Annotated in this window: 50 protein-coding genes; 39 read left to right on the top strand and 11 right to left on the bottom strand. The window is 50.2% G+C overall.

Translation table 11 applies throughout. The features are described 5' to 3' along the window. The 20 genes from NT002_05610 to rnc form a co-directional block, all read left to right on the top strand. Positions 1-295 (top strand): hypothetical protein (locus NT002_05610; GenBank protein ID MCX6828743.1); only part of this gene is annotated, 295 nt, incomplete at its 5' end. A gap of 125 nt (positions 296-420) precedes the next feature. Continuing rightward, positions 421-690, top strand: coding sequence for an AtpZ/AtpI family protein (locus NT002_05605; protein MCX6828742.1), 270 nt, complete (start codon positions 421-423; stop codon positions 688-690). Next, positions 674-1087, top strand: a complete 414-nt coding sequence (locus NT002_05600) for a hypothetical protein (GenBank protein ID MCX6828741.1) — start codon at positions 674-676, stop codon at positions 1085-1087. The genes NT002_05605 and NT002_05600 overlap by 17 nt, the downstream gene beginning before the upstream one ends. Then, positions 1080-1883, top strand: coding sequence for a F0F1 ATP synthase subunit A (gene atpB / locus NT002_05595; protein ID MCX6828740.1), 804 nt, complete (start codon positions 1080-1082; stop codon positions 1881-1883). The genes NT002_05600 and atpB overlap by 8 nt, the downstream gene beginning before the upstream one ends. A 49-nt stretch (positions 1884-1932) precedes the next feature. Beyond that, positions 1933-2169: an ATP synthase F0 subunit C gene (gene atpE / locus NT002_05590; GenBank protein ID MCX6828739.1), complete on the top strand. Its 237-nt coding sequence runs from the start codon at positions 1933-1935 to the stop codon at positions 2167-2169. A 51-nt stretch (positions 2170-2220) separates the two neighbouring features. Further along, complete coding sequence (gene atpF / locus NT002_05585; GenBank protein MCX6828738.1) at positions 2221-2703, top strand: F0F1 ATP synthase subunit B; 483 nt, start codon at positions 2221-2223, stop codon at positions 2701-2703. 3 nt (positions 2704-2706) lie between these two features. Continuing rightward, complete coding sequence (atpH, locus tag NT002_05580; protein ID MCX6828737.1) at positions 2707-3255, top strand: ATP synthase F1 subunit delta; 549 nt, start codon at positions 2707-2709, stop codon at positions 3253-3255. Between the two features lie 79 nt (positions 3256-3334). Next, the gene (gene atpA, locus NT002_05575; protein ID MCX6828736.1) at positions 3335-4846 is read left to right on the top strand and encodes a F0F1 ATP synthase subunit alpha; all 1512 of its coding nucleotides are present in this window, start codon (positions 3335-3337) and stop codon (positions 4844-4846) included. A gap of 3 nt (positions 4847-4849) precedes the next feature. Next, on the top strand, positions 4850-5719 hold the full coding sequence (atpG, locus tag NT002_05570) for an ATP synthase F1 subunit gamma (GenBank protein ID MCX6828735.1): 870 nt from the start codon (positions 4850-4852) through the stop codon (positions 5717-5719). Between the two features lie 38 nt (positions 5720-5757). After that, positions 5758-7161, top strand: a complete 1404-nt coding sequence (gene atpD / locus NT002_05565; GenBank protein MCX6828734.1) for a F0F1 ATP synthase subunit beta — start codon at positions 5758-5760, stop codon at positions 7159-7161. A gap of 11 nt (positions 7162-7172) precedes the next feature. Next, on the top strand, positions 7173-7583 hold the full coding sequence (atpC, locus tag NT002_05560) for an ATP synthase F1 subunit epsilon (protein MCX6828733.1): 411 nt from the start codon (positions 7173-7175) through the stop codon (positions 7581-7583). A 107-nt stretch (positions 7584-7690) separates the two neighbouring features. Beyond that, on the top strand, positions 7691-8200 hold the full coding sequence (locus NT002_05555) for a DUF177 domain-containing protein (protein ID MCX6828732.1): 510 nt from the start codon (positions 7691-7693) through the stop codon (positions 8198-8200). Between the two features lie 21 nt (positions 8201-8221). After that, entirely contained in the window at positions 8222-8404 is a 183-nt protein-coding gene (gene rpmF / locus NT002_05550) for a 50S ribosomal protein L32 (protein MCX6828731.1), read from the top strand. A 29-nt stretch (positions 8405-8433) separates the two neighbouring features. Further along, entirely contained in the window at positions 8434-9534 is a 1101-nt protein-coding gene (gene plsX / locus NT002_05545; protein ID MCX6828730.1) for a phosphate acyltransferase PlsX, read from the top strand. After that, entirely contained in the window at positions 9476-10453 is a 978-nt protein-coding gene (locus tag NT002_05540) for a ketoacyl-ACP synthase III (protein MCX6828729.1), read from the top strand. Before plsX ends, NT002_05540 begins: the two co-directional genes overlap by 59 nt. Before the next feature lie 8 nt (positions 10454-10461). Next, positions 10462-11397: an ACP S-malonyltransferase gene (gene fabD, locus NT002_05535; protein MCX6828728.1), complete on the top strand. Its 936-nt coding sequence runs from the start codon at positions 10462-10464 to the stop codon at positions 11395-11397. A 4-nt stretch (positions 11398-11401) separates the two neighbouring features. After that, complete coding sequence (gene fabG, locus NT002_05530; GenBank protein ID MCX6828727.1) at positions 11402-12142, top strand: 3-oxoacyl-[acyl-carrier-protein] reductase; 741 nt, start codon at positions 11402-11404, stop codon at positions 12140-12142. 38 nt (positions 12143-12180) lie between these two features. Beyond that, on the top strand, positions 12181-12420 hold the full coding sequence (gene acpP, locus NT002_05525) for an acyl carrier protein (GenBank protein ID MCX6828726.1): 240 nt from the start codon (positions 12181-12183) through the stop codon (positions 12418-12420). Between the two features lie 28 nt (positions 12421-12448). Next, positions 12449-13693, top strand: a complete 1245-nt coding sequence (gene fabF, locus NT002_05520; GenBank protein MCX6828725.1) for a beta-ketoacyl-ACP synthase II — start codon at positions 12449-12451, stop codon at positions 13691-13693. A gap of 8 nt (positions 13694-13701) precedes the next feature. Continuing rightward, positions 13702-14487 (top strand): ribonuclease III, encoded by a 786-nt coding sequence (gene rnc / locus NT002_05515; GenBank protein MCX6828724.1) that lies wholly within the window; start codon positions 13702-13704, stop codon positions 14485-14487. A gap of 92 nt (positions 14488-14579) precedes the next feature. Here the strand turns inward: rnc and aqpZ are convergent, their stop codons facing one another. Further along, positions 14580-15260 (bottom strand): aquaporin Z, encoded by a 681-nt coding sequence (gene aqpZ / locus NT002_05510; protein MCX6828723.1) that lies wholly within the window; start codon positions 15258-15260, stop codon positions 14580-14582. Positions 15261-15565: 305 nt separating this feature from the next. Between aqpZ and NT002_05505 the strand changes: the two genes are divergently transcribed. The 4 genes from NT002_05505 to NT002_05490 all read left to right on the top strand — a co-directional run bounded on the left by NT002_05505 (position 15566) and on the right by NT002_05490 (position 20936). Beyond that, positions 15566-16351 carry an electron transfer flavoprotein subunit beta/FixA family protein gene (locus NT002_05505; protein ID MCX6828722.1) on the top strand — a complete coding sequence of 262 codons (786 nt, stop codon included), beginning with the start codon at positions 15566-15568 and terminating at the stop codon, positions 16349-16351. 226 nt (positions 16352-16577) lie between these two features. Continuing rightward, entirely contained in the window at positions 16578-18338 is a 1761-nt protein-coding gene (locus NT002_05500; protein MCX6828721.1) for an ABC transporter ATP-binding protein, read from the top strand. Between the two features lie 2 nt (positions 18339-18340). After that, on the top strand, positions 18341-20134 hold the full coding sequence (locus NT002_05495) for an ABC transporter ATP-binding protein (protein MCX6828720.1): 1794 nt from the start codon (positions 18341-18343) through the stop codon (positions 20132-20134). A 4-nt stretch (positions 20135-20138) separates the two neighbouring features. Beyond that, positions 20139-20936 (top strand): inositol monophosphatase family protein, encoded by a 798-nt coding sequence (locus tag NT002_05490; GenBank protein ID MCX6828719.1) that lies wholly within the window; start codon positions 20139-20141, stop codon positions 20934-20936. Positions 20937-20967: 31 nt separating this feature from the next. Here NT002_05490 and NT002_05485 read toward each other — a convergent pair whose 3' ends face one another. After that, complete coding sequence (locus NT002_05485; GenBank protein ID MCX6828718.1) at positions 20968-21768, bottom strand: alpha/beta hydrolase; 801 nt, start codon at positions 21766-21768, stop codon at positions 20968-20970. Between the two features lie 167 nt (positions 21769-21935). On the opposite strand from NT002_05485, the gene glmM reads away from it, so the two are divergent. Both glmM and glmS read left to right on the top strand, forming a co-directional pair. Further along, a complete protein-coding gene (gene glmM / locus NT002_05480; protein MCX6828717.1) occupies positions 21936-23291 on the top strand; it encodes a phosphoglucosamine mutase in 1356 nt (451 codons plus the stop codon). A gap of 10 nt (positions 23292-23301) precedes the next feature. Further along, positions 23302-25128, top strand: a complete 1827-nt coding sequence (gene glmS, locus NT002_05475; GenBank protein MCX6828716.1) for a glutamine--fructose-6-phosphate transaminase (isomerizing) — start codon at positions 23302-23304, stop codon at positions 25126-25128. A gap of 141 nt (positions 25129-25269) precedes the next feature. On the opposite strand, the gene NT002_05470 is transcribed toward glmS, so the two are convergent. Further along, complete coding sequence (locus NT002_05470) at positions 25270-25839, bottom strand: hypothetical protein (protein ID MCX6828715.1); 570 nt, start codon at positions 25837-25839, stop codon at positions 25270-25272. 974 nt (positions 25840-26813) lie between these two features. Between NT002_05470 and NT002_05465 the strand changes: the two genes are divergently transcribed. After that, positions 26814-29045 (top strand): sodium-translocating pyrophosphatase, encoded by a 2232-nt coding sequence (locus NT002_05465; GenBank protein ID MCX6828714.1) that lies wholly within the window; start codon positions 26814-26816, stop codon positions 29043-29045. A gap of 77 nt (positions 29046-29122) precedes the next feature. Here the strand turns inward: NT002_05465 and NT002_05460 are convergent, their stop codons facing one another. Continuing rightward, positions 29123-31420: a FlgO family outer membrane protein gene (locus NT002_05460; protein MCX6828713.1), complete on the bottom strand. Its 2298-nt coding sequence runs from the start codon at positions 31418-31420 to the stop codon at positions 29123-29125. Continuing rightward, positions 31410-31967, bottom strand: coding sequence for an RNA polymerase sigma factor (locus NT002_05455; GenBank protein MCX6828712.1), 558 nt, complete (start codon positions 31965-31967; stop codon positions 31410-31412). The genes NT002_05460 and NT002_05455 overlap by 11 nt, the downstream gene beginning before the upstream one ends. 161 nt (positions 31968-32128) lie before the next feature. Between NT002_05455 and NT002_05450 the strand changes: the two genes are divergently transcribed. Beyond that, on the top strand, positions 32129-33802 hold the full coding sequence (locus tag NT002_05450) for a PKD domain-containing protein (protein MCX6828711.1): 1674 nt from the start codon (positions 32129-32131) through the stop codon (positions 33800-33802). Positions 33803-33950: 148 nt separating this feature from the next. On the opposite strand, the gene NT002_05445 is transcribed toward NT002_05450, so the two are convergent. The 4 genes from NT002_05445 to NT002_05430 form a co-directional block, all read right to left on the bottom strand. Further along, positions 33951-34115 (bottom strand): rubredoxin, encoded by a 165-nt coding sequence (locus NT002_05445; GenBank protein MCX6828710.1) that lies wholly within the window; start codon positions 34113-34115, stop codon positions 33951-33953. A 573-nt stretch (positions 34116-34688) separates the two neighbouring features. Next, a complete protein-coding gene (locus tag NT002_05440) occupies positions 34689-35972 on the bottom strand; it encodes a hypothetical protein (GenBank protein MCX6828709.1) in 1284 nt (427 codons plus the stop codon). Positions 35973-37102: 1130 nt separating this feature from the next. Beyond that, entirely contained in the window at positions 37103-38254 is a 1152-nt protein-coding gene (locus tag NT002_05435) for a hypothetical protein (protein MCX6828708.1), read from the bottom strand. Between the two features lie 90 nt (positions 38255-38344). Beyond that, positions 38345-39283, bottom strand: coding sequence for a YCF48-related protein (locus NT002_05430; protein MCX6828707.1), 939 nt, complete (start codon positions 39281-39283; stop codon positions 38345-38347). Between the two features lie 101 nt (positions 39284-39384). Between NT002_05430 and NT002_05425 the strand changes: the two genes are divergently transcribed. From NT002_05425 to NT002_05380, 10 genes are all read left to right on the top strand, one after another. After that, complete coding sequence (locus NT002_05425; protein MCX6828706.1) at positions 39385-40053, top strand: ATP-binding cassette domain-containing protein; 669 nt, start codon at positions 39385-39387, stop codon at positions 40051-40053. Beyond that, positions 40050-40901: a permease-like cell division protein FtsX gene (locus tag NT002_05420; protein ID MCX6828705.1), complete on the top strand. Its 852-nt coding sequence runs from the start codon at positions 40050-40052 to the stop codon at positions 40899-40901. The genes NT002_05425 and NT002_05420 overlap by 4 nt, the downstream gene beginning before the upstream one ends. Beyond that, a complete protein-coding gene (locus NT002_05415; GenBank protein ID MCX6828704.1) occupies positions 40898-42085 on the top strand; it encodes a peptidoglycan DD-metalloendopeptidase family protein in 1188 nt (395 codons plus the stop codon). The genes NT002_05420 and NT002_05415 overlap by 4 nt, the downstream gene beginning before the upstream one ends. Next, complete coding sequence (locus NT002_05410) at positions 42069-43193, top strand: hypothetical protein (GenBank protein MCX6828703.1); 1125 nt, start codon at positions 42069-42071, stop codon at positions 43191-43193. Before NT002_05415 ends, NT002_05410 begins: the two co-directional genes overlap by 17 nt. A gap of 45 nt (positions 43194-43238) precedes the next feature. Continuing rightward, positions 43239-44099, top strand: coding sequence for a regulatory iron-sulfur-containing complex subunit RicT (gene ricT, locus NT002_05405; protein ID MCX6828702.1), 861 nt, complete (start codon positions 43239-43241; stop codon positions 44097-44099). 14 nt (positions 44100-44113) lie between these two features. After that, positions 44114-46027, top strand: a complete 1914-nt coding sequence (gene metG / locus NT002_05400) for a methionine--tRNA ligase (GenBank protein MCX6828701.1) — start codon at positions 44114-44116, stop codon at positions 46025-46027. Continuing rightward, the gene (locus tag NT002_05395; protein ID MCX6828700.1) at positions 46027-46803 is read left to right on the top strand and encodes a TatD family hydrolase; all 777 of its coding nucleotides are present in this window, start codon (positions 46027-46029) and stop codon (positions 46801-46803) included. The genes metG and NT002_05395 overlap by 1 nt, the downstream gene beginning before the upstream one ends. Before the next feature lie 6 nt (positions 46804-46809). Continuing rightward, positions 46810-47613, top strand: a complete 804-nt coding sequence (gene rsmA, locus NT002_05390; GenBank protein MCX6828699.1) for a 16S rRNA (adenine(1518)-N(6)/adenine(1519)-N(6))-dimethyltransferase RsmA — start codon at positions 46810-46812, stop codon at positions 47611-47613. 49 nt (positions 47614-47662) lie between these two features. Then, complete coding sequence (locus tag NT002_05385) at positions 47663-48394, top strand: pyridoxine 5'-phosphate synthase (GenBank protein ID MCX6828698.1); 732 nt, start codon at positions 47663-47665, stop codon at positions 48392-48394. Positions 48395-48466: 72 nt separating this feature from the next. Further along, complete coding sequence (locus tag NT002_05380; protein ID MCX6828697.1) at positions 48467-49474, top strand: RluA family pseudouridine synthase; 1008 nt, start codon at positions 48467-48469, stop codon at positions 49472-49474. Positions 49475-49523: 49 nt separating this feature from the next. On the opposite strand, the gene NT002_05375 is transcribed toward NT002_05380, so the two are convergent. After that, complete coding sequence (locus NT002_05375) at positions 49524-50978, bottom strand: pitrilysin family protein (protein ID MCX6828696.1); 1455 nt, start codon at positions 50976-50978, stop codon at positions 49524-49526. Beyond that, complete coding sequence (locus tag NT002_05370) at positions 50975-52504, bottom strand: pitrilysin family protein (protein MCX6828695.1); 1530 nt, start codon at positions 52502-52504, stop codon at positions 50975-50977. Before NT002_05370 ends, NT002_05375 begins: the two co-directional genes overlap by 4 nt. 286 nt (positions 52505-52790) lie before the next feature. Between NT002_05370 and NT002_05365 the strand changes: the two genes are divergently transcribed. Then, positions 52791-53504 (top strand): SLBB domain-containing protein (locus NT002_05365; GenBank protein ID MCX6828694.1); only part of this gene is annotated, 714 nt, incomplete at its 3' end.

The following is a 53504-nucleotide window of genomic DNA, read 5'->3' as shown; positions in this document are numbered from 1 at the left end:
AATGGTTTCGCACAGGCTGAAAGGTTTTACCGGGCGGCTTGCTTTTTCCAGCGATATTAAATTTGAGGGTATAAAGGAAGCGGCCCAATTCTGGGTTGGTGATATCTCTTTTGATACTCACTGGGGAATGGAGCTTTCTTATCGGGAAAAGCTCTTTGGACGAGCGGGTTTTGATATCGGGAATTTCACCGGCGGCGTCGGAGTTGACATCAACCGGATCAAGGTTGACCTGGCCTATCTTCACAATCACGAACTCGATGACACTTTCCGGGTCTCGGCCGGATATCAGTTTTGATAATGGTGTCAGGGGCGAGACAGAAGCGTATCTGGAAAACTGGACAAAATCATTCCTTGTTTTCCCTTGACAATTGATTTACAAACAATAAACTTTATGACTTGATTTTTTGGAATTGGTGAAAATTGAGCGATTTCAGAAAATCCAATAAAAAGAAGGGGAGAAGTGAGATACGTCAACTGGGATTGCTTGGCACTATCCCCATACTGCTTGCGGTCGGGCCGTTGGTTGGATTTTTTATTGGGCGATGGCTGGACGAAAAGCTGGGAACTGAGCCATTCTTGCTGGTGTTGTTTCTCATTTTTGGCTTTATTGCCTCGGGCAGGGAAATATACCGCCTGCTGAAACGAGCCGAGGACGAAGAGAAAAAAGAGAAAGATGAAAAAGGAAATTGATTTCATTGCCAGAACTCTGAAAACCTGCGGCCTTCTGGCTTTACTGGTTCTGGCTTTTGGCTCTTTTTATTTTGGCTTTCGGCCGACCCTTTCGGTATTCACCGGAATTATCTGGGGTATGGTCAATCTCTATTTTTTGGCCCTGCTCATTCGTACGACCCTGCGCCCTGAGGGGGCCGACAAGGCTGCTGCCCTGGTTTTTCTCCTGATAAAGTTCCCGTTATTATATCTCTCAGGTTACCTGATGATGGTCTCTGATTATTTTCAGCCCCTCCTGCTTGTGATCGGCTTCACCGTGAGCCTTCTGGTTATTGTCCTCAAGGCCGCCGGAAGAGCTGTTCTGAAACTTGATTATCTGGAAGAGGACACGAAGAAGGAAGAATTGAAACGTGCTTAATAGTCTTCTTTTTCAAATACTGACGACTTCCGAAACGACTCATAAAGTGGTGGAAAAGGGGCAGGAAGAGTCGCACGAGCTCCCCAACCTTCTCACCTTCATCAACAAATCCTTTGCGCATCATTATGATGCTCTCATCTATGCCGGCGTTGTTTCCCTGATGATGATCACCGTGGCGGTGATTACTTACCGCAAGCGACAGATGATACCGGGCAAATTGCAGAATTTTGTGGAGATGATTCTGGAAAATCTGGATAATCTTTTCATCTCTGTGATGGGGAAAGAGGCCCGGAAGTACACTCCTTTTCTGGGGACACTTTTTCTTTATATCTGGTTTATGAATCTGATCGGGCTGGTACCGTTTTTCAAATCCTCGACTTCCTCGATAAACACCACCGCGGCGCTGGCCATTACGGTATTTCTTTATGTTCAGTACACCGGCGTTCGTCGGCTGGGGCTCTGGGGATATTTTCATCACCTTCTCGGTTCGCCTACCGATGCGGTCACCTGGGCGCTGGCGCCGATAAATCTGCCGATTCACGTCATCGGCGAACTGGCCCGCCCCTTTTCACTGGCCCTTCGTCTTTTCGGCAATATCACCGGTGAGGATATTTTGATCGCGGCTTTTGTTTCGCTGGGGATAATGTTCATGGGGTTGTTTGGTTCGCCCATCGGCTTTCCCTTTCAGATACCGTTCATTCTGCTGGCCATGCTGACCTCGACGATACAGGCTTTGGTTTTCACCATGCTTTCAGCCATATATTTCTTCATGGTGATGCCGCACGAGGAGCATTAACATTGAATAAAGCACATGAATTGTAGATAATATTATTAAGGAGGAAAAAATGGATTACCAAGCTGCATTATCATTTGCATTGCCGATAGCGGTCGCGATTGCGGCCATCGGTTCGGGGCTGGGACTGGGCCGGGCGGTCGGTTCGGCGATGGAGGCGATGGGGCGTCAGCCGGAAGCGGCCGGCAAGATTCAAACCGGCATGATCATCGGCGCCGCCTTTATTGAAGCCTTGACCATTTACGCCCTGGTGGGATTGCTGCTGTTGATGGGCAAAATCGGCGGCTGAAATGAGAAAATCTCGACTCTCGAAAGAGAGAAGAGTTGTTGAGGAATTCAGATGAGTATTGAAATATCACAGGTCATCACCCATATCCTCGGTTTTCTCATTACGGTTTGGCTGCTGAAAAGGTTTGCCTGGAGGCCGTTGCTCCATATGATGGATGAAAGGCGTCAGAAAATAAAGGACGAATTTCAGCATATCGATGAAGAAAAGGCAAAGGCGGCCCAGCTTCTTACGGAATATGAAGAAAGGATCCGGGGGATTGAACTCGAAAGGCGGCAGAAGATCGCCGATGCAATCGCCGAAGGCCACAAGATAGCTTCCGAGATTAAAACGGATGCCCAGGAAGAAGCGCGGGGGATTGTAACGCGGACTTCCGAACAGTTGCAGCGCGATGTGGAAAAGGCCAAAGTCCAGTTGAAGGAAGATATAGTTAATATCACTATGGCCGCGGCCGAGCGAATTCTTCACGAAAAGGTGGACCAGAAAAAAGAACGGGAGCTGATCGACAAATTCATCGACGGTATTGAGAAGGCTTAAGGAATGCTCGCGCAACAAATTGCTGCAAAATACGGCCGTGCCCTTTTTGAGCTGGCCAAGGAACGAAATCTCATTGATGTCGCCTGGGAGCAATTCAATGCGCTGTCGGAATATCTCGGGAAGGATAAAACTTTCATGGATTTCATGGCGGCGCCGCAGATTCCCGATTCGCAAAAACATGAATTGATGACCAAAGTTTTCGGCGAGCGGCTTACCCATCCTTTTTTCGAGTTCCTGCTGGTGCTGGTGGATAAACACCGGATGAATTTCCTTCCGGAAATAATCGAGGAATTTGATCGGCTGGTTCGCATAGAGCGGGGTATTGTCAGCGCGATCTGCATCACGACAGCCCCCATCACTCCGGAGGAAAGGGAAAAACTGATTGACCGGCTGGCCCGGAAATCGGGGCTGAAGATTGAGTTAGAGGAACGAGTTGACGAATTGATTATCGGCGGCATGATTGTTATTTTTCAGAATCAGATTATCGACGGGTCGATCCGCTATGCGCTCGGCCTGCTGCGTAACCGTTTGATGAAGACGAAAGTGCATTGATGCCCGGAGGTCATATTTGCCTGTGACTTTGAATTGTGCCCGGAAAACAGATGGCGATATTATTACAGAGGTATAGAATATGGGTCTTAATCCGGAAGAAGTCTCTTCCATAATAAAGAAGGAAGTTGAGAGATACCAAACCAAGCTGGAGATGGAGTCGGTCGGCACCGTGCTTCAGGTAGGCGACGGCATCGCGCGGATATGGGGACTGGAAGACGTGATGATGTCGGAACTGATCCAATTCCCCGGGGATGTTATCGGGATGGTTTTGAATCTCGAGGCGGATAATGTCGGCGCGGCCATTTTTGGTTCGCCGAAGGTTATCAAAGAGGGCGACACGGTACGGCGCACGGGGCGGGTGGCGCAGGTGCCGGTGGGAAATGCCCTTATCGGCAGGGTTGTTGATCCTCTGGGACAACCTCTCGACGGCAAAGGGCCGGTGGTTACCGATAAATTTCGTGTACTGGAAGGAACGGCACCCAATGTCGTTCAGCGGCAACCGGTAAAAGAGCCGGTTCAGACCGGTTTGAAGGCGATTGATTCTATGATACCGATCGGCCGCGGTCAGCGCGAGCTTATTATCGGCGATCGCCAGACCGGCAAGACCGCTCTGGCAATTGACACCATTATTAATCAGAAGGGAACGGGTGTCTTTTGCATTTATGTCGCCATCGGTCAGAAATCGTCAACGGTGGCCAAGGTTGTGAAAACGCTTGAGGAGCATGGCGCCATGGAGTATACGACGGTGGTGGTCGCCAGCGCCTCTGATCCGGCGCCGATGCAATTTATCGCTCCTTATGCGGGTTGCGCCATAGGCGAAGAATTCCTCTATACCGGGCGACACGTGGTGGTGATATATGATGACCTTTCCAAACATGCCCAGGCTTATCGCCAGTTGTCGCTTTTATTGCGCCGTCCGCCGGGTCGAGAAGCCTATCCCGGCGATATCTTCTATCTCCATTCCCGCCTTCTGGAGCGGGCGGCCAAGCTGAAAGACGATCAGGGCGGCGGCTCTCTGACGGCGCTGCCGATCATTGAAACCCAGGCGGGTGACGTGGCGGCTTATATTCCGACCAACGTTATCTCTATCACCGATGGTCAAATATTCCTGGAATCGGATCTCTTTTTCTCAGGCATTCGCCCGGCTATCAATGTCGGTATTTCGGTCTCGCGCGTCGGCGGTAATGCACAGACAAAAGCTATGAAAAAGGTCGCCGGTTCGCTGCGGCTTGATCTGGCGCAGTATCGTGAATTGGCCGCCTTTGCTCAGTTTGGCTCTGATCTGGATGAAGCAACATTGAAGCAATTGACCCGCGGCGAGAAAATGGTGGAACTGTTGAAACAGGGACAATATGTCCCGATGACGCTGGCCCGCCAAGTCATAATTATCTGGGCCGGTGTCAATGGTTACCTCGATGATGTTCCAACCGAGCGGATCGCCGATTTCGAGAAGGGTCTTTTTGAATATTGTTCCTCGAAATTCCCGGATATTGAATTTATGATTTTGAAGGAAAAGGATATTTCCAGCGATACCGCCGGCAAGCTTCGCGACGCCGTAACGCAATTCAAGAAGGAGTTTACGGGAAAATAAGCCATGCCGACCTTACGTGATGTCAAGAAGAGAATCCGCTCGGTTATTTCCACCCGACAGATAACGAAGGCGATGGAAATGGTGGCGGCGACCAAGCTTCGCAAGGCCCAGGCGAAAATTATGCAGGTGCGCCCCTATTCTCATAAACTGGAGGAAATACTGCATTCTCTCTCGGCGGCTTCGGGGGAATTGACTCATCCCTTTTTCGAAAAGAGGGATATCCGCAAACAAACCCTGGTGCTGATTACCTCCGATCGCGGATTGTGCGGCTCTTTCAATACCAATATTCTTCGTCGCGCAACGGAATGGCTGGAAGGCAAAGAGAAAGAAAAAGATAAGGTTGAACTGGTATTAATTGGAAAAAGGGGAAATGATTTTTTCAAGCGGAGGAATTGGGGAATAGCCGGTAAGTTCAGTGACTGGTTCGGCAATCTCAATTATGAGAAGGCCCGTGAAGTGGCGGAATTTCTGACGGCCAGATTCTTAAGCGGCCAGACCGATGAAATCATTATCATCTATACCCGCTTTTTATCCACCGTGAGATATAAGGTTATCGATGAGCGATATCTTCCGGTCGAGCGCCCCGCCATTGATGAAAGAACAGGCGGTCGCATTGAATATATCTTCGAACCATCGCCCGAGGGGATATTTGCCGACCTGATGCCGCGTTATGCCTTAACCAAAATTGTGACGGTGCTGGCTGATTCGTTTGCCTCGGAGCATGGGACACGTATGATTGCGATGGGGGCCGCCACCAACAATGCCGCAGAGGTGATTGATTCTCTTACTTTGCAATATAATAAAGCCCGCCAGGCGGCTATAACCAAAGAGCTTCTGGAAATTGTCTCGGGAGCCGAGGCCCTTAAGGGCTAAAAATGGAAAAATACTGATGAGATTGGGAGCAAAATAAAATGGCTGAAAATATCGGGAAAGTGGTGCAGGTTATCGGTCCGACTGTAGACTGCGAATTTGAATCAGATAAGCTTCCGGAAATTCTGAGCGCCATCCGGATCGAAGATAAGGAAAGAAATATCAATCTCACGGTGGAAGCCTCGCTGCACATCGGTGATAATATCATTCGCTGCGTGGCGTTGGCTTCAACCGACGGTCTGGTGCGGGGCATGAAGGCCATTGATACCGGCGGTCCCATAACCGTGCCGGTCGGCCCCAAAACACTTGGCCGAGTTTTCAACCTCCTCGGTCAAACAATCGACGAAATGGGTGAACTGCCCGCCGATAATAAGCGATATCCGATTCATCGTCCCGCCCCCACTTTTGAGGAACAGGATACCTCCACCCTGATGTTCGAAACCGGAATCAAAGTCATTGACCTGCTCGAACCATATCCCAAGGGCGGCAAGGTCGGTCTTTTCGGCGGCGCTGGAGTAGGCAAAACCGTCATTATTCAGGAATTGATTCGCAACATTGCCACCGAACACGGGGGGTATTCGGTTTTCTGCGGCGTCGGGGAACGGACTCGCGAAGGCAACGACCTCTGGCTGGAAATGAAACATTCGGGTGTGATTGCCAAAACAGTCATGGTTTTCGGACAGATGAATGAACCTCCCGGCGCCAGGTTGCGGGTGGGGCTATCAGGTTTGACGATGGCCGAATATTTCCGTGATGAAGAGCACCAGGATGTCCTCATTTTCATCGACAATATTTTCCGCTTTGTCCAGGCCGGTTCGGAGGTTTCCGCTCTACTGGGCCGAATGCCGTCAGCGGTCGGCTATCAACCGACTCTGGGGACGGAGATGGGCGCCCTTCAGGAACGGATTACCTCGACCACGGCGGGGTCGATCACCTCGGTGCAGGCGATCTATGTTCCGGCCGACGACTTGACCGATCCGGCTCCGGCCACGACCTTCTCGCATCTTGATGCCACCACCGTACTGTCACGCCAGATTTCCGATATGGGAATTTATCCGGCGGTTGACCCTCTGTCATCAACCTCACGAATTCTGGATCCGAATATTGTCGGCAAGGAGCATTATCGGGTGGCCAGGGCTGTTCAACGGGTTTTGCAGCGCTATAAAGATTTGCAGGATATCATCGCCATCCTCGGTATCGATGAATTGTCAGAAGATGATAAATTGATCGTCGGCCGCGCTCGCAAAATACAAAAGTTTTTCTCTCAGCCGTTTTTCGTGGCGGAAGAGTTCACCGGAAGGCCGGGCAAGTATGTGAAGATCGAAGATACGATAAAGGGTTTTGCCGATCTGGTTGACGGCAAGCTGGACCATGTAAGGGAGCAGGCTTTCTATATGGCGGGGGGATTGGATGAAGTCCTTGATAATAATGAGAAAATGAAATAATCGCGCCGTTTATGTTTAGACTGAGCATTGTCACTCCGGAACAGGTTTTCTATGAAGGGGAGGTCTCCTCAATGATTATTCCCGGCAGCGAGGGGTACCTGGGTGTTCTTACCGACCATGCCCCTTTGATTACGGCTGTTATCCCGGGTAAACTGACCATCAAAGACGAATCGATGCAGGAGATCATTCTATCGGTTACTTATGGTTTCTTTGAAATTTCCTCGAATACGGCCTCTCTGCTGGTAGATGCGGTCGAATATGCCGGACGGATTGACCTGGAAAAAGCCCGGCGGGCTCTTGAACGCGCGCAACAGAGGCTGACCGAGGGCCCTTCGGGAATGGTAGATTCTGCTCGCGCCCGCCGCGCGCTGGAGCGGGCCAAGAGTCGAATAAGGATTGTTCAGGAAGAAGACACCGAATAGTCGCTTCAGGTCTGTGATCAATACCCGCAACCCAGTTGAATGACATATGCTTACGGCCTCCCTTTTTGTCTTGACTTTGCTTCCCGAGTGTGCTAATTTGTCAGACTATGAATTTGGACCTGCGTGACTTTGAGTCTTTCCCCGTCGAAGTAACGCTGGAATCGGAGGCGGATAGCATTGAATACGCCATAGATGGTGTCGCCTTCAGAGACCTTATGACGGTGAAAGTAAACATACAGAAGGTGGATGGCGAATTTTATTGCCAAGGATATGTAACGGCGCCGGTGGAACAGGAATGTTCGCGGTGTCTGGCGCTGTTTGATGCGGAACTTTCCGGAGATTTTGGCTTTATAATAAGAACCGGCGAAGGGAAAACAGAGGTAGCACAGACGATTGAGGAAGATATTGTCAAGGTTAAAGCCTATGACCCGGTCGTAGAATTGGATGAAATAATCAGGCAGTCGTTGATTTTGTCTCGCCCGTTGAAAGCGCTGTGCCGTCAGGATTGTAAGGGATTGTGTCCCAGCTGCGGCGCCGACCTGAATGAAGAAACCTGCGATTGCAAAAGTGTAGAGACCGATGAAAGGTGGGAGGGTCTGAAAGACCTGTTGGAATAGAATTTAGATTAAGGAATTATTATGCCACTACCAAAACGAAGACATTCGCACACCCGCGGCCGCAAGAGAAGAACCCACTGGAAGCTTTCAGCACCCAATGTGGTGGAATGCTCTCATTGCCATCAGCCGAGACTTCCCCATCATATCTGCCCCCATTGCGGTTATTATAATGGGACGCAGATTACCACTCCCAAGGAAGCCTGATTCTTTTTGCGTCCAAATCGCAAATATTTATGAGCAATAGCGACACAGTTATCACAGTGGCACTCGACGTGATGGGGGCTGATGCTGGTCCCGAATCGATAATGGAGGGTGGATTGCAGGCGGCCGTGGAAAAGGGGAACGCCCTTAAACTGGTGTTTGTAGGCAAGGTGGAAGTCATCAATGATTTTATCAAGAAGCAGAAGATTATTCCATCCAATGTCACGATCGAAAATGCCGCCCATGCCGTGGCTATGAGCGATACGGCCACCGACGGTATCCGAAAGAAGACCTCTTCCATAGCGGTCGGATTGACGATGCAGAAAGAGAAACGAGCCGATGCCTTTGTATCCGCCGGCAATACCGGGGCTGTGATGGCTTCATCGATATTGATTCTGGGAAGAATCGAGGGAGTCAGCCGCCCGGCCATTATCTCCTTTTTCCCGACGGTGCGGAGGAAACCGACGCTGGTTCTCGATGTTGGGGCCAATGTCGACTGCAAACCGACACACCTGTTTCAATTCGGCCTGATGGGTTCCATTTATGCGTCACTTATGGGTGGACGCACCTCTCCCCGTGTCGGCTTACTTTCGATTGGGGAAGAAAGAAGCAAAGGTAACGAGGCGGTCCTGGCCACCCACGAGCTCTTCGATAAATCGGACCTGAATTTTATCGGGAATGTCGAAGGCCGGGATGTTTTGACCGGGGAAGTGGATGTGATTGCCACCGATGGTTTCTCCGGAAATATACTGCTTAAATTTGCAGAATCGGTGGAAGGGTTTTTGACGCAACAAATAAGGCACCAGATTCAGACTAATCTCTTTTCCCGCGTCGGAGCGGCTCTCCTCTCGCCTTTTCTGAGAAGGTTACGCCGGACCTTCGATTATAGCGAGCATGGCGGTGCTCCTCTTCTGGGTGTTGATGGGGTTTCAATTATTTGCCACGGCTCTTCATCGCCCAAGGCGATAAAGAATGCCGTCATTGTCGCCATAGAGATGGTGCGTCACAGGATTGCCGCCAATATCCGCGAGGAGTTGGCTATCACCAACAACGGAAACAGCAATGGACAGGAAGATAAACGGCAGAATAACCGGCTTAGGATCCTACGCCCCGGCGCGGCGCTTGACCAATAGTGATCTCGAAAAAATGGTCAATACCTCTGATGAGTGGATTTTCAGCCGATCCGGTATCAGAGAGCGCCGAATATGCAGTTCGGATGAAACCAATTCCGATATGGCGGTGGCGGCCGCAAGAAAGGCTCTGGATATGGCCAGGCTGCGACCCGAGGACATTGAATTGATTCTGGTGGGCACGGTGACGCCGGACTACCGCCTTCCCTCCAACGCCTGTATCATGCAGAAGAAAATGGGGATGTTTAATGCTGCCGCCATCGATATTGCGGCGGCATGTGCCGCATTTATAAATGGCTTATCGATCGCCAATGCCTTCATAAAATCCGGTCAGTACAAGCGGGTTCTGGTGGTGGGTGTGGAAAAACTCAGTTCCATAACCGACTACACCGACCGCAGCACTTGCGTTCTCTTCGGGGATGGAGCGGGAGCGGTTGTCTTGGAAGCCTGTGATGATGATCGCGGGGTACTATCTACCTTCCTGAAATCTGATGGTCGATATGCCGAATTGCTCTGGATTCCCCACGGTGGGTCAATGAACCCGGTTCTTGCCCCGGACTCTGATCGGTGCAGCGTATATCTCAAAATGAACGGCAGCGAAGTTTTTAAACATGCGGTCAAAATGATGGGCGACGCCTCTTTGAAGGCTCTGGCCAGCGCGGGCCTGACAGGAGATGATGTTACCCTGATGGTCCCGCATCAAGCCAATATCAGAATAATCGAGGCTACCGCCAAGAGGCTCCGTGTTCCCATGGAGAGAGTGTTCCTTAATATTGCCATGTATGGTAATACCTCGTCGGCATCCGTTCCCATGGCAATGGATGCGGCCCTGCGGGCCGGCAGGATCAAGGATGGCGATATTATTCTCATGGCTGCTTTTGGCGGAGGATTGACCTGGGCCTCGGCTGTGGTCAGATGGTAGCAGAAATTATGAGTAATGCGGCGATCGTTTTCCCGGGGCAGGCATCTCAATATGTCGGTATGGGGAAGGATCTTTACGAATACGACCCCGATGTCAGGAAATTATATGATCTGGCTTCCGATCAGATAGGCGAAGATATTGCGCGGCTCTCTTTTGAGGGGCCGGCCGAGACTTTGAAAGAGACTCGTTTCACACAGCCGGCTATTCTCCTTCATTCGCTGGCGGTGTTGATCATCATGAAGGACTGCTTGCCGGAAGTCAGGATGACGGCCGGTCATTCCCTGGGCGAATATGGCTCGCTGGCCTTGGCCGGAGTGCTCTCTTTCGAGGACGCCATTCGAGCTGTAGTAAAAAGAGCTTCTCTGATGGAAGAAGCCTGCCGCAAGAATCGCGGGACGATGGCGGCCATAATGGGACTTGAAGAAGAAAAAATCGCGGAGATTTGCAGGTCCGCCTCAGAGAAAGGGATAGTGGTACCGGCCAATTTCAACTCCGCCAATCAGATTGTCATCTCCGGAACCCTGGCAGGAGTGGAGGTGGCCTGCCGTTTGTGCCGTGAGCAGGGAGCCAAAAGAGCCATGATCCTTCAGGTCGGCGGGGCATTTCATTCCCCTCTGATGGAACCGGCTCAGACGGAGATGAAGAAATATTTGGATACGGTGACCTTTGCCGAGCCGAGTATCGCTATTGTTCCCAATGTTACCGGAACAGCGACGGATGATGCCGCTCACCTTAAGGAACTCCTGGTGGAGCAACTGACCGCGCCGGTGAAATGGCACCAGACCATGAAATATTTCGCTGAGCAGGGGATAGATACTTTGATTGAAGCCGGCCCGGGGAAGGTTCTTTCCGGATTGGCCAAGCGCGAACTTGAAAATGCTCGAATTTTTAATATTGATACTCTGACAGATATTCGTAACTTCTCTAGCACAATGGTAGGATAGGATGATGGAATTTACCGGCAAGACTGCAATAGTAACCGGCTCGGCCAGGGGAATTGGTAAGGCGATCGCCGCGCGATTGGCCGCCTCGGATGCCAGAGTCGTCATCTCCGATGTATTGATGGATCTGGCTGAGGAAACGGTCAGGGAGTTTCATGAAAAAGGATATGATGCCCTGGCGGTCATGGCCAATGTCACCAAACAGGCGGATGTTGACAACCTGGTAAAAACCACCCTGGAAAAATATCAATCTATTGACATTTTGGTAAATAATGCCGGTATTACACGGGACACTCTTCTGGTTAGGATGTCGGAAGAGGACTGGGATAAAGTATTGGCCATCAACCTGAAGGGGGCCTTTTTGGCGACCCAGGCAATTGCCAGAGTGATGATGAAGCAGAGAAGCGGGAGAATAATAAATATATCTTCGGTAGTCGGACGCATGGGGAATGTCGGCCAGGCCAATTATGCAGCCAGCAAGGCGGGCTTAATCGGTTTGACAAAATCAGCGGCCAAGGAACTGGCCGGTCGCGGGATTACGGTCAATGCCGTGGCGCCCGGTTTTATCGCCACCGATATGACCGACAAACTGCCTCAGGCGGCTCGCGATGCTTTTCTGAACAACATCCCCCTGAAACGGGCCGGCACCCCTGAGGATATCGCCGCAGTCGTGGCCTTTCTGGCCTCCGATGACGCTGCCTATATTACCGGGCAGGTTCTTGGAGTTGACGGCGGCCTATTGATGTAAGCAGCATTTTATTAACAATAAACCAAGGAGTGTTAAACATGTCAGCCGACATTGAACAGAAAGTAAAGGACATCATCGTCGAGCAGCTTGGTGTTGACCGGAATCAGGTGACTGAATCGGCCAAATTTATCGAGGATCTCAGTGCTGATTCTCTGGATACGGTGGAGTTGGTAATGGCTCTGGAAGAGGAATTCAAGATTGAAATTCCCGATGAGGACGCCGAGAAAATAACCTCAGTCGGAGATGCCATTAAGTACATTAAAGAGCATTCGAAATAAGTCCGCCGCACGCCATGAGATACACTGAATGAAAGCAGTCAGAACAGTCATCACGGGAATGGGGGTGGTTTCTCCTTTGGGATGTAACCTGGAGACCTTCTGGCAGGCTCTACTGGAAGGGAAATGCGGTATCGGGCAAATCACGCGATTCGACGTCTCCGATTATCCGACCAAGATTGCCGCGGAGGTCAGGGAATTCGATGAATCCAAGTATCTGGACAAAAAAGAAGCCCGGAGAATGGATCTCTCGCAGATGTATGGTATTGCGGCCAGCCAAATGGCGCTTGATCATGCCGGCCTTGATCTGAGCAAAATCAATCTTGACCGGGCCGGAGTCGTAATCGGTTCCGGTATCGGAGGTATCAGCACTTTCGAAAAACAGCATGAGATATTGCTTAATTCCGGGCCGGGAAGAGTTTCGCCTTTCTTCATCCCGATGATGATAATCGACATGAGTGCCGGGATGGTCGGAATACGGTATGGATTCAGGGGGCCGAATTATGCGACTGTCTCTGCCTGCGCCTCCTCGGCTCAGGCTATCGTTGATGCTTTCCATATCGTGCGGCGGGGCGAAGCGGATATTATGATTGCGGGCGGCTCCGAGTCGACCATAACGCCGACCTCGCTGGCCGGTTTCTGTTCCGCGCGGGCGCTGAGCACTCGCAACGATGAGCCGGAGAAATCCTCGCGGCCATTCGACCGTGATCGAGACGGCTTTGTGATGGGAGAAGGGGCCGCCATTGTCATAATGGAATCATTGGAGTCGGCTCGTGCCCGCGGCGCTCAGATTTATGCGGAGGTGATAGGTGCGGGAATGACTTGTGACGCTCATCATATCACGGCGCCGCATCCCGATGGAATTGGAGCACGACTGGCAATGACCAACGCGATTAATAGTTCGGGAATAAAGCCCGAAGAGGTCGGCTATATCAACAGCCACGGAACGGCCACAACTCTGGGTGACATCGCCGAAACCAAGGCGATCAAAATGGTTTTCGGCGAACATGCCTATAAACTCCCGGTCAATTCAACCAAATCGATGGTCGGGCATCTTTTGGGCGCGGCCGGGGCAATCGAGTTTATCGCCTCCGTGAAATCCATGGTAGTGGGGAAGCTGCACCCGACTATCAACCTGGAGAACCCCGATCCCGAGTGTGACCTGGATTATGTGCCCAACCATGCGCGCGACTACAGCTTTGATGTTTTTCTATCAAATTCCTTCGGGTTCGGCGGACATAACGTCACAATTGCCGCCCGGCGGTTCAACGGTTAGTTTTGGAAGTGGGACTTTTTGATAGATTAATAAAGTCACTGGGTCATCATCGGGATTCGGCGGAACAGAGACTGATTGAAGCCTTCAACGAGGAACTGGGGTATCTTTTCCGGGAACCGCGATATTTAATCCAGGCGCTGACCCACCGTTCCTACATGCGGAGCGGTGAGAGCGTTTCTTTATCAAATGAGCGACTGGAGTACCTCGGCGATTCGATTTTGGGCATGATTATAGCGGAATACCTTTATTCCACTTATCCCGATTATGCCGAAGGGGATCTGACCAAGACCAAGGCTCTCCTGGTCAATGAAGGGGCGCTTTCACTGGTAGGCAAGGATAGCGGTCTGAGTAATCTTATTTTTCTTTCGCCGGAAGAAGAACGTTCCGGTGGGAGGTCGCGCAGTTCGATTATTTCCGATGCGGTCGAGGCTGTAATCGGCGCCATTTATATTGATGGCGGACTGAATGCCGCCCGCGATTTTGTCCATCGGGTGATTATTTCCCGACAGAGCAGTATCCTGGCCGACCTCAATCAGCATAATTTCAAGGGTGACCTGCTCGAATACCTTCAGGCGCGCGGGGAAGTAGCTCCTTCTTACGAAGTCCTCTCGGAAGAGGGGCCGGACCATGATAAAACATTCAAGATTGCTGTACATGCCAGAGGGAAAATTACCGGCCTGGGTGTGGGGCAATCAAAGAAGGAAGCCGAGCAGAAGGCAGCCGCGGCCGCCCTGGATAATCTCAGGCGGGAAAACCCAACCATCTCCCCCTCCGGTAACAATAATCTGCCTTGATCATCCCGGCTCCAAAGCCAGGCCGCGCCTTTGCTCATTTCCAAAAGCGACGAACTCAACCAGAATTCGTCCCGCAAGCGTCACTTCGCGGGCTATTGCGTTTTGTCAAATAGCCCTTTCCAGATTACCGCGGCGAGGATGCCGCCGATTATCGGCGCTATTATAAACAGCCAGAGTTGTGTCAATGCTTCGCCGCCAACAAAAATCGCGGGCCCAAGACTCCGGGCGGGATTGACCGAGGTCCCGGTGATTGGGATCCCGACCAGATGAATAAGAACCAGCGAAAATCCAATCGATAAACCGGCAAATCCTTTGGGGGCGTTCGCGTGAGTCGAGCCAAAGATAACAAAGAGGAATAGTGCCGTCAAAACCACCTCTGCCACAAAGCCGGCCGCCAGCGAATAGTTGGCCGGAGAATGCAGGCCATACCCGTTCTGGCCCAGACCTGAAGTGCCGATGACATAATCAGCTTTTCCCATGGCGATAACCAGAAGCACTCCGGCCCCGATTATGGCCCCGATACACTGGGCAATAATATACCCGGCGGCATCCCTGGCGCTTATTTTTCCGCCGACCAGCATGGCAATAGTAATCGCCGGATTAATGTGGCAGCCGGAAATAGGCCCGATACTATACACCATGACTAGGACGATGAGGCCGAAGGCAAACGAGATACCCAGGAAACCGATATGTCCACCGGCAATAACGGCACTGCCGCATCCGATAAAAACCAGAGCAAAAGTCCCGATTAATTCCGCCAGATATTTTTTCATTTCACTCCTTTCTCGACCATGGTCGAATTATCTATGCTTCTGTATAAGACTGAGAATTTCGGTCGGTCATTGCTGCGAAACTTCCATATCTTAGTTCGCAATTCCGGCGGATACAATATAAAAAAAGCCTGCTGAAACCTACTTGAGACCCCCAATTATTTCCATTTTCCTGACGATTCGGGAGGCATTACTAAAATTGAGCCGGGTTGAAACAGGGCGTGTTGAAACAGGGCGTTGACTTTCGCTCGAAAAATGCTTAATTATCGGAAATTTTGAAACTTAGGACCTTGCCACGGGAGACATTGATGAATATTATCGTTCTAATCAAGCAGGTACCGGAGATAGAATTGGTGAAGGTGGATCAGGCGGCCAACGATGTGGTGCTGCCCTCCGGTCCGGGCGTGGTTAACCCTCTGGATGAATATGCAGTCGAGGAAAGTCTGCGACTGAAAGAAAAGCATGGCGGGAAAGTCTCGGTGATTACGGTCGGCTCGCAGCGGGCGGAATCGGCCCTGCGCGATTGTCTGGCTCTCGGAGTTGATGAGGCGATAGTGATTTCCGATCCGCTCTTCGAAAAATCCGATCCGCAGGCGGTCGGGCGGATTCTGGCGGCCGGAATAAAGAAAATCGGCCAGTACGACCTTATCCTTGCCGGAAAACAGGCGGTCGATAGTGATTCAGCGCAGGTCCCCGGCGCGGTGGCGGCGCATCTCGATTTGCCGCAGGCGATGTTTATCAAGAAGGTGGAGGGAGTGGAAGGGGGCAAGGTTACCGCCTGGAGGACGACTGAAGAAGGATATGATATTGTAGAATTGACTCTGCCGGCGGTGCTGTCGGTAGTCAAGGAAATTAACGAGCCGCGTTTGCCCTCACTGAAAGGGAAAATGATGGCCAAGAAGTCGCCCATTACGAAGTGGACGGCGGCCGATATAGGCCTGGATGGATCGGCGGTCGGCGCCAATTCCTTCACTAAAATTCTTAAGGTGGCCCCCCCTCCGCCGCGCAAGAAAGGGGAGTTGATCACCGGTGAGACCCCTCAGGAGATTGCCGACAAACTCTATGACAAATTGAAAGAGAATCAGCTCTTATAAAGTCATTCATCCCCGCCAGGCCGCCCACCCATTGGGCGGCTTTTTTGTGCCCGGCATTTGACACTCAGGAAAGTAGTATCTATATTAATAAATTATGGTCTTTTGGGCCGGCGCAGGCGAGGATTATAACCTGCGGCGATTGAGGAACTTGCCCCCGTTATGGCCAGAGTTGAATTATCGATTCCGGTCGGAACTTATTGGTGCGTGAGATGTTAATTGGTTAATCATGCAGACGACGCCCGTTAAGAATAAAGAACGTTTCAGGATCATCACCAAATATCTGCGGCAATATCGCTGGTACATTATTCCAGGTGGCCTGGCGGTGTTGGGAAGCAATATCCTTATTCTTATCAACCCCTATCTTCTCAAAATAGCTTTTGACAAACTGGAACTGAAAGCGCCTCCCCGCGAGATTCTCAACATAGCCCTTCTGATACTTGCTTTATCGATAGTTTCCGGTGTTTTCCGCTTTTCCATGCGCCGCACGATTATCTGGATGTCCCGCAAAATCGAGTTTGACCTTCGCGGCGAGCTTTTTGACCATCTGCTCAAACTGAATCCCACTTTCTATTATAATACCCGCACCGGTGATATCATGGCGCGGGCCACCAATGACATTGAGGCGGTGCGGATGATGATCGGCCCCGGTATCATGCAGATTGCCAATACTTTTATTACCGCGGTCATAGGCATCAGTTTTATGCTGTATCTTTCTCCGCAATTGACTCTCTATTCTCTGATTCCTCTTCCCATTCTTTCCTATCTGGTCTATCGTCTTGGTTCGATCGTGCACAAGCGGTATATGAAGATTCAGGAGTATTTCGCCGTGCTGACCTCGAAGGTGCAGGAAAATCTCGCCGGGGTCAGGGTGCTCCGGGCCTACAATCAGGAGAAAGCCGAAATCGATGATTTCGCGGCGCACAATAAGAAATATGTCGCGCTCAACATGGATATGATAAAGATATACAGCATGTTCTATCCTCTCCTCTTTATGCTGGCCGGCACGGTCAATATCGCCGTGCTCTATTTTGGCGGCAGGGCGGTGGTGGCGGGGACATTCAGTCTCGGGACGCTGGTGGCATTCTTCGCCTATCTGTCCATGCTTATCTGGCCGATGATTGCCCTAGGGTGGGTTATCTCACTCTATCAGCGCGGCACCGCCTCACTGGATAGAATCAATGAGATTATGAATACCCGGCCGGTGGTTGACTCACTTCCGGATTCGAGGAAGGGAGTTTCGCTTTCCGGTAAGATTGAATATCGCCATCTTGATTTCGGCTATAACGGTACCCGGGTGCTGCATGATATTAATCTGATTATCGAGCCGGGAATGACTGTCGGAATTGTCGGCCCGACCGCCTCGGGAAAAACCACTCTGGCCGCTCTCATCAGCCGTCTCTTTCCGGTGCTAAGGGGGAGACTTTTCATTGATGATATTGATATCAACGATTGGGAACTGACCACCCTGCGCTCGCAGATCGGATTTGTAACCCAGGAGCCGTTCTTATTCTCCGACACAATAACCAACAATATTCTTTTCGGGCGTGACCAAAAAGAGCTCGCGGCGGCTCAAATGGTGGCGGCGGTGGCCGTGATGGACAAAGAGATCGAGGCCTTTCCAAATGGCTACGAGACTATTCTCGGCGAAAGGGGGATAACATTGTCCGGCGGTCAGAAACAGCGCGTTGCCATTGCCCGCGCTCTGGTAATCGACCCGCGGATAGTTGTGCTGGATGATGCCACCAGCGCCGTTGACACCGAGACCGAGCATCTGATAAATCTCCATCTCCGCAGCGAAATAAAAAAACGCACCGCTCTTATTATCTCACACCGCATCTCGGCGGTAAAAGACGCCGATCTGATTATTTATATGGAGAAGGGAAGAATTGCCGAGTCGGGCACCCATGAGGGCTTACTTAAACAGAATGGGCGGTATGCTCTTCTTTATCATACCCAGCTTATCGAAGACGAATTGAGAAGAATGTAGGTATGGCGGAAAACAACTATCACGAAGAGGAAGTCCTGGGGAAGGCGTATGATGCCCGCCTGATGCGTCGTCTCCTTACCTATGTCCGTCCTTATAAGCTTCCCATAGTCGTGGCTATCCTTGTCCTCATCGCCGGTGCGACTCTGGAGCTTCTGCTGCCGGTGATGATTCAGATCGGTATCGATAAATATGTAATGGCAAAAGATATGAACGGCGTGGGCAAAATCGCCCTTGTTTACGCCGGGATTCTTCTGGCGGCGTTTTTTCTCTCCTATGTTCAGATGTATATCACCATGTTTATCGGTCAGAAGGTGCAATATGACATACGGATGCAGATTTTCACGCATCTGCAGAAACTGCATCTGGCCTTTTTTGATAGAAATCCGGTGGGAAGGCTGGTCACCCGGGTGACCAATGATGTCAATGTGCTCGACGAGCTTTTTTCATCCGGTCTGGTTTCTGTTTTCGGTGATATTATCACTCTTTTTGGAATTATCATTGCGCTGCTCTATTATAACTGGCTTCTGGCACTGATAACCTTTGCCGTTCTGCCGATTCTTATTTTTGCCACCGCTCTCTTTCGCCGCAAGGTCCGTAATATTTACCGTGAGGTGCGCACCCGGCTAGCCCGCCTGAACGCCTTCACTCAGGAGCATATCACGGGGATGACAATCATCCAGCTCTTTACGCGGGAGAAGGCGATTTTCGGGAAATTCACCGACATAAATAGGGACCTGCGGGAGGTCAATCTCAGATCGATTTATTATTATGCCGTCTTTTTCCCGGCCGTTGAAATAATCAGTTCTGTTTCGCTGGCGCTGCTTCTGTACTATGGCGGTTTTCAGATAGCCGCGGGCGCCCTGACTTTCGGCGAGTTGGTCGCCTTCATACAATTGGTGCAGCGTTTCTACAATCCCATCCGCGACCTCTCGGAAAAATATAATATCCTGCAGGCTTCAATGGCTTCTTCGGAAAGAATCTTCAAGTTGCTCGATACGAAGCCGGAAATTATAAGTCCCACCGATGGTTCCCGCCCGGTCGATATCCGGGGGAAAATCGAATTTGACCGGGTCACCTTTGCCTATGATGGCGGCGATAATGTGCTTAAAGATGTTTCATTCACGGTCTCGCCCGGCGAAAAAGTAGCCATTGTCGGCGCCACCGGCGCCGGGAAAACCTCGCTGATATCGCTTCTTTTTCGATTCTATGATTATCAGCAGGGTGCCATTAGGATGGATGGAGTCGAAATAAAGGAGATGCCGGTCGAGATGCTCCGCCGCCAGTTGGGCTTAGTGCTGCAGGATGTTTTTATTTTCTCGGGCGACTATGCCGGTAATATCCGGCTGGGGAATAAGGATATCTCCGATGCAGAGCTCTCGGAAGCTCTTAAAAAAGTAAATCTCCATGAATTTGTGTTCCAGAGCGAGGGCGGTCTGAAGGCCGAGGTCAAAGAAAGAGGGGCCACTCTTTCGACCGGGCAGAAACAGCTTCTTTCGTTTGCCCGTGCTCTGGCGTTCAATCCTCGGATTCTGGTGCTGGATGAAGCGACCAGTTCGGTTGATACCGCGACCGAGAAAATGATTCAAAAGGCCCTGGATAATCTTCTGGAGAATCGAACCGCAATAATTATAGCCCACCGTTTATCTACAATTGAAAAGGCCGATAAAATTATTGTGCTCCATCACGGCGAACTGCGCGAGATGGGGAAACATCATGAATTGCTGAAGCAGCAGGGCATCTATTACCGTCTTTATCAGATGCAGTTCAAACAGGATGAATTGAAAGCCGTAGTATAAAAGCATGCTGACCAACAGAAACCTCAGACTTTTTCTTAAATTTGCCCGTGAAACCGCGGTTGGGGCCGGAAATATCCTTATTAAAAAGGCCCGCATGCATAATGAGGTTCATTTTAAGGGACGGGTCAATCTGGTGACCGGCGCCGATATCGCCTCGGAAAAATATATTATTCGTAATATTGAAAATAAGTTCCCGGATCATTCTCTTCTGGCCGAAGAAGCAGCGGCCACCGATAAAGGGTCGGAATTCAAATGGGTCATCGACCCCCTTGATGGTACCACCAACTATGCCCACCACTTTCCCTTTTATGCCGTATCGATTGCTCTCGAATATCAGGGGAAGATCGTTCTCGGAGTGGTATACGACCCGGAGAGGGAAGAGCTATTTTCCGCTTTCAGAGGGGGCGGCTCTTTTCTCAATCGGAAAAGAAATAGAATTACTTCGGAAAGAGAGCTTTCTCATTCTCTTCTCGGCACCGGTTTCCCCTATGATGTCGGCACCTCGCAAGAGAATAATCTCAACAATTACACCTGTTTCGCCAGGGTCTCGAGAGGTATCCGGCGGGCCGGGTCGGCGGCGCTGGATCTCTGCTATGTCGCCTGCGGACGGCTTGATGGTTTCTGGGAACTGAAACTTTCTCCATGGGACACCGCCGCGGGAATAATTATTGTCGAGGAAGCCGGGGGGAAGGTGACCGATTTCGAGGGAAAGAAATTTTCCATTTATGACCATTACATCTTGGCCAGCAATGGGCATATCCATCGCCAGATGCAAAGGGTTCTGGCCGGACATTGCGAATAGACGGCCCCGATAAATCGGCGAGATTTATCTGTCAGAAATTCACGCCAAGAAATTCATCCAGGATTTCATTGAACCGACTTCGTTCGGTGATGAAGAAGAAGTGATAGGCGTCCTCGAAAAGATAATAACCGGCATCTTTAAAGAAATTTACCCATGATTTGCGCCAGTCACCCCCGATACCGTTGTCGGCTTCCATAATCAGAACCGGGAAATCGGGTCTGACGATAATCTCCCCCGGAGGATATTTGCGGCAGAACTCGCGGCACCCGGCCACAGAACGAAACAGCCAGCGATAATCGCAATCTTTCAACGTGGAGAGAATAAACTCTCTGTCTTCTGCAGGCGCAGAAGGACCAACCAACTCGGAATACCATCTTTTCGTTTCCTCAGGCAGTCGCTCAGCAGATAAAGCGAGCATGCTTTCCGCGAAACTTACTCGGCTTTCGACAATTTCATTGTTTCCGGTATGAGTGCAATCAACGAATACCGCCCCTTTGAAATTGGGGTCAGCCAGTCTGAGCATTTCCTGAATGACCATCCCGGCGAAGCTATGGCCAATGACAATATAAGGTCGCCCGATTTTTTCCCGCATCAGGCTGTCAATCGCCTCGGCGTCAATGCGCGGTATCGGTATCGGGTCAACCTCTTTGGAACTCCGGCCATGGCCAAAGAGGTCAACCGTGACAGTCACAAAGCGATCGCCAAAATGCCCGGTCTGGCATTTCCAGGCGCTCCCGGCTCCCCCCAAACCATGAATAAAGAGAAGGGCCTTCTCTCCCGCGCCTGCAAGGTCATATGCAAGTGAAAGATCTTTATAAATGTGGAATGGCATTTCAGTCTTCTCCGATAAAGGCCAAACGATAATTTACGCAATCACCCGCTAAGCTGTCAAACGTATAAGTTGTAGGTATTGGAAGGGTTATTTGCTTTTTGCCCGGAATCGATATATTATTATAGAAATAATTAGGATTACTTTGTGAATTTCAAAGAGGGAATGAGTTGCAAAAGAAGCTGATGGTTTCAACCTCGGGGGTGCGGGGTGTTGTGGGGAATGGCCTGGATCCGGTGATGGCCTCAAAATATGCCGCCGCCTTTGGGACATATTTGAAAAAGGGAACAGTCGTGGTCGGCCGCGACAGTCGCCCCTCGGGAGAAATATTCAAAATGGCGGTCATTGCGGCCATTCGCGCTGTCGGCTTGAATGTGATAGATATCGGAATAGTTCCTACTCCGACCGTTGAAATTGCGGTTACCGGGTTGAAGGCGGCCGGGGGGATATGTATTACCGCCAGCCATAATTCATCGGAATGGAATGCGCTGAAATTTTTCAATAAAAAGGGGGAATTCATTGACAAGGCTGCGCTGGAAAAGATCAACGCCATATTTACAGCCGGGAATTTCGCTTTCAAAAGCCACGCCGCTCTGGGGCAATTAATCTCCGACAATTCCTGGATAGACCGCCATATAGGTCATATTCTAAAGCTGAAAGTTATCAATCGGAGGGCCATCAAAAAGGCAGGCTTGAAAGTTGTGGTTGATGCGGTCAACGGGGCCGGCTCTTTTGCTCTCCCGGAGCTTCTCGAAAGCCTTGGAGCCAAAGTTATCCGGTTAAATTGTATGGGGAATGGCGATTTTGTTCATACTCCGGAGCCGATTCCGGCCAATCTGGACATGCTTTCGGCGGCCGTGAAGAGATTCAAGGCCGATATCGGCATGGCTTGCGATCCCGATGCCGACCGTCTTGCGCTGGTCGATGAAACCGGCCAGTGCCTCAGTGAGGAATATACTCTGGCTTTAGCGGTCAAATATCTCCTTTCCAAAAAGAAGGGGAATGTGGTGGTCAATCTCTCGACTTCACTTGTGACCGAAAAAACGGCCTCCGAAATGGGGGCACGGACATTCTATACCCCGGTGGGGGAGGCCAATGTTATTGAGGGAATTCGCAAACACAGCGCGGTTGTAGGCGGTGAGGGGAATGGTGGGGTGATCTATCCGGCGTTCCACTGCGGCCGTGATGCCCTTATCGGGGGCGCCATTATTTTGAGCCTGCTGGCAGAAATAAAAAAACCTGTATCGGAGATTGCCGGAACATTGCCGATATTCTATGGTAGAAAGTTGAAAGAGCCGCTTCCCGATTCTCTTGAGAAGAAACTCGCTAAAGTCGAAGAAGCGGCGATGACCGATTTTGAGGGATTGAGAATCGACCGTCGCGACGGACTCCGTTTTGATTTTGCACGCGGATGGTTCCAGATCAGAAAATCAAATACCGAACCGATATATCGTCTGATAGTGGAGACTGATTCTTCCAAGCTGACCAAAGTCATTATAAGCAGGATAACGGATTTATTAAAGTGAGGATAGATTTATGTGCGGCATAGTCGGATATGTAGGTTATCAGCAGGCCCTGCCGATTCTTATCGAGGGGCTGAAACGGCTTGAGTACCGCGGGTACGATTCGGCCGGAATAGTGCTATTTGAAGAAAGCGGCCTGACCGCCGAGAAATCGGCCGGCAAAATCAGTCGCCTCGAGGAAATTATCAGGGGGAGGAAATATAATTCCACTCACGGTATTGCGCATACCCGCTGGGCCACTCACGGCGAACCGAGCGATCTCAATGCCCACCCCCATTTTGACTGCAAGAATGAAATTGCTCTGGTGCACAATGGCATCATCGAAAATTATCGCGCGCTGAAAGCCCTTCTGGAAAAACAGGGGCATGATATTAAGACCGATACCGATACCGAAATCCTGGTGCACTTGATTGAGGAGTACTATGAAGGCAATCTCACCGAAGCGGTCAGAATGGCGCTGACCCAGGTGGAGGGAACCTATGGTATCGCGGTGATATCATCGCATGAGCCGGGGAAAATTGTCGCTGCGCGGCAGGGATCGCCGCTGGTTCTGGGGCATGGCGAGGGTGAGAATTTTATCGCCTCTGATGTTTCCGCCATTCTGGCGCATACCAAGCGGGCAGTTTTCCTGAATGAGGGAGAGATTGCCACGGTTACGGCCAACGATTTTGTGATCACCACCATCGACAAGATGTATCGTACGCCCCATGTCGAGGAGATTTCCTGGACACTCGATATGATCGAAAAGGGCGGTTACGACCATTTCATGCTTAAGGAGATTCACGAGCAGCCGACCGCCCTGCGCAATGCCATCCGGGGACGAATAAATTTCGATGAAGGCATTCCGCGTCTCAATGGCCTCAATCTGCAGTATGATGAGTTGCGCCGGATCAACCGTATTATTATCACCGCCTGTGGGACCTCGTGGCACGCCGGGCTTATCGGCGAATATATGATTGAGGAGCTGGCCCGGATTCCGGTGGAGGTGGAATATGCCTCGGAGTTCCGCTACCGCTCACCGATCATAAGGGAGGGGACGCTTCTCTTTGTCATCAGCCAGTCGGGCGAAACGGCCGATACGCTGGCGGCGCTGCGCGAAGCAAGAAAGAAAGGGGCCACCGTGCTCGGTATCTGCAATGTGGTGGGGTCATCGATCGCGCGGGAGACCGACGGCGGTGTTTACACCCATGCCGGGCCGGAAATCGGCGTCGCCTCGACCAAGGCCTTCACCTCGCAAATTATGGTGCTGGCCCTGATATCACTTCTTCTGGGAAGGATGCGCCACCTTTCGGTGCAGCAGGGAATCGAGATGGCCGAGGCGCTTCGGGAAATACCGCATCAGGTGGAACAGATTCTCGCCAAAGAGAGTGAAATCAAGGAAATCGCCCGGGCATACTGCAAGCATAATAATTTTCTTTATCTGGGACGCGGCATCAATTACCCGGTGGCGCTGGAAGGGGCGTTGAAACTCAAAGAGATTTCGTACATCCATGCCGAGGGATACCCGGCGGCGGAGATGAAACATGGCCCTATTGCCCTTATCGACCAGAATATGCCGGCGGTGGTGATCGCCCTGAAAGATTCGGTCTATGACAAAGTGCTCTCCAATATCGCCGAAATAAAGGCGCGCAACGCCAATGTAATTGCTATCGCCAGCGAGGGTGACACCGAGATTGCCGATCGGGTCAATCATGTGATATATATTCCCACGACGAATAGAATTTTCACGCCGCTTTTATCGATTATACCGCTTCAGATATTGGCCTATCATATGGCGGTGATGCGGGGCTGCCATGTGGACCAGCCGCGCAACCTGGCCAAAAGCGTGACGGTGGAATAACAGAGATTTCAGTTCTTGAACTTGCGTGGGCGCACCGTTTGGTGCGCCCTTTCTTATTTGATTTGTTTGTACTATAATGGTGCCAACTCACAGCCCGCCAGTGGCGGGTGAGGCACCCTGGCATTTATACATGATTGCCCCCTATTTTAGAATTGATTCGATTTCACCTTCCCACTTTACCGTTTCCTGAAAATAGTTTGGGTCATTCGACCAGTCCTGGATCGTTCGCGGTAATTGGATTTCAAACGATGTAACGGAATCACGGCCGATGCGAATGAGAATAATTCTCACAGGACCACATGACTCGCGCGCCAGCATTTCCGCTTTGATTATGCCGCCATCGTCGATCCTGTTGTAAGGTGCACCGCGCGCGATACCCATATATAATCCCGGTATGATATTATCAGCATGTATGTGGCCGATAGAATCACTTTCAATTTTACGAGGAGCAACTGCAGTATCGTATTCATAGCGATCAGGTGAATTTCTGTCCGACAATGAATCTGAATATTTCTGCAAAGTCAACGCAGCCGCCATCTCATCAAACCCCGGGACACAACTGATTATTTTCCCCACTATACTGCCGCACCCGCTCTTATTCTGAGAAGTATTATGGATGGACGCACAACTCATGCTCAAAAGAGTAATTAACAGCGAAAACAAGAGATAGATATATTTTCTATTTGTCTGTCCTGCAATATGATTGTTCATTTGCTTAATCCTCCCCAAAGTAACTGCTGCACCACGCAGCCAATTCAACCCGAATCATATTTATTCATAATAATATGATGCTCCGATATTATAATAAAATTGATCGAGATTACTTGTCAAGTCATTGTTGACCTTAGCAAGCATTTATTTCCCGCCGGGCATAAGTGGTATCCGGACCAGCATAATTCCATTTTCAGTAAAATAGGTCGAAACCCTTGCGCCTGCCCCGAACCCTTGGTCGGGGTTTCGACACTTACCTCTATCTACCTCCTGTTCCCCCTTTCGAAATCCACATCGAATCGATGGTGATTTCCGCTTCACCCCCTTATATGAAGGAGTGTTTATTTATATGTCCGTCAGCAAAAAACAGCTTATCACCAATTGTGCCATTGCCTTAATATCATCCGGCCCCAAAACCGGCCAGGGAATAGCCGCCTCCTCCAACTGGGCCACAACCCCAAATCAACCAAGGGGAAAAGAGGAATCCTTTAAAAACGGGGAAACGAACCCATTTTGCCGACTCCTTGCGACTCCCCGAAGCCCTTCTCCGGCAACAAATTAAGAGAAAATGATTATGTTTTTTTGGAGTAACGAATTTTTGACAAACGAACCCAAATTGCGGGGATTCCGGGTGCTCCACCGCTGCACATTTATTGTGCCGCGCGAGTCCTCAAACCCGCCGCTCGCCACCCGGACTCTACCAATTCAATAAGATTTACCATCTGAATTTAGTTGACTAACTGTTTTCCCTTTCTTAAATTCCTGCCTGTCTTGCGGGTGGCCGTAAGGCTATGCAAAACTATAAGTTATGTCATTGAAAGAATAGGACTTGGACGCCCTTGCGGGCGCAAAATTTTTCTGGATATTTTAGACTAAAATAGTTCATATTAGGCCGTATAGACAAAGTAATGTGGTCAAAATTAGATAATAATTTACGCGCGAAAATATAAGCCAAATTCTGAAAGGATAGTTCTATGAGTGAAGGCCTGCTATTGGGAATTATACTTGTCATAAGCGTTTTTGGCCTGCTGGCCGCCCTCTATCTGGCCCGATGGGTGCTTAAAAGACCGGTCGGAAGCGCCGCCATGCAAGCTATCTCCAACGCTATCAAAGAAGGGGCCGAGGCTTTCCTTCGCCGGCAGAACCGGACTATTCTGGTCCTGGCAACTTTGGTTGCGGCGCTGCTCTTTGTCGGCTATGGATTCATACGGAGCCACCGGACCTTCGACCCGGTCGGGAGTTCTCTCGAACTGGCGACATGGATTACTCTTTCCTTTGTCCTGGGGGCGCTCTGCTCGGTGTTTGCCGGGTATGTCGGGATGTGGGTCTCGATCCGTAGCAATATCCGCACGGCTCATGCGGCGCTCTCCTCGCTGAATGATGCGCTTCGTATCGCGCTTCGCGGAGGAGCGGTCTCGGGCTTGCTGGTGGTGGCGATGAGCCTTCTGGGTGTCGGCGGTCTCTACGCCCTGGTCAGCAACTTCTCGAGTGTCGACCCGACCAAGATACCGCTCCTGATTGTCGGGTATGGATTCGGCGCCTCGTTCGTGGCGCTTTTCGCCCAGCTGGGCGGCGGTATCTATACCAAGGCGGCTGATGTCGGCGCCGATCTGGTGGGCAAAGTCGAGGCCGGTATCCCGGAGGATGACCCGCGCAATCCGGCCGTGATAGCCGATCTGGTCGGCGATAATGTCGGCGATTGCGCCGGCCGTGGGGCCGACCTGTTCGAATCGACTGCGGCGGAAAATATCGGCGCCATGATTCTGGGCGCCTCGCTGGCCGCGGCGGCGGAGAAAATGGATATGGCCTTCTCGGCCGGAGTAGTCGGCGTGATGATGTTCCCCCTGATGGCTCGTGCCTTTGGAATTATTGCGTCTATTATCGGGATCATGAGTGTTCGGATGGATAAAGAAGAAAAGATGGACCCGATGCAGGCGCTTAACCGCGGATATTATGTGGCGGTTGTTCTCGCCATGGCGGCGTTCGGTCTGGCAACCTACTGGCTGCTCAATTCCCCGAACGCCCCCGACGCCTGGTGGCATTTCTTCCTTTGCGGCATTCTGGGAGTGCTGACCTCGGTGGCCTTCGTATATATCACACAGTACTATACAGAATACCGGTATCGTCCGGTTAAATCCATTGCCGAGGCCTCGAAAACCGGCCCGGCTACTAACATTATCGCCGGGGTCGGTGTCGCTTTCGAGTGCACCTGGATGCCGGCGCTGGTGATGGGGGCGGCGCTTCTGGGGTCATATTATCTCGGCAAGAGCAGCGGCTTGCCGCATGCCGGGTTGTTTGGCACGGCCGTGGCCACCATGGGCATGCTGGCGACGGCGGCGTACATTCTGGCCATGGATACATTCGGCCCGATCACCGATAATGCCGGCGGCATTGTCGAGATGTCGCAGCAGCCGGAGGAAGTCCGCAAGAAGACCGACCGTCTCGATTCGGTCGGTAATACCACCAAAGCTCTTACCAAGGGGTATGCGGTCGGTTCGGCGGCGCTGGCGGCATTCTTGCTGTTCCAGGCCTACATGGATGAAGTTGCCCAGTATGCCGGAAAAGAGATGCATTCGGTCAATCTGGCCAATCCGGTCGTTTTTGTCGGCGGGCTATTCGGGGCGGCGCTGGTATTTCTTTTCTCGTCGATGGCGATCAAGGCGGTCGGTTCGGCGGCGCAGGCGATTATCGAGGAAGTGCGCCGTCAGTACTCCAAGCTGCAGAGGATTAACGATATTATCCAATTCCCCAAAGACTTCAAACCGGATTACGGCTCCTGCGTTGATATCGTGACCAAGTCGGCTTTACGCAAGATGGTGGCGCCGGGATTATTAGTGGTGCTGACCCCGGTTGTGGTCGGGCTGGTATTCAAGATGTTTATTACTCCTGAGGATCCATTGATTTCGGCCGAAGCGGTGGCCGGTCTTTTGATGGTCGGAACCATCACCGGTATTCTTATGGCGCTGTTTTTGAACAACGGCGGCGGCGCTTGGGATAACGCCAAGAAATATATCGAGACCGGCGCGCTTGGCGGGAAGTATCTTACTTTAGCCGATGGCAGCAGAGCGAAAAATCCGACCCACGGCGCGGCCGTGGTAGGGGATACGGTAGGCGATCCGTTCAAGGATACGGCGGGCCCCTCGTTGCACGTCCTGATAAAACTCCTTTCGACAATCACGCTGGTACTGGCGCCGCTCTTTATTTAGAGAAATTGATTTGCATTAACCGGCGGATTGAAGCATCCGCCGGTTTTTTTATGGTTGATATTATCGAGAGATCGCGATCAGGGCGTTACCGGGCTCTGTCCCCCAAGAGCGGACAACCGCCGGCGAGCCTGATCGATCAAAGGAGTATGCGGGTTTCGATTCCCCCAGTGATAGAGAAATTTACTATAGTACTCTATGGCCTGATCTTTCTGATTCAGGCGATCGTACGATTCGCCCAGGTAGTAATATGCTTTTGCCAGCCAGACAGAGTGGAAAAACCGGTAAGAGTCGACGCTTTTAATCCGACGTTCAAACGCCTCGACCGCCTCGATGTACTTTCCCGCTTCAAAATAGGCCCGACCCAACATATAGCAAACAAAGAAGGCATCGGACCCCGATATTCGGGTGGCTCGGTCAAGCTCATCTATGGCCGTGCGGTAGTCATGTCGGGCAAGCGCGATGGCGCCCGCGCCGTAGTGAAACTGATATTGTTCTCTCTGCTCCCGGACCTTTAGAATGTCTTCCAGGCGGGTCAGGCGCTTCTGAGCATCTTCAAACCGGCCCAGCTCGGACATAAGCTGGATTATGTAATAATCCCAGGTGATTTTGTTGTCGGGATAAAATTCTTCGACGATTTTCTCGGTCCCGATCATTATATCCAGAGCCTTAGCCGTTTCGCCCAACTCTTCGTAAATCATCGCTCGCAGCAGGTCGTTATACGGAAAGGCGCCTTTTTGCACGGCTTCCCGATGCAGGGCACTGTCCGATTCCAGCAGGCTGAGAGCTTTTATTAGATCACCCCGTAAGATGGGGAGGTAGGCCAGATAAAGATGTCCCGATTCCCGCACGAGGATATTGCTATCGGCGGCCATCCGATTGAGATACTCTTCTACCAGGCCATATTTGTCTTGTATCATATAGATAAGAACAAGGAAATGAAGCGCCTCAAAGGAACGCGGGTCTTTTTCAAGAGCCGTCTTTCCTGAAATGATGGCTTCATCGAAGCGGCCCGCTTCGGTGAGGATTTTACCCTTGGCCAAGTACGACCCCGGTACTTCGGGCGCCAGGGCGATATATCGATCCGCTATTTTGAGTGCATTCACAAAATCCCCGATCTTGCCATAAGTATACGCGAGAGCGCTCAGGGCCGGAGTGAATTTGGGATCTATTTCGACCGCACGGGAAAGGTAGCGAATGGCCTCAGATTTAAGAGGGAGATTTAAATTGAATAGGCCCAGCCAATAGTAGGCTTTCTTATCATCCGGTACCTTTTCAACCAGCTTCATCATCTCGGCTATGGCCTCGACATAGTTGCCTTTAATGTAGGCCGCCCAGCTGCGAATAAGATACCTTTCCCTCCAGCCGACCCGGTCGATATATCGCAAAGCCTGATCAATAGTCTTTTCACTCTCCCAGCTCCCTCTGAGAAAGGAGAGGTAATAATAGGCCATGCCCATGGTCGAATCGATGGCCACAGCTTTCACAAAATTCTCCTCCGCTCTTATCCATGCGCCGTGCTGATAGTAGTCGACGCCGATCTGAAAATAGCGATAGGCTTCCAGCGAATGAGTCGTGATGTCGGCCACACTGGTCTCACTTTTCCCGGAAGGGGGTTCCCGAAGGGCAAGGTCCTCTCGGATCTGGACGGTCAGCCTGTCAACAAGAGTAAACAGGTTCATCCCGGAATCGGAAACAACCCGTTGCGCCGCCTTTACGGCACCACTTTCTACATCGACAATCTGCGTATTGACGGCGATGCGTCCGCTATCCTGCATTATCTGTCCGATGAGTATCAATTTTGCATTCGTTCGCTTCCCCAATTCAAGTGCCTTCTTTTGACTAATTTGAGCGGAATCGCCGATCTCCAGTTCCGAAGAGGCATCAAAAAGGCGCTGCTCGGACACAATTTGTATGGACGCTTGTTCTGCGAGATCGGAAATCAGGAGATGAGCCATCATTTGTCCCCACCGCAGAGAATCACTTGGGTCGGCGAGATTTTCGAATTTTATTATTGCCAGACGATTCTGGGCCGCGATCGCTTCCTGGCCGGGGCTGAATTCTATTTTCCAGGGCTTAAGAAGCATAACCAGCAGGAATGTGATAACGGCATAAGCCGGCCATAGCCGCGACCACCTTATTTTCGATCGGGCTTCACCTCCGTCAAACTTGGATTCTATGTCGCCGACGGTCTTCCTGACATCACCATCATGCCTTAAAATGAGGGACGCAGCTTGCATTTGCTTAATTTTTTCAAAACACTGGTCGCACTCCGTGAGATGCTCCTCCAGCTCCTGCCGCTCCTCATCATCGAGCATTCCCAGCTCATAGGCATGGAACATCTCTTCATAATGCCGGTGGCTGTTCTCAGCCGTCATATTTTCCGCCTTTCTCCAAACAGGCTTGCAGCATCGAACGGGCACGCGATAAAATGGAATAGAGGTTGGCCCGAGTAATCTCCAGTTTCCGGCAAATCTCGTCGGTTGAATATCCCTGATAATGGAAATTGAGGGTTCGGATATAAATCACATTTCTTTTCCCTATTTTTCTCAGACATTCCAGAAGCTGCCGCTTCAATCCCGGCTTATCCCCGAGGCCGGCCAAATCAGGCAGATAATCGGATTCGGGCAGCTCTTCATTTCTCCCGGCCTGTCGTTTCCTCGTCTGAATATAACTCAGAACCTGGTTATCAAGGACCCGATAAGCCCAGGCGCCGAAACTCCGGGTGAACTCTATTTTTCTGTATTCGCTGAAAACCACGGTCAGCGCGGCCTGAACCACCTCTTTTCTATCTTCACTATCCCATATCCTATGGAAAGCAAAGAAGTGGAATCTTGCCGAAAGATGCTTAAAAAGCTCGTTTTCAGCATCTTTTTGACCTTCCCGGGCTGCTTTCCACAGAGTTTCGATTTTGTTTTCAGCCATTCACTTAAAATATAAGCAGATACTAATTTTATGCCATTATTATAATTGCCGCCGCGAAATCGAATCTTCGGGGCCAGGCGAAAGAATTCTCTGCCAGAACTCTCCCTGAACTGTTCCAATCAAATCAGAAAGATATGAACCCCTAAATTAATGGAGGAGCCATGAAGGCTGTTCGTTTCTTGTCGATTGCCACAATCTGTGTCGTCGTTCTGCTGCCGGTTCTTGCCTCGGCCCAGAGCCTCATTGCCGTGCCGGAGTGTGTCACGTATGATTCGGTGCGGGATCGATACTTTGTCTCGAATGCCACTAATGGGCGAGTCATCCAAATCGATTCCAACGGTGTCGAGTCAATTTTCTGGACCAGCCCCGGATATGCCATGAGCAGCCATATCAAGGATAATCGTTTTTATATCTCCACCGAATTTACTCCCGCAGCCGTGGTTATCCTGGACTTGGAAACAGGCACTTTGATAAAGAGAATTGTTGTCACCGGGTCGGCACAGTTGGACGGAATGACCACCGATACATCGGGAAATCTATATGTAGTCGACGCCAACTTGCGCTGCGTATACAAGATTGATCTTGATGATGATTCCTATTTCAAACTGGCCATGGTGTCGCTCAGCCCCCAGGATATTTATTTTGATGCCTCTCGGAATCGGCTCCTGGTGGCCGGATATACCGCCAACGCCCGGGTGGAAGCAGTTAGTCTTCCCGCCGGCATTGTAACCACTGTCGTCCAGACCCCTTTTGGATGGATCGATGGCATTGCGTGCGATAATCAGGGGCGGTACTATTTCTCCTGCGGTACTGAAGGAAACATTTATCGCTATGACAGCACTCTGACCAATCCGCCGGTATGTATTTCAACCGGGCACAGCCAACCTTCCAATATCGGCTACGACCTGGAGCATGATATTCTGATGGTGCCCAATTTCAACGGCGCCCGGGTCGATTTTATCGGCACCAACGCCGACTTCACGGTCGATACTCGATACGGGAATCTTCCCCTGAACGTGAATTTCTCCGGAACCTCTATCAACCATCCGTCGGTTGATGCCTGGAATTGGCGTTTCGATGACGGCGGGACCGCGACCGGTCAGAACGCCAGTCACACCTTTACGACCCGCGGCATGCACGAGGTCGACCTTAACATAACGGTGGGATCCGAGACATTTCTACGCCGTAAAAAGAGTTTTATCTGCGCTCTGGCCGATACATCCGTGGCCGGGCAAATAAATGCCCCGATCGGCTCGAAAATTTCAATCCCTCTTTATGCCGGCGGCACGGTTTATCTGAACCGAATGGTTGTCCCTATGACCTATTCTGGGCTGGTTAATCTCAAGTTCGATTCTTTCTCGACGGCCGGCTGCCTTACCAATGACTTTCCGACCAAATACCTAAGCTTAAACGATAGTACTGCCCGGCAACTCTGTCTTATTCTTGAGGGCGGTCAGCTGGTGCCGGGTCGAAACATGATTGCCAAAGTCTATTTCAGCATCATCTCCGGAACGACGGGGCAGGAGACGATTCTCTCGCTCGACGGATTCGGCGAAAATCTGCCGAGTTTTGCCGGAAGCGGCATTTCCTACACGCCGGACCTGGCCCCGGGCAAAGTCAAGATCTTTGTCTGCGGAGATGCCAACGGCAGCGGCATAACAAATATCGCGGATGTCACGTTTATCATTAATTTCCTGTATAAAGGCGGCCCTCCGCCGGTTCCGCCGGCGAGCGGGGATCTTAACAAATCGGGAAATATCAACATTCAGGATGTAACCTATTTAATCAATTATTTATATAAGAGTGGACCGGCACCCAACTGCCCGGCGGTCTAGAGGGAATGCCGATGAGAAGGCAGGCGGAGGAAAAAACGTGAGACAGCCTCCGCCTGTTTTCTTGACGCGATGAAACAGTCAATATTTTTCTGCTCCATAATGCAAACGGGCGATTCCCATTTCAACATTTTCGATGATAATGTGACACTCAGAATTTGAGCGGATGGAACTGGTCCTTATCAGCTCCACAAACCGGGCAGACCCATTCATGGGGTAAATTCTCAAACAGAGTTCCCGGCTCGGCGCCTCCCTGGGGGTCGCCTTTGGCTGGGTCATAAACATATCCGCAAACTTCACATTCCCATTTGGGCATAATAGCCGTCTCCGAAATTATCAAATATTTTCGGGAATATGATAAATTCGGGGCATTTAATCAAGTTATTGAGAAATCCGACAGTGTTTTCTGGCACTATAATGAATAACAAGGGATTAGGCGAAAAAGGCCCGGCTGACGAATTGGGTTTGTTTCTTCGTTTTTTAAAATGTACGGGATGCCGGGCTGGCCGGGATACGGTGTGGCCGGGGCAGTAAAGGAGAAAACGGGCAGACTGAAGTCTTTCGCGCACGTAACGGGCATGTTGCTTGCAGGACAAGAGGTTAGGTGAAACAAGTGGGGTGGGGGAAGTTCGTTTCTTCGTTTTTGTATTCTTTTGTAGTGCTTTTGTAGAGAATTTGGGGAAGAGGGTACGCGGGTGACAGTTCTTGACATTGGGACAGTCGATAAATTGCTTTTTGACTTTAGACATATAGATGGCTGTGCTTTCTACTGAGGGGGTAGGACCCAAATCACCATCGATTCGATACAGATTTTGCAAGAGGGGTGGGATTTAGATGATGGTAAGTGTCAAAATTGCAAGGTTGCGATCTCAATATTCCAAATTAATCGCTACGCCTCGATCACAACTAAATTTCTCCAGCCAGCAAGACATTTATCAAGCGCTTTTGTAACTTTGATAGATCGATCTTTGTTGCCATATTTTAATACAATCTTGCCAGATCGCCTTACTAATTGAACGTCAGTTGCTTGAAGCGTGTCAGCCCCAGGAATGGGGAAGACGCTATAGCGGTCCCACTCCTGAAGACAATCGACCAAAATTCCAAGAAAAGTCAGCGGCTCGTCTGTGAGCCGGAGTCTGTGTCCGGCTTGATTTCCACAGATGCCTAACTGAATCAGACTGTGCATAGCTGATGCGCCAGTTCCCCATACAATCCCGCACCACCAAAATTGTGCATCGTATTTATATCGGGTTATACGATCAATGAAACTTGTAAGAACTTCCGCATGCTGCGATGTTCCCCGATTTTTCTTGGCAGCATAAAGGATACGATAATAATGAGTTGCTATTAATAGAAGTAACAATCCGCTACATACACCGTGGTCCAATATTCTCTGACCATCAGAGAGAGTCCCACGTAAGTACAATTCGCGGAATTTCTCATCTAACTCATCTATAATAACTTTGGCTTTCTTAAAGCCGAAGATTTCAAAATGAGTTTGCCACAATTGAAAAGCATCACCGGGTAATGACCTACTTTCGTACTTTTTGAAATTCAATATATTACTATTTCTTCTTTCAAGTTGTTTGAATAACCCATTAGTCAATTCTGATAAATCACCAAGGTTCCGCAGGGCATCCGCAGTTTGCGCTAGAGACATCATTTTGTTCAATTGAGGATTTCTTACTTTCAATTCTTCCTGTATCAATTCCCGATCATGAGATGAGACTATTCCGGAGCCATACCAAAATCGGCTATTCAAGTAATCAGCAACTATCTCAATACCCAATCCAACTTGTTCATTATAAACTGCTGGGTTCATGGCAGATAATGAACCCTCAAATATGTAGCCCACATCATGTAGAAGACTAACGTATTGCCAAACATGCCCGAAGAAGATATCAGACGAGATAATGGAAGATTTCCACTTGCGTAATTCAATTGCGTTTCTTATTTCACCGCGAATTTCACTTGAATGAGTATAAAAGTACCATCCGAGTAACCAATTGTACAGGGTATGGCTGCCGTGATCTCGTTGCCGCGGGTAAGCAATCATCCCGCCTATTTCCCGTTTAATTACGCCCGTGCGGAGATAGTCACAATCTTCTAGGTCAATAATCTGTAATATTTCACGGGCAAAGTCCGTTGCTTTGTATTGACGGACTTCATCCATTCTGGCCTCGAGGAAATTGGACAATTTGGTCTTATAGTCCTCTATTTTATTGTGGTAATGGTGAAACTCTTTTCCCCGATATGTTAGAGCAAATAGTGCTTCAACTACTGTGGCCATTATGGATCAGTCCGTGCAAAGGGGAGATGACCGAGAATGTCGACGCCGGCATTTCTGTCTACAACATAGCAGCTTGGTTCAACAGCAAAATATCGATTATTAAGGGGGATAGACGTTAATTTCACGTTAAACAAGCCGGGATGAAGCTTCCTTGGGCCTAGTGGGTCTAGAAGATGGATCGCCCGCTTATTACAGCCTGTGCATAATGTAGCATGCCAACAACGCAAATGCTTCGATTTATGAATCGCGCGCATTACGATAACAAAGGGTTTGTTTAAAGATATATCCTGTTGCAGCAGTATCTCAGTCAATTCAAAGAAGGATGGCCTGCCAATCTGAATCCATAAAAGGTCAGACACTCCGGTGACCTTAGCGACGGCACGAGCCAAAGCATACGATGTAATACCTTTCAAGGTTGCATAATGATCTATGCTTTGAAACAAATGATTTGCAAGCCACTTAGATGTAGGCAAACCCAATAACGTGAGCATCATCCCGAAAGAGTAGACGCCACAATTATCTGATCGGATGTTTTGTCTTAATGGCAGATAATCATGCAAGCCCAAATCCACCAATTTTCTTTGCTGGCTTCTTGGCTGTTTTCTTCTTTGCCGTCTTTTTTGCAGGCATTTTATCTCCTTTCATTTCTAGTTTAATGCTTCTTTCGACACATCAATACAGTATTATCTTATGTCAAAAATTGCCAACACCTTTATCCTAATCAACTCTAATCATAATGTCAAGATCAAATTGGCCTAATTCATCTTCCGCTAGAAGTTTTAATGTTTTAAAAGGAAATTTGTCAAGATGCTTTGCAGGCGTCAGGTCTCGCTTCCACTGGCGCGGAATTTAGGACATGACGCAACAGAGTATGGTGCGAAATCTCGTCTCGCAAAACCCTTCCAGATTTTGCGCTACAACTACAAAGATCGCGTCAGGAAGGGGTTCCTGACGCCGCGTGTAAAAGCGATGTGTGCACTGCTCAGTCAGCCTAAAAGATTGATTTATCAGGATTATGTGGAAATGTCGTTGCTTTCGGAGGTGCCTTTGTCGTCGATAATCGGCGGGTTGACCCACTCCTCTTCATAAAAGAGAGATTTCTCATCCGTTATCGCGTGTCCATCACGGATCTTTTTAATTATGGCGAAAGCATAGGCCTGGCCGGTGGCAATAACCGATATCATATATCCCCAGATAGCCAGAAATATCAGAAACAGGGCAATAGCCATGAGATACCCCGCCGAGCCAATGTCGTTTCCACTGCATAAAGTGGAAAGGTCGAAACTGAAAGGGATGCCGGGGAAAAGATTGGTGGTGAAAGCGACAATCCGGCTGTCGAGTGGAAGATGGCTCATGCCGGAGGAAACAATATTGCCGATTTTCTCACCGCCGCCCAAAGAGGTAATTATCTTCAGGAATTGCACAGCGCGGAAAGCAAAATAGGCGAATATAAAACCGGCCACCTTGGCGGCCACGACCGAGTACAGGGCATAGCCGACCCAATGCAGCGGCCGGCGGAGGACGGTCGAAAAGGTTTCCAGAATAGAGTTGAAACTTTCGCCATTGCGGTCGGCCATCACCGCCGCCGGCATGACCAAGACCGAGCAGGAAAGAACGAAAAGGATCAAGACTGTGAATAACCCAATCACAAAATTGGGGAAAAAGAAAAAGAGGCTGTAAAGCCATTCACCCAGATATGGTATTCTGGTTATGAGGCCGACGATTATTCCCAGAAGAATTATGAAAGCGACAAAGGCGATTATGGCCAGTTCCGACAGAAGCAACTGTTTCAGCCGTCTGAAACTGAATTTGAGGCCGGCCTTGGTTGAGAAAAAGGGATTGCCGCGCATCTCCTCGAAGTCGAATCCCGCGATCGCCATCATGCCGGCCATGACTGATAAAATGGAAAGACCGACGCCAAAATAGAACAGTATTGATGCGATGATGGAGTCAAAGGGGATGGGACAGAATGGAATCAATCCGTGGGTGGAGAAGATATGAGACAGAGCGGCCCCATCAAGCAGCAGCGCCAGATAGCCGAAGATGTTGAAAATCAGGAAAGCCAGCAGGAGATAAAATGATGCGGCGATAATTTTTTTGGCGCGCAGCGCCCGGGCGGGAACCGAGAGAATCCCTTTGAAATTATAATCAAACTCGAATTTCATCCCCGGAAAATTTGCTCTTTAAGGCATTGATGTCAAGCTCAAAATTTAACTCCGGGGAAAGGCAATCCCGCTATAGGCGTTAGGCAAGAGTTACTCCTCTAAATTCCTGTAGACCACCGTGCCGTTGCTACCGCAGGCGAAGATTCTATTTCCGATCAGTTGAATATCGAGAAGCTGGTATGGGGAGGCGCTGGCCTGGGGTATCCAGTTTTTTCCGGCATCATCGGTGTAAAGGATGTAGCCGTCAGAGCCGACTGCATAGGCGGCAGTCGGACTGAGCATCAAGAGGCTGAAGAGATGGATATTATTAGCAAAAGCATTCCATTTTATCCATGTTTTCCCGGCATCATTAGATAGGGCCAGGGCGCCACCCATCCCGACCATAATTCCCTGATTGCTGCGGATGGCCACAGCCTTGATAGTCAGTCCACTGGGGACATCCGGCGTTTCCCAAGTCTTTCCTTTATCCCGGGAAATAAAAATCTTCTCGGCCCCGCTGACCGTGATGACCCCCTGCGGGGAAATATCTATTGTCTGGAGCTGCCGTCCCGAAACAGAAAGGGTGTCCCATTTTTTTCCACTATTCGAAGTATGGAAGAGAGTCCCTTTATTTTGGGGATCATGAATATCATAGCCGACCAGAAAGCCATGCTTCGAATCCAGAAAGGCTATGTCGCCGAGCCAGAGGCTGGTATCGAATTTATAAGGTGTCCAATTCAGCCCCCCGTCTTCCGTGGCGAAGAATGAGCCGGTGGAGCCATAGGCAAAGCCTTTCCGGCCACCGCTGAAGAAGAAAACATCTTCCAGAAGCCTGGTGCCGGCAAGCGTATCGATTTTCCACGGTTGGCCAAGGCCGGTGAACCTGAGAATGGCGCCTCGAGAAGTGACGCCATAGCCGACATTTTCCGCGCAGAACGAGATTCCCCGAATATCATCAACAATGCCGGAGGGAATCTTATGCCATTGGGCATGTCCGTTGGAAGCGAAGATCAAAAAAATCAGAAGAATAATCGCGGGTAGCGCTTTCATATCCTTGTCCTCATATCGTAGAGTTTTTCATTACCTATTGATAATCATCCGATTTTATAATATGTTACAATCAAATTACGATAATTTGCGGCTTTGTCAAATTGATTAGTAAAGAGAAAATCGTAGAACTGGTTGCAGTATCGCTCTCCAATGAAGCGGGGCTCCGGATTTTTGAAAATCTCAATCTGGCTCTCTGTTCGGGAGAAACGGCGCTTATTATCGGGCCGACCGGCAGCGGAAAAACCTCTCTAATGGAGCTTCTTATAGGAGCTCGGAAGCCCGATTCGGGAGAGGTCATTCTATTTGGCAGAACTCTTAATCTTAAAAATGAACGTCAGATAAACGAGATCCGGAGGCGGATCGGCGGGGTGGGTGGGATTTTCGACCTTGTTCCCGGCCTGACGGTAGCCGACAATCTGGTTTATCCATTGTCCATCAGGGGAGATGCTCTTTCGGTGCAAAGGGCGAAATTGAAACAGATATTGACACAATTTAATCTGCTGAGCAAGAAACGGGAGAAGATCTCCAATCTTACTCGCGGAGAGAGACTTCTGGTCATGCTGGGGAGAGGGGTTATAGCCGACCAGCCGCTACTTCTAATTGATGAGCCGCTGGATCGGCTTGAATCGGCTGCGGCCAATGAACTTCTGGGGATTCTTAAGAGGCTGTCGGTCGCAGGGCATGCGATGATAATCTTCACAACCGGCCAAGGAGCCTTTGATTTCCCCGGGGTCATGGCTTTCCATATCAAGGATGGTCGTCTGCAATGAGCCGCCTCCTATTTCTTATCGGTAAAGCCGCCGGCAATATTGTTACGCGGCCATTGGGCGCAATAAGCTCATTTCTATCCCTGCTTCTGCTTTTTCTCCTTTTCGATTTGGTTTGGATTGGAACGCTGACCGCATCGCATTACTATGATCAGATGATAGCCAATATTGATATGGAGATTTTTATCGATGACCGACTTCCCGATTCGACAACATCGGTTCTCAGCGCCGCTCTCCGCCGTCTGGATGGAGTCGCAACCGTGGAATATGTCTCACGCGATGATGCCCGGGCGCGTTTATATGACCTGATGGGTTCTGACCTTCTGGAAGGATTCGATGAAAATCCTTTGCCCCGCTCTCTAATTGTTACATTCAAGCCGGAGTTGTTGAATTCCATGTGGCTGGAGCGCTTTACCAATAATGTAAAAAGATTGCAGGGAGTGGCAGAAATTTTCTATGCCCGGGACTGGCTGAACAAAGCTCAAACGGGGAAGATAATAGTCGGCCGGGTTCTGCTTTTTCTGGGGTTGGTCATTTTTCTTGCGAGCGGTTTGAACCTGATTCAGACGGTGCGACTATCAATGCGCGCCAGATGGGCCGAACTGATGCAGTTGAACCTGCTCGGGGCGGGGAGAGGATTTTGTACCTTACCCTATTGGCTGGAAGGTGTTTTCTTTGCCGTGGTTTCGGCGGTGGCCGGGTGGTGCATAATAATGTATGGCTCGCTCTATCTCTCCTACGGGGATATTATCATTACATATCCTTCTCTGATTCAAATTCTGTACTTTTGTCTGGGAGCCGGCGCAGTCGGCCTGTTGGGAGCGTATGTCGGTTCGCGGCGGGCATTATGATAGGCGGGAAGCGGTTTCTGGTAACGGCGGCGGCTGTTTTGGGTATGGTCATCACTCTTATTTCCGTCACATTTGCTCAATCCGGCGACCTGGTTAATCAGAAGAAGGAATTGGAGAAAATAAGACGGGATATTGAAAAAACTCAGCAGAATCTCGATTCGCTTCAGAACGCCGAAAAGAGAGTGCTGAATGAAATATCCGATTATGATCAGCGGGCGGCCGCCAATGAAACTGTCCTGAGGAGACTCAATCAGCAGTTGACAGCAATCAGGGGTGATATTCAGGGTTCCAGAACTCGTCTGGAGGATTCGCAGGCGCGTCTCAGATCCTCCAGAAGCAGATATATCGGGAACCTGAATTACTATTATTCCGGAATCCGGTGGGGCGGTATTACTCAGAACAACGAAATTCTTATGGAAAGAGAGGCTTATCTGCGGCTCCGTTACTTAAGGACTCTGGCGGCGTATGATAAGATACAGCTCTCACGCTCCTCGGAATATCTGAAAGAAGCGGAGAAAGAGTATCAGTATCTTATTAACCGCGAAAAGACCGTCGATGAAGTCCGGAAAAAGAAAAAAAGCGAATACACGATAGTTGCATCACAGAAACAAAAACGGGAGCGGGATCTTTCCCGCCTTCGCCGCAATAAGGACAGTGAAACGGAACGTCTGGAAGCGCTCTCGGATGCCGCGCGCCAAATGGAAGAGGTGGTCGCCCGTCTTGAGACCGCTAGAAAAAAGCGCGAGAAAGCGGCTGCCCCGAGTGAATTCAAATACGCAACCGGGAATTTTGCATCGTATAAGGGGAGACTGCCGACGCCTCTTGCCGGAACAATAACCAAAGGATTTGGCTGGAGCACCGACCCGATCACCAAGCTAAAATCATTTTCGCCCGGGATCGAAATTGTCGGCAAGAAAAAATCATCGGTGGCGGCGGTGGCCGATGGGGTCGTAGCGTATGTGGGGAATCTCCGCGGTTACGGCAATTTCGTCATTATCGAACATGAGGACGGTTATTATTCGACTTATGCGGGGATCGACAATTTGTCTGTGGAGCAGGGACAGAAAATCGGCCGAAATGAGAAATTGGGGATTATCAGTTCCGGAAATCTGAAATTTGAATTGCGCCGGGGAAAGGAATCGCTCGACCCGGTAGAATGGATCAGAATTGACTATTTTCGATAGAATACCGGGGCAGCCGACGGCCAAACAGATGCTGCTGAACTCGTTCAATCGAGGGAGGCTGGCGTCAACCTACCTATTTTATGGCGCGGATGGAGTTGGGAAATGGCCGATGGCGATTGCTCTGGCGGCTTTGCTCAATTGTGAAAAACCGCGTCTCGGGCCGGATGGCTCTGTCATTGACGCCTGCGGAGAATGCCGCAACTGCCGGCAGACGGAAAATCTGATTTTCCCCGAACTCCATTTTGCTCTTCCACTGCCGCCTCATAAGAAAGAGGCGGAAGCGATCGACCTGACCAGAGAATATCTGGATCAGAAGAAGGCGGAACCATATCGGATCATATCATCTTCCCGGCAGCTGACTATACCGATTGATATCGCCCGCGAGATTAAGCGGAAAACCGGCATCAGGCTGGACAAAGGAGTCAAGAGAGTCATCCTTTTTTACCAGATGGAAAAGATGCTGCCGGCCTCAGCTGATTCCCTGCTCAAGCTGATTGAGGAACCGCCTCCGGGGACGACCATAATTTTGACCGCCAATGATCCAGATAATCTGCTTCCGACCATTCAGTCGCGGGCGCAGAAGATTCTCTTTCGCTCAATCCCGGCGGCTGAAATTGTCCGATATCTGGCTGAAAAGCATAGTCTTCCGATAGAAAAGGGGACCTTCGCCGCACGGCTGGCCGAGGGATCTCTTGGGCGCGCCCTGGAATTCATCGGGGAGGAAGGTGAAATGCCTCGCCGTCAGACTTCCTTTCTGATGTTTAAAAGCATATTTCTTAAAGACAATCCATCGGCCGCGGCCACGGTGAATGAGTTGGCCAATCCCAAAGATCGCGGCGAGACAGAGCAAACGCTTTTATACTGGCAGTCATTTTTGAGCGACATTATTCTGCTCAAATATGGCGGCAACCGCTCTGACCTGATCAATGTTGATCTGGGCGCGGAATTGGAGAATTTGACTTCATTGGTTGCCGCTCCGGACGACTTTTCCGAGATTCTAAATAATGTCAAGCAGGTTGGTTTGGCCCTTCGGCGGAATGCGCATATTCGCCCGGCCCTGATATCGCTGGTTTTCAAGCTCAAAAAACATATCAATCAAACTCCTTGACAGTTCTCGTCTTATTTGTAACTTTGTTATTTCGAAGGAGAAAATATGCCTGATTTGTATGTCCTAGATTTCAAAGGGAACCGTAAGGATTATTACTTCAACACTTTTTATCATTCCTTGAGACTGAGGGACTATGTCATAGTCCAGTCTGAGCGGGGAGAAGATATGGGGCTTCTGAATAAGAAGGTGATGAAGGAGTTGGATTTTTCGGATACTGAGAAGCCGTGTTCCATTCTCCGCCCCGCCAGCGAGGAAGATAGAAGGAACTTGATTAAAAATCGTGTCGATGAGCAGGCCTCATGGAACAAGGTCATGGAGCTGATCGATAAGCATAAGCTGGAAATGAAATTAGTGGATATTGAATATCAATTTGACCGCAACAAAATGACTTTCTATTTCACCGCTGAGCATCGGGTTGATTTCCGGGCGCTGGTGCGTGACCTGGCGGCCGAATACAAGACCAGAATCGAACTGCGACAGATTGGGGTGCGTGATGAGGCCAAACGGATCGGCGGGTTCGGAATCTGCGGTCTCCAGCAATGCTGTTGTTCATTTCTGAAGGATTTTGATCCGATTTCAACGGGCGATGCCCGGGTGCAAGGGCTCTCGCTTAATCCGACGAAGATCTCCGGCAATTGCGGCAGGCTCCTCTGCTGCCTGAAATATGAATCGGCGCACTATGCCGAGGTACGCAGTAAATATCCCGAAATCGGCGAGAGATATTCCACGCCGACCGGCGAGGGGGTCATTGACCGGATAAATGTTTTTGAGGACTATATGGTGGTCAAGCATGAAAACGGCGAGGAAGTTAAAGTTTACGGCAGCGATCTGAAGAAGAAAGAAAGAAAACAGACCTCTTTCTTTCAGAAATGGCGCGAGGCCTTGAAAATTGATAAAACCGAATGACCGGAGAGTGTTCAGTGCAGAAACCGTTTTATGTTACTACCCCTATCTATTATGTGAATGACCGCCCGCATATCGGGCATTCCTATACCACCATATCGGCCGACCTTCTGACCCGTTATCAGAGACTGAATGGCCGAGAAGCTTTTTTTCTGACCGGAACCGATGAGCACGGGTCCAAGATTGCCGAGGCGGCGGCGGCCGCCGGAGTTGAACCTCAGATCTTTTGCGATGAAGTGGTGCAGCATTTCAAGAATGCCTGGAAAAGTCTTTCGATTGAGTATGATGACTTCATTCGGACCACTGATGATCGTCACGTGGAGGCGGTACAGAAACTACTCATGGTTTTGAAAGAGGCCCGGACTGATGACGGCGAAGCGGTTATCTATGAAGGTACCTATGAGGGTATTTACTGTATCGGATGCGAGAAATTCCTGACGGAAAAGGATTTGGTGGGCGGTCTCTGCCCCGACCACAAACGGGCGCCGGAAATTCTCAAGGAAAAAAATTACTTTTTCCGGCTGACCGCTTTCCTGGGGAAATTGAAAAAGCTGATCGAATCGAATGAGTTGGAGATTCTTCCCGAAGAGCGCCGCCGCGAAGTGCTGGGGCTTTTGGGGCAGGATCTGGCCGATTTTTCTTTATCCCGGGAGCGAGTGGAATGGGGTATCCCGCTGCCTTTTGATAAATCACAAGCGGCTTATGTCTGGGTCGATGCTCTTTCCAATTATATCAGCGCCATCGGTTATGGCAAGGATGATAAGAAATTTCGTAAGTGGTGGTATGAGGCCGAAACAATCCATCTTATGGCCAAGGATATCCTCAAGTTCCACTGTCTCTACTGGCCGGCGATGCTTCTGGCGGCAAAATTGCCTCTCCCCAAGACCATATTCCTGCACGGGTTTTTTACGGTCGATGGACAGAAAATGTCGAAATCGCTGGGGAATATGATCGACCCTAATGATCTGGTGGCCCGGTTTGGTTCCGATGCGACCAGATACCTTTTGCTTACCCAGTATCCTTTCGGGATGGACGGCGATATTCAACTTTCGCGGATGGTCACGAAGTACAACAGCGACCTGGCCAATGATCTGGGGAATCTGGTTTCGCGGGTAGCCCGGATGATTGTCTCTCATTTCGGGGGGAAACTTCCGGCGCCGTGCGAGAATATCGAAGGATTGGAGGAGTTGATTGCCAAAACCGAGGCGCTTCCGGAATCAGTGCTCCAATACATAAATCACTTTCAGATCGGCTCGGCCATTGATGAAATCATGAACCTGGTCCGGATGACCAACCGTTTCTTTGATACCAACGCCCCCTGGAAACTGGCCAAGAGCGGAGAGATGGATAAGGCGGGCGGGGTTCTCTATGCCTGCTCGGAGGTGATTCGAATCATGGCCATATTGCTCTATCCGGTCATGCCGAATAAAGCAGAGGAGATTCTGGCGGTGTTCGGGTTGGACAAGAGGAGTCTGAGTGTCGCTCTGGCCAGAACATTTTATCATCTGCAACCGGGATCGACAATCAAGATAAACGAATCGGTGTTTCCGAGGATACAGGAGAGCCGGAAGCCGGTTGTGGCAGGCAAAGAGGAATTGGCGGCGGCGGATCTGGTTGATATTGCCGAATTCGCCAAGATTAAGATGGTTGTAGCGGAGGTGCTTGAGGCCGAGAAGGTGGCCGGATCGGATAAGCTTCTGAAACTTCAAATTGATATCGGCGGTGAACGGCGGCAAATTGTTGCCGGGATAGCGGAACACTATAAGCCGGAAGATATGAAGGGGAAGAAGGTAGTGGTGGTGAAGAATCTCAAGCCGGCGAAAATCCGCGGGGTTGATTCCAATGGGATGCTTCTGGCGGCCAAGAAGGGGAAAGAGCTGTTTGTGATTGTGCCCGAAGGTGACCTTCCGCCCGGAGCCACAATCAGCTAATGTTTGATTCGCATTGTCATCTTGACGGCCGGGAGTATCGGGGGCGTCTGGATGAAGTTATCAATGATGCCGTTTCTTCCGGCGTGCACACGATGGTTAATATCGGGGCCGATTTGCCGTCATCAATCGCCTCGGTGGAGATGGCGCAGAAATATGCAAGCATCCATGCCACCGTGGGAGTGCACCCTCATGATGCCACGACATACAATGCCGTGCTGGAAGGTGAACTTCTGAAACTTCTGCAGAAACCCAAAGTTGTGGCGATAGGCGAGATTGGCTTGGATTATTACCGCGACCTTTCGCCGCGCCCTGTGCAGAGGGAGGTTTTCCGAAAGCAGCTGGAGATCGCCGTTGCACATAAGCTTCCGGTGGTGATTCATACCCGGGATTCTTATTCGGATACCTTGAATATCATACGTGAGTATGCGACGCGCCTGTCGGGCGGCGTTTTCCATTGTTTTCCGGGCAGTCAATTCGATGCTCTTGAGGTGATTGATCTCGGCTTTCATATATCGGTCGGTGGAATAATTACCTATCCGGGATCGCGGATGGCCGAAGTGGCCAAAGTGGTTCCCCTGAAATATATTCTCATGGAAACCGACTGCCCTTATTTGACGCCCGTACCGTTTCGTGGGAAACCCAACCGGCCGTCCTATTTGCGATATGTCCGCGACAAACTGGCGGAACTGCGGGATATCGATGTCACGGAAGCGGAAGAAGTCACCGATCTCAACAGCCGCCGGGTGTATCGTCTGACCGAGACTTTTGAGGGCTGAAATGTCATGGCCTTTGGCAAACCGCAGAAAAGATTCTCTCAGAATTTTCTGACCGATCAGGATATTGCCGTCAAAATAGTTGGCTTTCTTGATCTCAATAAAAATGATGTGGTCTTCGAGATTGGTCCCGGTCGCGGAATCTTAACCGAATTGATTGCCGCAACGGGGGCGAGGCTTGTGGCCTTTGAAATCGACCGCGATCTGATTGAGAGTCTCTCGGGAAAATTCGCCGGATATGAAAATGTCTTGATTGTCAATCAGGATTTTCTGAAAGTTTCCCCTTCAGAATATCATGACGGTGCTTTCAAATTAATCGGCAATATCCCTTATGATATAACGTCACCGGTGATTGGCTGGATGATGCAATATCATCAACTTATCGGGCGGGCGGTTATTACGGCCCAGAGAGAGCTGGCGGAAAGGATTGCCGCGGGCCCGGGAGGAAAGGGGTGGGCGCCGATTTCGATATTCAGTCAGTGCCATTTCGAAATTCGAAAAGTAATGACCATATCGCCCAAGTCGTTTTTTCCGCCACCCAAGATTGTATCGGCGACACTTCTTTTTGAGCCCAGACAAGATAAACCCCGGGTTGAGCACTGGGATTACTTTGAGAGAACGGTCCGGGCGGCATTTCAGCAGCGGCGCAAGCTTCTGGCAAATAATCTGGTCAGGATGGGCGGTCCGGTTAAAGCGGATATAGTGCAGATTTTGTCGGAAATGGGGCTGGCTGAAAATGTTCGCGCCGAACAGGTGACCATTGAAGAATTCATCCAAATCGGCGACCGTATTCGGGCAGTAAATATATCTTGAAGGAAATATTTAAAAACTATAAATTCCGGCAAAAACCCGGGAAGAGTATATGTCCATATTATCCATTAAAGTTGACTACGTAGCTGCTCTGCGAGAGCTGAAGCGGCTCAAGGAACCTGATCCGGCCCAGATGGCAGTGCTGGCGGAGGTGGCCGGGGCGGATGGAATCAGTTGTCATCTGCGGGAGGATCGCCGCCATATCCGCGACCGTGACCTGTATCTTTTAAAAGAGATGGTCAAAACCAAGCTCACCCTGCAAATGGCGCCGACCGATGACCTCATAGAAAGAGCGGTGGAAGTCAAACCCTGGATGGTGACCCTGATGCCTTTTACCAGCGAGAATCTTTTGGTTAACAATGGCGTCGATCTCGATGCCAATCGCGACCTCTATGCCGAGACGGCAGCGGCCCTGAAAGCCTCGGGGATCAATATCTGCTATTTTATCGATCCGGAGATTGATGCGGTGAAGGAGGCGGCACGGGCCAAGGTGGACGCGATCGAATTGAATGCCTATAAATACACCAGCGCCGAAACGATCGAGGCGGCCGAAGATGAATTGGACAAGTTGGAGAAAATGGCTCAGCTGGCGACGAAGCTTAATCTCATGGTTGACTGCGGCAACGGCCTCAACTATAAAAATATCCGTCCGCTGGTGGATCTGGGATTGTTCGAGGAGTTTACGGTCGGGTATGCGGTAGTCTGCCGCGCGACCCTGGTCGGTATCGACCGGGCGGTACGAGAATTGGGCAACATTGTCCATATCACGGTGGAAAAACCCTGACAACAGTCTGATTTGGCACTCTCACAGGAGTTTATAGGGATTGGATGGATTCCATGCCGAGCATCGTCTTTTATGAGTGATAAGGATAATAATCCCGAGTACGAAACCATGGCCTTTACTTTCCCGGCGGGAGGAGCCCCGGAACGTATCGACCGCTATATCGGCCTTAACCCGGCTCTTAATATTACCCGCAATAAAGTCCAGAAATTAATCAAGGCGGGGCTGGTGACGGTTGACGGGCGGGTGGCTTTGCATCACCAGGTGCTTAAAGGCGGGGAGAAGGTGGTAATCATGATTCCGCCTGCTCCCGTGATCGATATTATCGCGGAAAAAATTCCTCTTGAGATTGTTTTTGAGGATCAGCACTTGCTGGTCATAAACAAGCCGGCCGGGATGGTGACACATCCGGCGGTGGGGAATTTTCAGGGGACGCTGGTCAATGCTTTGCTCAACTATTCGCAGAATCTTTCCACGATCGGCGGATTTGACCGCCCCGGAATCGTTCATCGGCTGGATAAAAACACCAGCGGCCTGATTCTGGTCGCCAAGAATGATGAAATCCATCTGGCCCTCCAGCAAGCGCTTCAGAAAAGAGAAATCAAGAAAACTTATTGGGCGCTGATCTGCGGCCACATGAAAGAAGAGAAAGGCATTATTGATTTGCCGGTGGGGCGCTCGTTCAAGGATCGCCGGAAAATGACGGTCACACGGCACAAGGGACGCGAAGCCCAGACAGAATATCAGCGGCACGAGCGTTTCCGACTTTACGATCTGCTGGAGATAAATCTTCTTACCGGGCGGACGCATCAGATACGGGTGCATCTTTCTCATCTGGGGCATCCGGTATTTGGCGACCCGGAATATGGGGGCCGTCAAAAGTGGCATCGGGGGATATTTTCGATTGACCTAAAGAATGCTCTGGAGGCGCTGGAGATAATGCCGCGCCAGGCGCTTCATGCCAAGAGTCTGCGTTTTGTTCATCCGGTAACCGGAAAGGCAATTTCTCTCGAATCGAAACTCCCTCAGGATTTCCAGAACCTGCTCGATTTTCTGGAAAAAGAGATAGATTCATCCCATTAGCCAAAAAATAAAGGCCTGCCGAATGGCAGGCCTTGCATAGTAAAGAATTTCATTCCGTAACAGGTTCGGTCAACTCGATATTGGTCACCGGCCCGAATTCATCGAGAGGTTTCTCAAAAGCATCAGGATTGCCCACAATGACAAAGGTCATCTGATTCGGTTTGAGATATTTTTGAGCAACGCTTTTGATATCGGCCAGAGTGATCCGGCGGAATTCATTCAAATAATCATTATAGAAATCAGGCGGAAGGCCGTCAAATTCAAGTGACATCAGGCGATTGATAATCTTTCCGGGGGTATCGAAGAGAAAGACCGAGCTGTTGATGACAGCATTACGCGCCCCCTCAAATTCCTCGGAAGTTACACCATCATTACGTATGTTATTGATTTCTTCCATGATGATGCTGGTGGCTGTGTAGGTTGAGGCGCTCTTGGTCTGGCATTCAGCATCAAAAACACCATAATCACGGGAATCGGTATTGAAATTGGAACTGGCATGATAAGCCAGCCCTTCATCGGAACGAACGCGCGAGGTTATCCGGGAAGTAAACGAGCCGCCGCCCAGAATATAATTGAGCAACCTTACGGCGTATCGGTCGGGATTATTCCTTTTGATGCCGAGCTGCCCGATCATGATACTGCTCTGATTGAGATCTTTCCGAATTTGATATACGCCAGGGTGATATTTGAATTCCACCTCCGGCGGCGCAGGGAGAGCGGTAATGGCTTGCGGCCAATCGGCGAGCAGCGCTCTCAATTTGGCAAGAATCTCGGTTTTGCTAAAGTCACCATATATCCCAATCATGATATTATTGGGAGTAAAGAACCGCCGGTGATAATCAGCCAGTTCCTGGGCGGTAATATTCTTAACCGAGGCCCATTCCAACACACGTCCGCTCGGATAATCACCATAGAGCATATTGTAGAAATACCGATTAACGATGGAGCCGGGACTGTCGTTCCTTCTCTTGATATTGTTTTTGATATCAATTTTGGCCAGATCGAGTTTATCCTGAGGGAAGGCAGGATTACGAAGGAGGTCTACGAACAGTTTCAATCCCAGATCGGCATCTTTGGAGAGAACGCTGAGAGAGACGGTGCCTTTCTCGCCGCCGATATTTGCCTCCAGATTGCCGCCGATATATTCCATGAGCATGCTCAGCGAATCACCGGTAATGGTTTTGGTGCCGCCGGTTCGCATGACAGTGCCGACGAGGTCGGAGAGGCCGTCTTTTTCGGAAGCATCATAGACGGAACCGCAGCGGATCAAAGTCTGGATGTTGAATAGAGGGAGCTTGTGATTTTCGTAAAGGTAAATGACCAACCCATTATCCAGCGCCACCCGATCAACATCCACTCCGACCCGGGGAATGGTCAGGCTGATTTCCTCTTTGGTCAGGCTTTCGACTATTTTTGAGCCGGGGGATTTTGCGGTTTCGGTCTGGCCAAAAGCAACGCCGGCGGATATCAGGAACAGAGTCATTGCAAATATTATCGTCTTCATCTACCGATCTCCTTTTCAGCTCTTTTTGCCGGCGAATTAGATGTGGATTTGACAATATAGGCCACGGAACGATTTTTTTTGGTGAGGTACTTGTCGACTACCCGAATGATATCATCGGCGGTGACCTTTTTAAGAGCCTCGCGGTAATCGAGGAAATTGCGCCAGTCGCCGGTCATCGCCTCGCTTGATGAAATACGGAAAGCCAGCCCTCGATTTGATTCCAGCGAGCGGATAAAGGAAGCATCTTTCTGGTTGCGCACTTTTTCGAGTTCCCATTCGGAGACCTTTTCGGTTTTCAACCGGTCGATTTCGGCATAAACCGCTTCTTCTAGTTCGGCGGTCGTATGCTGACCGAACGGCGTCATGGTGCAGGTAAATGCAGAGGGAAGGCGTGTCTCATCCGAGGAAGCGGAAGCCGAGCCCAACTTCTTTTCTCTGATATTCTTATAAAATCGGCTGGTGCGGCCATCCGAAAGGATGTTGGCGGCCACTTCCAGAGCCGGCAGATCCGGGTGTCCGATCTGAGGGATCGGCCATCCCACATAAACCATCGGGTTGGCATCATATTCGATTTCCGTCCGCCGCTCACCTTTCTGCGGGGCATCACGAGTGACCACCGGAGGGGGCGCCGGCTGGGAGGGAATCTTACTGAAGTATTTATCGCAAATCTTGAAGAGCTGATTGGCATCGACATCGCCGACAATGACGGCCACGGCATTGGCCGGTGAGTAGTGCGATCTGAAATAGGCTTCGACATCCTCACGCATGACTGTCTGCAGGTCGCTCATCCATCCGACCACCGACCAGCAATATGGAGAAGCCCAGAACACAGTAGCACTCAGGGCCTCATCAAGAGAACGTCGGGGACTGTTTTCAGTGGTCAAACGTCTTTCCTCCATGACCACATCTCTTTCCGAGTAAAATTCCCGGAGCACCAGGTTGGCCAATCTATCCGATTCAAAGAAAGCCCATAATTCCAAACAATTCCTGGGAAGGGAAACATAATACTGGGTGCCGTCATTGCTGGTGGAGGCATTGAGGGAAGTTCCGCCTTCTTTTAGATATGTGTCCCAGAGTTCATCCTTGACGACATATTTTTTTTCGGTTGCCTGGAGGTTGGCCATTTCCTGTTTCAGTTCCTTCAGGCGGCCTGAATCCTGGGGATTGAGCGGACTCAGCAGTTTAACCTGTTCGGCTCTTAATAAATGCGCCAGAGAGTCAATTTTGGCCATGATAGGCACTTCCGCTTCATAATTGGTTGTGCCGATAATCTTAGTTCCCTTAAAAAGCATATGCTCGAGGAGATGGGAGCTGCCGGTGATTCCCGGATGTTCATCGACCGAACCGGTGTTGAAACGAATAATGGCCGAGAAAGTGGGAGCGGCATGATTCTCCAGAACGAGTATTCTCATTCCATTCGACAGGGTCTTCTTTTTGACATCCAACTGGATCTGTCCGGTCTGCGCCAGAGAGACCGTGGTCAGAATAAGCAGAAAACCGAGGAGCAGTATTGAAAGGCCTTTCATTATTTGATGTACTCCTAAGATTTGGGGGGGTTGTATTGTCGACCTGAGCAGTAAAACATAGGACTAATCTAACATATCCGATGTCTCCGGTCAAGGAATGGAACGGAAAAGTTGACCAATTGAGGCCAATTAAAGAAAGGCTGTCGCCATGATGCGAAAGCTCGTGGCCCCGGGCACCCGATGCCCTGCTTTAAAGGGCAAGGCTTGACTTTTGGAATGGATTTTTGTATAAAATATGTCTATTTTTGCGAGGCAAAAGGATTTTATCTTCTTTGGAGGATTGACATTGCGCGGAAACAAAGGACTAAATGATACTCTGCCCCGAGTTGCAATAATTTTGCTTATCGGTCTTATTTCCCATACCGCCGGGCTGGCCCAGACCCAGGAATCCTCTTTCAGCACCGTGGTGAAACCCGACCAATATGTTGTCGGGCCGGGGGATAGATTCCGGATTGATTTTTGGAGCGGCGCAACGCCGCCAATTGAAGTAATCGTGACACCCGAAGGATTTGTCCTGATGAGCTCGATCGGGCGGGTTGATGTCGGCAATCTGACTCTGTCCGAGGCTCGCCTTAAACTCAAGGGTGTTATTAGGCATTTCACCTCTGATACTGCCTACACCGTTACTCTAATCGGAGTAAGGCCGGTCAAGGTTCTTATATCTGAGGGGGTTCAGAAACCGGGTCTTTATGAAGGTTTTGTTTCGCAGAGGGTATCCGAGATAATTGAGAAAGCGGGGGGGTTGATTGATGGAGCCTCACGCCGCAACATCAAGCTTATGGGTGGGAGAAAGGTCTATAATGTGGATATTCTGCGGTATCAAAGGGTAGGCGATCTTGAAGCCGATCCTTATTTATATTGCGGACATAAAATAGCTATCCCGTTGATTACCGATTCCTCGAGTTTTGTGCAGTTATCGGGTGAGGTGGTGAGTCCGGGAGGTTTTGAATTCCGAGAGGGAGATAATCTGGGGACGATGATTGATCTCGGCCTGGGTCTG

This window comes from Candidatus Zixiibacteriota bacterium (assembly GCA_026397505.1).
Classification (GTDB): Bacteria; Zixibacteria; MSB-5A5; order GN15; family PGXB01; genus JAPLUR01.
The sequence above is the reverse complement of the archived record's forward strand: the minus strand, read 5'-3'. Positions and strand labels throughout refer to the sequence as shown.

Excerpts from the sequence above, each read along its gene's own strand:
- NT002_05600 (MCX6828741.1), top strand. The coding sequence starts at position 674 with ATGAAAAAGGAAATTGATTTCATTGCCAGAACTCTGAAAACCTGCGGC.
- atpE (MCX6828739.1), top strand. The coding sequence starts at position 1,933 with ATGGATTACCAAGCTGCATTATCATTTGCATTGCCGATAGCGGTCGCG.
- atpF (MCX6828738.1), top strand. The coding sequence starts at position 2,221 with ATGAGTATTGAAATATCACAGGTCATCACCCATATCCTCGGTTTTCTC.
- atpH (MCX6828737.1), top strand. The coding sequence starts at position 2,707 with ATGCTCGCGCAACAAATTGCTGCAAAATACGGCCGTGCCCTTTTTGAG.
- atpA (MCX6828736.1), top strand. The coding sequence starts at position 3,335 with ATGGGTCTTAATCCGGAAGAAGTCTCTTCCATAATAAAGAAGGAAGTT.
- atpG (MCX6828735.1), top strand. The coding sequence starts at position 4,850 with ATGCCGACCTTACGTGATGTCAAGAAGAGAATCCGCTCGGTTATTTCC.
- atpD (MCX6828734.1), top strand. The coding sequence starts at position 5,758 with ATGGCTGAAAATATCGGGAAAGTGGTGCAGGTTATCGGTCCGACTGTA.
- atpC (MCX6828733.1), top strand. The coding sequence starts at position 7,173 with ATGTTTAGACTGAGCATTGTCACTCCGGAACAGGTTTTCTATGAAGGG.
- NT002_05555 (MCX6828732.1), top strand. The coding sequence starts at position 7,691 with ATGAATTTGGACCTGCGTGACTTTGAGTCTTTCCCCGTCGAAGTAACG.
- rpmF (MCX6828731.1), top strand. The coding sequence starts at position 8,222 with ATGCCACTACCAAAACGAAGACATTCGCACACCCGCGGCCGCAAGAGA.
- plsX (MCX6828730.1), top strand. The coding sequence starts at position 8,434 with ATGAGCAATAGCGACACAGTTATCACAGTGGCACTCGACGTGATGGGG.
- fabD (MCX6828728.1), top strand. The coding sequence starts at position 10,462 with ATGAGTAATGCGGCGATCGTTTTCCCGGGGCAGGCATCTCAATATGTC.
- fabG (MCX6828727.1), top strand. The coding sequence starts at position 11,402 with ATGGAATTTACCGGCAAGACTGCAATAGTAACCGGCTCGGCCAGGGGA.
- acpP (MCX6828726.1), top strand. The coding sequence starts at position 12,181 with ATGTCAGCCGACATTGAACAGAAAGTAAAGGACATCATCGTCGAGCAG.
- fabF (MCX6828725.1), top strand. The coding sequence starts at position 12,449 with ATGAAAGCAGTCAGAACAGTCATCACGGGAATGGGGGTGGTTTCTCCT.
- aqpZ (MCX6828723.1), bottom strand. The coding sequence starts at position 15,260 with ATGAAAAAATATCTGGCGGAATTAATCGGGACTTTTGCTCTGGTTTTT.
- NT002_05505 (MCX6828722.1), top strand. The coding sequence starts at position 15,566 with ATGAATATTATCGTTCTAATCAAGCAGGTACCGGAGATAGAATTGGTG.
- NT002_05500 (MCX6828721.1), top strand. The coding sequence starts at position 16,578 with ATGCAGACGACGCCCGTTAAGAATAAAGAACGTTTCAGGATCATCACC.
- NT002_05495 (MCX6828720.1), top strand. The coding sequence starts at position 18,341 with ATGGCGGAAAACAACTATCACGAAGAGGAAGTCCTGGGGAAGGCGTAT.
- NT002_05490 (MCX6828719.1), top strand. The coding sequence starts at position 20,139 with ATGCTGACCAACAGAAACCTCAGACTTTTTCTTAAATTTGCCCGTGAA.
- NT002_05485 (MCX6828718.1), bottom strand. The coding sequence starts at position 21,768 with ATGCCATTCCACATTTATAAAGATCTTTCACTTGCATATGACCTTGCA.
- glmS (MCX6828716.1), top strand. The coding sequence starts at position 23,302 with ATGTGCGGCATAGTCGGATATGTAGGTTATCAGCAGGCCCTGCCGATT.
- NT002_05470 (MCX6828715.1), bottom strand. The coding sequence starts at position 25,839 with ATGAACAATCATATTGCAGGACAGACAAATAGAAAATATATCTATCTC.
- NT002_05465 (MCX6828714.1), top strand. The coding sequence starts at position 26,814 with ATGAGTGAAGGCCTGCTATTGGGAATTATACTTGTCATAAGCGTTTTT.
- NT002_05460 (MCX6828713.1), bottom strand. The coding sequence starts at position 31,420 with ATGACGGCTGAGAACAGCCACCGGCATTATGAAGAGATGTTCCATGCC.
- NT002_05455 (MCX6828712.1), bottom strand. The coding sequence starts at position 31,967 with ATGGCTGAAAACAAAATCGAAACTCTGTGGAAAGCAGCCCGGGAAGGT.
- NT002_05450 (MCX6828711.1), top strand. The coding sequence starts at position 32,129 with ATGAAGGCTGTTCGTTTCTTGTCGATTGCCACAATCTGTGTCGTCGTT.
- NT002_05445 (MCX6828710.1), bottom strand. The coding sequence starts at position 34,115 with ATGCCCAAATGGGAATGTGAAGTTTGCGGATATGTTTATGACCCAGCC.
- NT002_05440 (MCX6828709.1), bottom strand. The coding sequence starts at position 35,972 with ATGGATGAAGTCCGTCAATACAAAGCAACGGACTTTGCCCGTGAAATA.
- NT002_05435 (MCX6828708.1), bottom strand. The coding sequence starts at position 38,254 with ATGAAATTCGAGTTTGATTATAATTTCAAAGGGATTCTCTCGGTTCCC.
- NT002_05430 (MCX6828707.1), bottom strand. The coding sequence starts at position 39,283 with ATGAAAGCGCTACCCGCGATTATTCTTCTGATTTTTTTGATCTTCGCT.
- NT002_05420 (MCX6828705.1), top strand. The coding sequence starts at position 40,050 with ATGAGCCGCCTCCTATTTCTTATCGGTAAAGCCGCCGGCAATATTGTT.
- NT002_05415 (MCX6828704.1), top strand. The coding sequence starts at position 40,898 with ATGATAGGCGGGAAGCGGTTTCTGGTAACGGCGGCGGCTGTTTTGGGT.
- ricT (MCX6828702.1), top strand. The coding sequence starts at position 43,239 with ATGCCTGATTTGTATGTCCTAGATTTCAAAGGGAACCGTAAGGATTAT.
- NT002_05395 (MCX6828700.1), top strand. The coding sequence starts at position 46,027 with ATGTTTGATTCGCATTGTCATCTTGACGGCCGGGAGTATCGGGGGCGT.
- rsmA (MCX6828699.1), top strand. The coding sequence starts at position 46,810 with ATGGCCTTTGGCAAACCGCAGAAAAGATTCTCTCAGAATTTTCTGACC.
- NT002_05385 (MCX6828698.1), top strand. The coding sequence starts at position 47,663 with ATGTCCATATTATCCATTAAAGTTGACTACGTAGCTGCTCTGCGAGAG.
- NT002_05380 (MCX6828697.1), top strand. The coding sequence starts at position 48,467 with ATGAGTGATAAGGATAATAATCCCGAGTACGAAACCATGGCCTTTACT.
- NT002_05375 (MCX6828696.1), bottom strand. The coding sequence starts at position 50,978 with ATGAAGACGATAATATTTGCAATGACTCTGTTCCTGATATCCGCCGGC.
- NT002_05370 (MCX6828695.1), bottom strand. The coding sequence starts at position 52,504 with ATGAAAGGCCTTTCAATACTGCTCCTCGGTTTTCTGCTTATTCTGACC.